At 64.6% G+C, this 45,050-nt stretch carries 40 protein-coding genes and 2 pseudogenes; 25 read left to right on the top strand and 17 right to left on the bottom strand.

The genetic code is table 11. The features are described 5' to 3' along the window. A partial coding sequence (locus tag APZ21_RS28835; protein WP_204249171.1) for an IPT/TIG domain-containing protein occupies positions 1–710 on the bottom strand: 710 nt, incomplete at its 3' end. Positions 711–1,176: 466 nt separating this feature from the next. Between APZ21_RS28835 and APZ21_RS28830 the strand changes: the two genes are divergently transcribed. Further along, on the top strand, positions 1,177–1,863 hold the full coding sequence (locus APZ21_RS28830; protein ID WP_054816432.1) for a DUF3800 domain-containing protein: 687 nt from the start codon (positions 1,177–1,179) through the stop codon (positions 1,861–1,863). Positions 1,864–2,291: 428 nt separating this feature from the next. Here APZ21_RS28830 and APZ21_RS28825 read toward each other — a convergent pair whose 3' ends face one another. Then, on the bottom strand, positions 2,292–2,870 hold the full coding sequence (locus tag APZ21_RS28825) for a dihydrofolate reductase family protein (RefSeq protein WP_054816431.1): 579 nt from the start codon (positions 2,868–2,870) through the stop codon (positions 2,292–2,294). A 279-nt stretch (positions 2,871–3,149) separates the two neighbouring features. Between APZ21_RS28825 and APZ21_RS28820 the strand changes: the two genes are divergently transcribed. The 3 genes from APZ21_RS28820 to APZ21_RS28815 are packed head-to-tail and all read left to right on the top strand — an operon-like array spanning position 3,150 to position 6,097. Beyond that, a complete protein-coding gene (locus APZ21_RS28820; RefSeq protein ID WP_054816430.1) occupies positions 3,150–4,127 on the top strand; it encodes an ABC-three component system protein in 978 nt (325 codons plus the stop codon). Next, positions 4,111–4,365: an ABC-three component system middle component 6 gene (locus APZ21_RS34470; RefSeq protein WP_156371385.1), complete on the top strand. Its 255-nt coding sequence runs from the start codon at positions 4,111–4,113 to the stop codon at positions 4,363–4,365. The genes APZ21_RS28820 and APZ21_RS34470 overlap by 17 nt, the downstream gene beginning before the upstream one ends. Beyond that, positions 4,352–6,097, top strand: a complete 1,746-nt coding sequence (locus tag APZ21_RS28815) for an ABC-three component system protein (protein ID WP_054816429.1) — start codon at positions 4,352–4,354, stop codon at positions 6,095–6,097. The genes APZ21_RS34470 and APZ21_RS28815 overlap by 14 nt, the downstream gene beginning before the upstream one ends. A 117-nt stretch (positions 6,098–6,214) precedes the next feature. On the opposite strand, the gene APZ21_RS28810 is transcribed toward APZ21_RS28815, so the two are convergent. The 3 genes from APZ21_RS28810 to APZ21_RS28800 all read right to left on the bottom strand — a co-directional run bounded on the left by APZ21_RS28810 (position 6,215) and on the right by APZ21_RS28800 (position 10,679). Continuing rightward, positions 6,215–7,150 (bottom strand): aminoglycoside phosphotransferase family protein, encoded by a 936-nt coding sequence (locus tag APZ21_RS28810; protein WP_054816428.1) that lies wholly within the window; start codon positions 7,148–7,150, stop codon positions 6,215–6,217. After that, positions 7,147–8,193 (bottom strand): aminotransferase class V-fold PLP-dependent enzyme, encoded by a 1,047-nt coding sequence (locus APZ21_RS28805; RefSeq protein WP_162240394.1) that lies wholly within the window; start codon positions 8,191–8,193, stop codon positions 7,147–7,149. Before APZ21_RS28805 ends, APZ21_RS28810 begins: the two co-directional genes overlap by 4 nt. Positions 8,194–8,276: 83 nt before the next feature. Beyond that, the gene (locus APZ21_RS28800) at positions 8,277–10,679 is read right to left on the bottom strand and encodes an ATP-binding protein (RefSeq protein WP_275426233.1); all 2,403 of its coding nucleotides are present in this window, start codon (positions 10,677–10,679) and stop codon (positions 8,277–8,279) included. Here APZ21_RS28800 and APZ21_RS28795 point away from each other — a divergent pair. Then, the gene (locus APZ21_RS28795; protein ID WP_082393539.1) at positions 10,611–12,059 is read left to right on the top strand and encodes a protein kinase domain-containing protein; all 1,449 of its coding nucleotides are present in this window, start codon (positions 10,611–10,613) and stop codon (positions 12,057–12,059) included. The genes APZ21_RS28800 and APZ21_RS28795 overlap by 69 nt on opposite strands. Before the next feature lie 62 nt (positions 12,060–12,121). Here the strand turns inward: APZ21_RS28795 and APZ21_RS28790 are convergent, their stop codons facing one another. Further along, positions 12,122–12,589 (bottom strand): VOC family protein, encoded by a 468-nt coding sequence (locus APZ21_RS28790; RefSeq protein WP_082393538.1) that lies wholly within the window; start codon positions 12,587–12,589, stop codon positions 12,122–12,124. A gap of 488 nt (positions 12,590–13,077) precedes the next feature. Between APZ21_RS28790 and APZ21_RS28785 the strand changes: the two genes are divergently transcribed. Beyond that, on the top strand, positions 13,078–14,802 hold the full coding sequence (locus APZ21_RS28785; protein WP_371852394.1) for an ABC transporter ATP-binding protein/permease: 1,725 nt from the start codon (positions 13,078–13,080) through the stop codon (positions 14,800–14,802). Between the two features lie 12 nt (positions 14,803–14,814). Here APZ21_RS28785 and APZ21_RS28780 read toward each other — a convergent pair whose 3' ends face one another. After that, positions 14,815–16,407 (bottom strand): HD domain-containing phosphohydrolase, encoded by a 1,593-nt coding sequence (locus tag APZ21_RS28780; protein WP_054816424.1) that lies wholly within the window; start codon positions 16,405–16,407, stop codon positions 14,815–14,817. A gap of 31 nt (positions 16,408–16,438) precedes the next feature. Here APZ21_RS28780 and APZ21_RS28775 point away from each other — a divergent pair, with 31 nt between their 5' ends. Both APZ21_RS28775 and APZ21_RS33430 read left to right on the top strand, forming a co-directional pair. Then, positions 16,439–16,855 (top strand): type II toxin-antitoxin system Phd/YefM family antitoxin, encoded by a 417-nt coding sequence (locus APZ21_RS28775; protein ID WP_156371384.1) that lies wholly within the window; start codon positions 16,439–16,441, stop codon positions 16,853–16,855. Continuing rightward, a complete protein-coding gene (locus tag APZ21_RS33430; protein ID WP_156371383.1) occupies positions 16,848–17,117 on the top strand; it encodes a PIN domain-containing protein in 270 nt (89 codons plus the stop codon). Before APZ21_RS28775 ends, APZ21_RS33430 begins: the two co-directional genes overlap by 8 nt. A gap of 52 nt (positions 17,118–17,169) precedes the next feature. On the opposite strand, the gene APZ21_RS28770 is transcribed toward APZ21_RS33430, so the two are convergent. After that, a complete protein-coding gene (locus APZ21_RS28770) occupies positions 17,170–17,469 on the bottom strand; it encodes a hypothetical protein (RefSeq protein WP_054816423.1) in 300 nt (99 codons plus the stop codon). 166 nt (positions 17,470–17,635) lie between these two features. On the opposite strand from APZ21_RS28770, the gene APZ21_RS28765 reads away from it, so the two are divergent. The 5 genes from APZ21_RS28765 to APZ21_RS28745 are packed head-to-tail and all read left to right on the top strand — an operon-like array spanning position 17,636 to position 26,046. Next, positions 17,636–19,558 (top strand): hypothetical protein, encoded by a 1,923-nt coding sequence (locus APZ21_RS28765; RefSeq protein ID WP_054816422.1) that lies wholly within the window; start codon positions 17,636–17,638, stop codon positions 19,556–19,558. Between the two features lie 43 nt (positions 19,559–19,601). Continuing rightward, positions 19,602–21,236, top strand: a complete 1,635-nt coding sequence (locus APZ21_RS28760; RefSeq protein ID WP_054816421.1) for a class I SAM-dependent DNA methyltransferase — start codon at positions 19,602–19,604, stop codon at positions 21,234–21,236. Beyond that, positions 21,229–22,455, top strand: coding sequence for a restriction endonuclease subunit S (locus tag APZ21_RS33425; protein ID WP_082393537.1), 1,227 nt, complete (start codon positions 21,229–21,231; stop codon positions 22,453–22,455). Before APZ21_RS28760 ends, APZ21_RS33425 begins: the two co-directional genes overlap by 8 nt. Next, a complete protein-coding gene (locus APZ21_RS28750; RefSeq protein WP_054816419.1) occupies positions 22,455–25,664 on the top strand; it encodes a type I restriction endonuclease subunit R in 3,210 nt (1,069 codons plus the stop codon). Before APZ21_RS33425 ends, APZ21_RS28750 begins: the two co-directional genes overlap by 1 nt. 43 nt (positions 25,665–25,707) lie before the next feature. Further along, positions 25,708–26,046, top strand: a complete 339-nt coding sequence (locus tag APZ21_RS28745; RefSeq protein WP_204249170.1) for a type II toxin-antitoxin system Phd/YefM family antitoxin — start codon at positions 25,708–25,710, stop codon at positions 26,044–26,046. A gap of 54 nt (positions 26,047–26,100) precedes the next feature. Here APZ21_RS28745 and APZ21_RS35850 read toward each other — a convergent pair whose 3' ends face one another. Next, positions 26,101–26,505, bottom strand: coding sequence for a ribbon-helix-helix domain-containing protein (locus APZ21_RS35850; RefSeq protein WP_239476876.1), 405 nt, complete (start codon positions 26,503–26,505; stop codon positions 26,101–26,103). On the opposite strand from APZ21_RS35850, the gene APZ21_RS28735 reads away from it, so the two are divergent. From APZ21_RS28735 to APZ21_RS28705, 8 genes and pseudogenes are all read left to right on the top strand, one after another. After that, the gene (locus tag APZ21_RS28735; RefSeq protein WP_162240393.1) at positions 26,495–27,343 is read left to right on the top strand and encodes a MurR/RpiR family transcriptional regulator; all 849 of its coding nucleotides are present in this window, start codon (positions 26,495–26,497) and stop codon (positions 27,341–27,343) included. The genes APZ21_RS35850 and APZ21_RS28735 overlap by 11 nt on opposite strands. A gap of 142 nt (positions 27,344–27,485) precedes the next feature. Beyond that, a pseudogene (locus APZ21_RS28730) lies at positions 27,486–28,334 on the top strand (ABC transporter ATP-binding protein); the annotation flags it as partial. Between the two features lie 45 nt (positions 28,335–28,379). Then, positions 28,380–28,640: a TOBE domain-containing protein gene (locus APZ21_RS36560; protein ID WP_443093703.1), complete on the top strand. Its 261-nt coding sequence runs from the start codon at positions 28,380–28,382 to the stop codon at positions 28,638–28,640. A 36-nt stretch (positions 28,641–28,676) separates the two neighbouring features. Next, positions 28,677–30,029 carry an ABC transporter substrate-binding protein gene (locus APZ21_RS28725; RefSeq protein ID WP_054816416.1) on the top strand — a complete coding sequence of 451 codons (1,353 nt, stop codon included), beginning with the start codon at positions 28,677–28,679 and terminating at the stop codon, positions 30,027–30,029. A gap of 7 nt (positions 30,030–30,036) precedes the next feature. Continuing rightward, a complete protein-coding gene (locus APZ21_RS28720) occupies positions 30,037–30,804 on the top strand; it encodes a tyrosine-protein phosphatase (protein WP_054816415.1) in 768 nt (255 codons plus the stop codon). Then, on the top strand, positions 30,801–31,694 hold the full coding sequence (locus tag APZ21_RS28715) for a phosphodiesterase (RefSeq protein WP_054816414.1): 894 nt from the start codon (positions 30,801–30,803) through the stop codon (positions 31,692–31,694). The genes APZ21_RS28720 and APZ21_RS28715 overlap by 4 nt, the downstream gene beginning before the upstream one ends. 2 nt (positions 31,695–31,696) lie before the next feature. Beyond that, entirely contained in the window at positions 31,697–32,656 is a 960-nt protein-coding gene (locus APZ21_RS28710; RefSeq protein WP_054816413.1) for a carbohydrate ABC transporter permease, read from the top strand. 6 nt (positions 32,657–32,662) lie between these two features. Beyond that, on the top strand, positions 32,663–33,556 hold the full coding sequence (locus APZ21_RS28705) for a carbohydrate ABC transporter permease (RefSeq protein ID WP_239476874.1): 894 nt from the start codon (positions 32,663–32,665) through the stop codon (positions 33,554–33,556). Positions 33,557–33,682: 126 nt separating this feature from the next. Here APZ21_RS28705 and APZ21_RS28700 read toward each other — a convergent pair whose 3' ends face one another. Then, complete coding sequence (locus APZ21_RS28700) at positions 33,683–34,900, bottom strand: ATP-binding protein (protein ID WP_204249169.1); 1,218 nt, start codon at positions 34,898–34,900, stop codon at positions 33,683–33,685. 133 nt (positions 34,901–35,033) lie between these two features. Between APZ21_RS28700 and APZ21_RS34895 the strand changes: the two genes are divergently transcribed. Beyond that, on the top strand, positions 35,034–35,177 hold the full coding sequence (locus tag APZ21_RS34895) for a hypothetical protein (RefSeq protein ID WP_162240392.1): 144 nt from the start codon (positions 35,034–35,036) through the stop codon (positions 35,175–35,177). 107 nt (positions 35,178–35,284) lie between these two features. On the opposite strand, the gene APZ21_RS28695 is transcribed toward APZ21_RS34895, so the two are convergent. Beyond that, positions 35,285–35,746, bottom strand: a complete 462-nt coding sequence (locus tag APZ21_RS28695) for a MarR family winged helix-turn-helix transcriptional regulator (protein WP_054816411.1) — start codon at positions 35,744–35,746, stop codon at positions 35,285–35,287. A gap of 120 nt (positions 35,747–35,866) precedes the next feature. Between APZ21_RS28695 and APZ21_RS28690 the strand changes: the two genes are divergently transcribed. Beyond that, positions 35,867–36,238 (top strand): VOC family protein, encoded by a 372-nt coding sequence (locus APZ21_RS28690; protein ID WP_054816410.1) that lies wholly within the window; start codon positions 35,867–35,869, stop codon positions 36,236–36,238. A gap of 196 nt (positions 36,239–36,434) precedes the next feature. On the opposite strand, the gene APZ21_RS28685 is transcribed toward APZ21_RS28690, so the two are convergent. The 5 genes and pseudogenes from APZ21_RS28685 to APZ21_RS35845 form a co-directional block, all read right to left on the bottom strand. Further along, the gene (locus APZ21_RS28685; protein WP_054816409.1) at positions 36,435–36,854 is read right to left on the bottom strand and encodes a TA system VapC family ribonuclease toxin; all 420 of its coding nucleotides are present in this window, start codon (positions 36,852–36,854) and stop codon (positions 36,435–36,437) included. Further along, entirely contained in the window at positions 36,851–37,108 is a 258-nt protein-coding gene (locus APZ21_RS28680; RefSeq protein WP_054816408.1) for a hypothetical protein, read from the bottom strand. The genes APZ21_RS28685 and APZ21_RS28680 overlap by 4 nt, the downstream gene beginning before the upstream one ends. A gap of 340 nt (positions 37,109–37,448) precedes the next feature. After that, positions 37,449–37,721, bottom strand: coding sequence for an LppA family lipoprotein (locus APZ21_RS36510; protein ID WP_371852396.1), 273 nt, complete (start codon positions 37,719–37,721; stop codon positions 37,449–37,451). 311 nt (positions 37,722–38,032) lie between these two features. Beyond that, positions 38,033–39,166 carry a 3-ketosteroid-9-alpha-monooxygenase, oxygenase component gene (locus APZ21_RS28675; RefSeq protein ID WP_054816434.1) on the bottom strand — a complete coding sequence of 378 codons (1,134 nt, stop codon included), beginning with the start codon at positions 39,164–39,166 and terminating at the stop codon, positions 38,033–38,035. A gap of 676 nt (positions 39,167–39,842) precedes the next feature. After that, positions 39,843–40,033 (bottom strand): annotated as a pseudogene (locus tag APZ21_RS35845) (IS1380 family transposase); the annotation flags it as partial. Between the two features lie 391 nt (positions 40,034–40,424). On the opposite strand from APZ21_RS35845, the gene APZ21_RS28665 reads away from it, so the two are divergent. Both APZ21_RS28665 and APZ21_RS28655 read left to right on the top strand, forming a co-directional pair. Then, complete coding sequence (locus APZ21_RS28665; protein ID WP_054816406.1) at positions 40,425–40,622, top strand: hypothetical protein; 198 nt, start codon at positions 40,425–40,427, stop codon at positions 40,620–40,622. Between the two features lie 149 nt (positions 40,623–40,771). Beyond that, a complete protein-coding gene (locus APZ21_RS28655) occupies positions 40,772–42,838 on the top strand; it encodes an N-6 DNA methylase (RefSeq protein ID WP_082393534.1) in 2,067 nt (688 codons plus the stop codon). A gap of 921 nt (positions 42,839–43,759) precedes the next feature. Here APZ21_RS28655 and APZ21_RS28650 read toward each other — a convergent pair. After that, positions 43,760–44,950 (bottom strand): IS701 family transposase, encoded by a 1,191-nt coding sequence (locus APZ21_RS28650; RefSeq protein ID WP_054816433.1) that lies wholly within the window; start codon positions 44,948–44,950, stop codon positions 43,760–43,762. Positions 44,951–45,050: the final 100 nt, after the last annotated feature.

Below are 45,050 nucleotides of genomic sequence, written 5' to 3'. Positions count from 1 at the left end.
CTGGTTCCGCCCGCGGTGGTGACGGTGACCTGCACGGTCCCGGTCCCCGCCGGAGCGACGGCCGTGATCTGGGTCGCGGAGTTGACCGTGAACGAGGTGGCCGGTGTCGCACCGAAGTTCACCGCGGTGGCCCCGGTCAGATTGGTTCCGGTCAAGATGACCGTTGTGCCGCCGGCTGTCGGCCCGGAACTCGGTATCACCGTGGTGAGGGTGGGAACCGCGACGTAGGTGTAGGCGACGCCGTTGCTGGTTCCGCCCGCGGTGGTGACGGTGACCTGCACGGTCCCGGTCCCCGCGGGAGCGACGGCGGTGATCTGGGTGTTGGAGTTGACCGTGAACGAGGTCGCCGGTGTGCCACCGAAATTGACCGCGGTAACCCCTGTCAGACCCGACCCGGTCAGAATGACCGTCGTCCCGCCCGAGGTGGACCCCTGACCGGGGCTGACACCGGTCAACGCCGGAACCGCGAGATATGTGTAACCGACCCCATTGCTGGTTCCGCCGGAGGTGGTCACGGTCACCTGCACCGTGCCCGCTGATCCCGCCGGGGCGATGGCGGTGATCTGCGTGGGGGAATCGAGGGTGAAAGTTGTTGCGGTGGTACCAAAACGCACGGTCGTCGGACCGGTGAACCCGGTGCCCGTGATCGTGACACTGGTACCCCCGGTCGTGGGCCCCGAGGTCGGTGAGAGGGAAGTAATGGTAGGCATGGCGTCGCCTCCTAGTCAGCGATTGTTCTGTGCGGCCATCAGCCGAACGCAATACTGATAGCGATCCGCTCTTTCCATTCAGCTCCCGGGACGGGTCGCCGGGCAACGCCTACGCAGTCCGGTTTAGTCCGTTTTCGCCTGGCGACCGTCCCAATGAGAAACAGGCCAGTCAGTTTCTGCGGCAACGATTCTGTAGCGGCACCGGCCGTGCCGACAGCTGCCCAGTGGCGGTCGTGCCCCGGTCGTCGGCGAGGGATCGGTCCGTCAACTCGACACCGGAACCCGGCCACCAGCCACGGCCAAGGAACCGGGCACTTTCGGGCTCGCCCGAGTCGGTCCGGCGACTACGATCCCGGTCCGAAGGTGGCAGGCAGAAGTCGAAGATGCCCAGCGGCAACCGAATTCGGATCCTCCCAGGCTTCCGTTCCTTCGCTGTGGTCGGAGGTTGGCCGTAGGGTTGTGCGTCATGGCTGACCTGCGGCTGATCTACGTCGACGACTCCGGTTTCCAGGACACCGGCTGGATCGTCTACGGCTGGCTGGATTGCACTCACGAGGCGTGGCGGGCCTGTCTGCGCGACCTACTGGAGATGCGAAAAGAGCTGTATCTCAAGCACTCCGTGCCGGTATCCGAGGAACTGCACGCCACCAAGTACATCAACGGCCGCGCCCGGATCGTGCCCAACGCGCCAGCGGAGACCCAGTGGAAGACCCTCGGCCGTGAGGTCGCGGTGCACTGCCTCACGACACTGCGCGACTGCCCTCACATCACCGTCGGATCGGTCTACCGTCGCACCGACGCCCGCGGCAAGGCGTATTTCGAGGAGAAGGCAGCTACCTACGCGGCGCTCGTGCGCCGCTGGGACCGGAACCTCGCGAGCCGCGACGAGGTCGGCATCGTCAACATGGACGGCGACGGAACCGACAAGACCTATTTCGACGCGCACCGCGCCCTCGCGCTGAACACTCGCCATGTCATCGAGGACCCGCTGTTCCACGACTCCAAGCGCTCGCAACTGATACAAATGGCCGACCTTGTTGCCTGGACGACCTACGCGAGCCTGCACCAGCACAAGGGCAACCGCTTCGCGTGGAACTGGTACGACGACTACCTCGCCGCATCGGATGTCGACGGTCGGCCGACTGCGATCTGATGAGAACTCCGAATACAGCAAGACCCGCCTTGCCACATGTGTGGGGCGGGTCCGCGTACTCGATAATACACGTTCTACGTGCTTTGTGTGTGTGACCCTCGCATCAGTTCTGAATACCTGAACTACTGGCTCGAACGGCCTCAATGCGTCACTGTGACAGGACTCGCGCAGGGCAGGCGCATGCGCAACGCTCCCGCACCGCCACTCGCCACGGCCTCGACGGGCTGGGATTGCCGACGTGACCGCGGCTGCGATCGTGCTCGGCGCCACCACCGGCAAAGTATTGCCCGGGGTCGTGAGCACTCGTCCGACTGGGCTGAACCGGTAATGACGCAATGAACTACGCGGTTCGGCCAGGACTCGCTCCGATCTCGGCCCGATCACGGCATGTCGGTCGGAGGGAGTTCCGGGCGGGTCGCGTGGAAGGCTCAGGCATGCAGGGTGGGCCGATAGATGAGCTCCTGGATGTTTCGGTCGAGCGTCCGGCTCTCGAGCAGCTCGAGGTCGAAGTCGGCCGCACCTTGGAAAATCGGGTCATCACCGGTCCGCCCGGTGATCACGGGGAAAACCGTCACCTGGACGCGGTCGACCAAACCCGCGGCCATCAGCGCCCGGTTCATCGAAAGGCTGCCGTGCGAGCGCAACGGCACCTCCGATTCCTTCTTGAGCCGTGCGACCACATCGACAGCGTCACCGCTCACCACGGTCGCGTCGGGCCAGTCGAAAGGTTCGGTCAGCGTAGTCGACACCACCGTCGCCGGCAGGCTTCTCATCCTGGTCACCCACGGGTCACGCACCGACTCCTCGGCGCCCGAGGCAAGCAACTCCGTGAACACCCGATAAGTGTTGGCCCCGAAGACCATCCGCTGTTCCACCTCGTACAACCCCAGGCGGTGATCGAGCAGTTCCGGGCCTTGCTTGCCCCAGTAACCACCCCAGTCGCCGCCGTTGACCCCGCCGTAGCCGTCGAGGCTGGAAAAGACGTCGAAGGTATATGTCGCGGTCATACGCTCTCCTCTAGTGCGTCCATCGGATCTATGGATACAGACGGGAAACCGCCGCGAGACTCATCGCCGTTCGACTCCCGGAATCGGCCGTCCCCGTGCGGTCCGCGATTCGACCATGGTCAAGCACGGTCGGCTCGAGTCGATCGCCTCGCTCATCCGTCCCGCCGAGGCGCGTGGGCGAGGGCAAGGCTGTGGCCCGCCGGTTCTCATCGCCAGTAATACCGCCGCTGCGGAGCGAGTACTCTGGGAGCGATCTGCTATGGATGCCGAGGGGGACTTGTGGGGGAACTGCCGATCTTGTTGACCGCCAATTGGCTCGACTGGTATTACGCTCGCCATCAACGGGAGTGCGTTAAATCCGGCGTCCCGTTCGAGGATTATGTCGCCGCGGTGCTCGGGCGATTCCATGATGACTACCTGAATCCTGCGCCGACCGGCCGGTTCGGGGACGGCGGCTGTGACGGGCTCGCCGAATCGGGGAGTATCGCTTACGCCTGTTACGGGCAGCGGCCGGGGCGAGACGCGGAACGTGAGCTGGCCAACAAGATCGAGAAGGATTTCGCGCGGGCCTTCGACCAGTGGCCAAGTTTCCACACTTGGCGGTTCGTGACCAATGTTCCCGTGGGTCCGCTCGCGTCGAGAGTAGCGACAAAACTTCAGCGCACGCACGGTCCGCATTCAGGACGACCGCTGACAGTTCGGATATTCACCACGGAGAAGCTGTGGACCGACATCGTCTCGAAATTGGGTATGGAGGTCCTGAACGAGGTCTTCCCCGGAGCGCCCGGTGTCGCGAATGTGGAACTGGCCGATCTCATCCCCCTTCTCGACGCCCTGGGCACCGTGGGGCCGGTCGCCGCGCCGTTGGATGCCGTGCTGCCGGTCCCGGCGAACAAGATGGATTTCAACGAACTGGCCGATGCCAGTCGAGCGGAGTTCAATTACGGCCGATTGCTCGCTCCACAGATCGACCTGTGGTACGCGCAGGCATCGGAACCCGGGCTCCTCGATGCGCACGGTGAGCGGTTCCGTGGTCTGTACGAGCAAGCGCGCACGGTCACCGCAGACCCGGGGGAGATACTCGAGCGGCTGTATGTCGCGGTGGCCGGTCCGAATGTACGGATGGACGGCACGCGGGCCAACGCGGCCTTCGCGGTAGTGTCCTATTTCTTCGATTCCTGCCATATTTTCGAGGTGCCCCCCGGACCCCGGGGTGCGACGTCTGACGTGGAGGTGCCCGATGCTCTTGCCCACTAAAGGGATCGCACCCGAACGAGCCCTGATCACGGTGGGTTCGGAGTTGCTCGAAGAACTGCGTGAACCGCTGTCGGTCTCGATGCTCTGGGAGCGCTACACCGCTCGTCAAGGGATGTCGAAGAATTCGGGGCGGATCACTTTCGACTGGTTCTCGCTGGCGCTGGCCTCCCTATATGCGATGGGCATGATAGATGCGGCCGATGACGGCAGACTGAGGCGAGCTGATGTTCCTCGTTGAACTCGCTTCGTCGGATCGGCGGTTCAAGGAATTGCGATTCCACGCCGGGCTCAATATTCTCGTCGCGGACCGTACCGCCGCCTCGGAACAAGGCGAGAGTCGGAATAGCAGTGGCAAGACGAGTTTCGTCAAGATCCTGCGCTATCTTTTCGGCGGCGACCTGCCACCGGAGTTCCGAGCCCCCGAACTGTCGGAGCATCGCTTCACCGCGCGGCTCCGCCTGCCCGGACAGTCCTCGGATGAAGGTGACGATGTATCGGTTACCCGGGCTGTGTCCTCCGGGGGGAAGGTGCAGGTCCTCGGATGGTCGAAAACCAACGGTGACATCGATTTGCGCGTGGAGGACTGGAAGGAACTCCTGTCACGTCATGTATTCGGTATACCGACCGGGGTATCACGTCCGACGTCCGGCCAACTATGGGCCCAGCTGATCCGTACCCACTTCGGCAATCCGATAAAGGGACACCACGCGGAGTCCGATTGGGAATCGGGGGTCAAGCTCGGATTCATGTTGGGTATGTCCGCCGAGGTGCTCGGCCGGGCGGGCGAACTGGACAGACTGGCGAAACAGAGCAAGGCGATTCGCAAGGCAGTCCAGGAGGGCGCTCTCGCGCACCTTTCTCTCGACGAATCTGCACTGCGGGTCAGCCTGGCGACTGCGCGGAGACGCCGGGACCGCATGCGAGAAGATCTGCGTGCTTTCAAGGTCGATGATCGCTACGCCGAACACCAAAAGGAAGCCGACGAATTCAGCCGGGCGATTCGCAAACTCAACGAAGAGGGGCTGACGTTACAACGTCGTTTACGGGAGATCAGGGACACTCTCAGCGATGAGGTGTCCGATGTGCAGAAGGCGGATCTGACGGCGAAACTCGGCCGCGTGTACGCGGAGGTCGGTCTGGTACTTCCCGACGCGGTCACGCGGCGCTACGAGGATGTCGCGGCCTTCCACGAATCCGTTCTCCGCAACCGGCGGATATTTCTGGAAAGAGAACTCGCGGCGGTGCGATCACGCCTCGGTGACATAGATCAGGAACGCGGCACCCTGGATCGGCAGCGTGCACAGATCATGCAGCTGCTCGGCGAGACTGTCGCGCTCGATACGTTCTTGAGCGCGCAACGCGATCTCGCGCAACGTGAAGCGGAAGTCGCAGATATCGAGAGGCGACTCGACGCTGCCCAGTCGGTCAGCGCCATCGGCGATACGATCAAGCTGAAGACCGCCGAACTCGTCACGGCGGTTCGGGCCGAAACGCATGAACACGCAGACAAACTCGATGAATCGATCGCACTGTTCAGCGAACTCGGCGCGGAGATTTACAGCGACCGCGAAGCATCACTCCTCGTCTCTCCGACCTCCAAGGGAATCCTGTCTGTCGAGCCTCGAATCTCTGGTGACGCTAGTTCCGGTATCCGTAGCGTGGAGACTTTCATGCTCGATATGGTCTGCGCGGTGGCGGCCATGCGGGAGAATCGGGCGCCTCGAATCCTGGTACACGACAGTCATCTCTTCGACGCGATCGACGGACGACAAGTCGCGTCCTGCCTGAACATCGGTGCCAGGCTGGCCGAGGAGAAAGGTTTCCAGTACATTGTCAGCTTGAACTCCGATTTTCTGGCCCTTGTCGAATCGCAGAGTGACGGCCTCTTCGACTCGATGCCATATGTCCTGGAAACCCGCCTGACCGATGAAACCGACACGGGCGGACTCTTCGGTTTTCGCTTCGGATAGTGGGCCGGGTCACCGGATAACTCGTCCTGATCGACGCATACAGTTCATAACCGATTCGCTGGGCCGGACACCGTTGAACACCGGCATTTCCGCTATCCGCCATCGTCCGACCACACATCACCGCGCGCACACGAGATCGATCATGTGGCTGGGTTCGGCGCTGCGCACGAACACCTCGATTCGGTCACCGGAGGGCGGCAGATACGGGCGGTACTCCACGACCGCGAAGACATACGTCCACGCCCGCAGACGAATCGGATCGAGTAGTGGGTGCGCGGCGAGTTGCTCCAGGCGGTCGTCGATGGTGACCGGGCCGTCCTGAATCGCCACCCAGAGTGCGGCTTCCGCGTTGGGATCGCCCACCGCGCCCAGCGGATCGATGGTCTGCCAATGAACCTGCCCGCGGAGGATGTTCTTGGCTTGGAGGTCAGCGTGTAGAACGAATCGTGTTTGTGTGGTTTCGAGAAGTGTGTCCAGCACTTGCCCCGCCTCTGCCAGTCGGTCGGGCGCGCCGAAGCGGGTCATGGCTTCGGTGTAGCGCGGATCGACGAAACGTTCGCGCGCCCACCGCATTCGCATGGATGTCACGTCCGCGAGATCCCGAAGTTCACGCAGTTCGGGTAGCGCGGGACGGTTCAGCCGACTCAGTAGCTCACCGAACCGCTGTGATTCGACCCGTGACCCGATGGGCCACGCGATATCGCCCGGTTCGATTCTCGTCATCAGGTAGACACCACTGTCGGGATCTCGTTCGAGGATGGACGGTGTCGCACCGGTCGGCCCCCAACGTTCCAGCAGAAGCATTTCGGTGGTGCCCGATTGTTCGTCGACCGGGACCTTGAGGACAGCGGGTTTCCCCTCACATGTCGCGCAATACACGCAGCACGACATCGCGCCGCTGTCGGCGACGCGGTCGAGGTCGAGTTTCCAACGGTCGGCGTATCGGGTGAGTCGTTCGGGGAGTGCGGCGAGCCACGCCCGACCGTCCTGGTCACCTCTGAGGAAAATGATCGCCTTCTCGAGACGTTCGGGGATAGGAGGAGGAGCAGTCATTGGGTAGGCACCTCCGCGAGTCGGTTCACGAGCCGATCGATATCGGCATGGTCGTTGTAGATGTGTGTGGATATCCGTAGCAGAGTCCGGCCCGATGGCGCGGTCCCGACCCACACCCGCACGCCTGCCGGGCCGAGGGCAGCTTTCACATCGGCGACGGTCACGCGATCGAGGATGAACGATCGCATTCTCGGCGCCCGGTATTCCGGCGTCGCTGTGGAGGCCATCCCGAGTTCGGTCAGGGTCGACGATGCCGCGTCGGCGAGCGCCGCGCAGTTCTCCCAGTGTCCCGCGTCCCGCCATCGAGTCCATTGCCCGAATGCCGTCGAAACACACAATCGCGGAGCGGGATCGAAAGTACCGGGCCAAGAGAATCGCTCGATCAGGTTCGCCGCGCCCCATGTCAGCGACACTTCCGCGGGGCGAACGAGTTCGACCAGTCGCGGTGCGAGCCAGATGAATCCGATCGGCCGCGCGGTGGGCAACCATTTGTGGAGCGTGCCGAACGCGGCGACGACACCGTCATCCAGCGCGGGCGCAAGTTCGACATGTCCGGGCCCGTGTGCGGCGTCCAGTACGATCTGGCCCCCGCGATTTCTCACCCATTCCGACACAGCGCCGACCGGCAGGCGCAACGAGGCCGACGACGAGATGAGGCTCATCTGGAGATAGGTGACATCGGTGGTGACGTGAGCGTCCAGATCGGCCAAGAGCCGATCGACCCCGCGAAATGGGAGCGGAACCTCGAGTACCTGACACCGCGCACCGACTCGAGCGCACACGACCCTCCATGCCTCGACCACCGACGGGTACTCGGTGTCGAGCACGACCACCGTGTCCGTCGAACGCAGCGGCACCGATCCGATGACGGCTGCCGCACCGGATGTGGCATTCGCACAGAGTGTCGTTTGTCCGGCATCGACACCCAGGAATCTCGCGGTGTCCTCACCGCATCGGCGGAGCCGGCCCTGAAGCTCCACCCCGAGATATCTGGTCGGATCCGACTCGATGCGCAGGCGGACCGCCTCTGCTTCGGCAGCCACCTTTCGTGAAACGACCCCGTAGGAGGCGTGGTTGAACTGAAGCAACCCGGGCGCGAGGAGGAAATCCTCATAGCCGCACTGTTTCACGACGCGACACCACCGGTGCGCGGCGTCGCCCGCAGCTGCCGCAGACTCGGTACATCGAAGCGGAAGATGGCGTCTGCGGCATGCGCGTCCTGGGGGGCGACACGAAGTTCGGTGATGGCGAACCTCATTGGATCCCAGTCGCGCGTCCTGCCGTCCAGTGTGCGTAGGTGATCGGTGAGCCGCGCGCGACGTTCGGGGGACAGCAACTCCGTGAGGCAGACATCCCGCAGATGTGCGAGCAGACGTTCTCCGGCGAATAATCCGTGTACTGTTTCCAGTTCATGGATCTGACAGGCCAGTGTGGCTTCGGCCCGGCCCACCGAACCGGGGATCACGAGATCGAGATAGCGAGCGAAGGCCTCGGCGGAGTCCGCGTAGCGATGCTGAAGACCGTGCACTCTGCTCGAATCACGAAGGTGGGGTGGATTCTCGCTGGCGACCCCGCTGGTGCGTGACATACGAGCCAATTCGTCGAGCAAGTCCCGTGATCGGCCGAGTTCGAGACATGCCATGGTCTTCTTGCTCAACCAATGCAGCGCCTCGTACTCGGCATACGGGTGCCCCGTCGAACGGGCGGCTTCGATCGAACGAAGCAGCCAATCCTCGGCGTTCGCCGAATCGTAGGCGGCGAGGTGAGCGAGACCCCGGTGCCCGAATGCCCTGGAACGTACCCTTGCGTCGGCCGTGATGGACGCGACCGTGTCACACAGGGCGATGCACCGCGCGGTGTCCTGCACCGGACCGCACAGTGCGACCTCGGCCCGCAACATGGTCGCCTCGGCGAGGATCTCGTCCGCACCGGTGTGCGCGGCGACGAACTGCTCGAGCACTCGGACGGTTTCGTCCCAGCGGCCGGTCATGCGGAGGTTACGGGCCCACAGCAGTCGCACACGAGCCTCCTCGTCCGCCGGGACCGCCATCGACCCGAGATGGCCGAGCGCGGCGACACAGGCATCGGTGCCGCCAACGTGTTCGCCTTGGGCGGACAGGCATTCGGCCAGCAGTGCGGAGTTGCCGAACGATGGCGCGTGCTCGACCGCGACCCTGGCCAGTTCACACGCCTTGGACACCGCCCCAAGTGTGAACTGCCGACGCGCCGCGATCGATGCCAGCGCTCCGGCCTTGGCCGTGTCGCGCGCGGCCACCGCCACCGCGGCCGCCCGCACATGTGTCTCGTCGTCCCAATCCGGTTCGGACTCCAGAATCTCCAGCAGACGAGCGTGATGACGTCGCCACCTCGGCGCATTCGAAGCGCCTCGCTCACGCAGAATCTGGGCGAACAACGGATGGTGGATCAGATACCTGTCGTGGATTCCACGTGGCTCTGCCGGCCGGACCAGCCCGTGATCTTCGAACAGAACATGTAGACGCTCGTAGACGTCATCGATATCCATGCGCGCGAGTCGTGCGAGAAACTCGACCTCGAAGCTGTATCCGACGAGTGCCGCGATCTCGAGCAACCGCTGATCCGCGCCGTCGAGATAGGACAGCCGCTCCTCCAGGACAGCGGTGATCTGCCGCGGCGTCTGCCCTGTCACGTGGTCGCCCAACCGCACGAGCGATTCCGCGAACAAGGGATTTCCGGCGCTCAGCCGTACGATTTGCGACATGATGTGCGGCGCCACCGCGGCATCTCCCGCCGCCCTGCGGATCAACTGCTCGGTATCGGCGTTCGACAATCGCGGAAGGTCGATCAGCACCGTCTCGGGCCGATACCGACACAGCCGCAATACCGTGCGCTGCAACGGATGTGTCTGTTCGACCGAATGCAGATGGTCGGGACGGTACGCGAGGACCATGATGAGCGGCCCGTCGACGCGCAACGCCATCCTGGTCAACAGATCGATCGTCGCGGTGTCGGCCCAATGCAGATCGTCCAGCACGAGCAGAACGGGACCGGCGGACACCAGATCCTCGACGAGCCGAAGCAATTGATCCAGCCTGCTGTCGATTTCGGACGGTCCCCGCCCCGACGCCGCATATGCCTGACCGGTCCGCACCCCCGCGGCGAGCAGATGCCCCACCACCGGGACCGATTCGATCCAGTCCGGCGCGTGTTGACGAAACGACGACGCCACCCGCCCCAATCGCCCAGCCCCCGACCGTTCCGCCGACGATGTCAGCGACCGCAGACACTCCCGAATCGCTTGGAACGAATCGGAAGCCAGCGAATTCAACATCGCCTGCCCGTACCCCGACAGCAAACCGACCTCTCGGTGTCGCCGAACCGCCCGATATGCGAAATTCGCGAGCAGGCTCGTCTTACCGACCCCCGCCTCACCCCGCAGCACGAACACCGCGCTACGCCCGGATTCAACCGCCCTGTCGACATGCTCGAGCAACATCGCGAGCTCATCCGTACGGTCGACCAGCGCGGGTGGCTCAACGAACCGTGGCACACATCCCCCTACCGAAATCGGCTGTCCCTCCAAGGAATTCTAGGACTTCGTCCCCGCACGTGCGGAGAAGACAAGCGGTGTCGGACCTTCTCTCCGGAAGAACATCCCACACGCCCGGGGAGCACCGTTCACTTCGAATGGGCAGTCGCGGTGACCGCGCAGATCGCGACCGCGCTCTCCTACGCGCACGCGCTGCCGGTGGTCCACCGCGATCTCAAGCCCGACAATATCCTTGTCACGCCCAGCGGCACCGTGAAGATCATCGACTTCGGTATCGCCGCGCTGCTCACGGCAGGCGTCCCGAAGTCGACCGCGACGGGTGCGATTCTCGGTTCGGTGGCATATATGTCGCCGGAGCAGGCCATCGGCGCCAAGGCGACACCACACACCGACCTGTATGCGCTCGGCTGCATTCTCTACGAAATGTTGTGCGGCCACACGGTGTTCGATGGTGCGGCGCCGATCGTGCTGCATCATCACGCCGCGACCGCGCCCGTTCCGCCCCGCGAATTGCGTGCCGAGGTACCGGGTGAATTGGACCGGCTGGTCTTGGACCTGCTCGCCAAGGACCCCGAACAGCGACCAGGTGACGCCGCGGACGTGTACGAGCGACTGCTCCCGCTGCTGCCTCCACCGGGGTCGGCCGTCGGACCGAGCGATGGGCGCCTGTCGGGTGTGCCCGATCCGACCGTCATTTTTCGACGCCCCAACCCGCCTCTGCGTCCGGAGCGGATACCGCGCACAGCCCGATTCCAGGGCGCACTGCCCGCCACCGCTCCGATCAGCGACGAGGTGCTCGAGCAACGGTTGCGTCATCTGCTGGCCGAGTACCGTGACTTGGTCGGCGCGGGCCGCGCATTGCAGGCGGCCGATGTCCTCGGTGGCATCCTCGAGCCGGTGGGCCGTGCCTTCGGCACCGAAAGCCCGCGGGTACTGGAACTGCGGTTCGATATCGCGCTCGCGCGCTTCCTCGGTGGTGAATTCCGCAAGGCAAGAACGGAATTCGATGCGCTTGCCGCGGCCTGCGCGCGGGTGAAGGGTTTCGCCGACGAGCTGACGATCCAATGTCGCAAATTCGCCGCGGACTGCCGAGTCGAACTCGGCGAACTCACCGAAGCCTTGTCCGGCATGCGCGCGGTGCTGGATGACGTGCGCGCGACACAGAGTGACGGCAGCGAAATGGCGCTCGAGTTGAGGCTGGCTCTCGGGCGATTGCTCGCGCTCGTCGGTCATCGCATGGAGGCGCGCACCACGCTGAGCGAGTTGCACGAGGATCTACTGCTCGTGCGCGGATTCGAAGACCCGCTCACCCGGGAGGTCGCGGAAGCGCTGGAGCGGTTGATCGATGATGATCCGGCACCCGGTGAAGAGGAATTGTAGCCGGCAGCTGCAAGAGTGCGTCCATCGGATCTGTGGATACAGACGGGTAACCGCCGCGAGACTCATCGCCAGGGCATGTGCTGTAGGCACCAGGTGTTGCCGTACGGATCGGCGAAGTGGGCATACAGCACACCGCCGCCGACGTCCTCGATATCGCCGACCGAGACGCCTCGGTCGATCAGACCCGCACGAGCCGCCTCGATATCCGCGACCACCAGGTGCAGCCCACGCAGACCGCCGACAGTCGCGTTCGCCGCGGTCACGCCCTCGGACAGCAGGATCGAGCACGCCGAACCCGGCGGGGTCAGCTGGACGACCCGTACACCGGGCGCGGGGGAAACGTCCACGTCGAGCCGGAATCCGACCTGGTCGCGATAGAACGCCATCGCCTTGTCGATATCGGCCACAGGCACCGGTACGAGTTCCAGCAGCAGCGCGCCCGGCGGCACCGGCGGATCGTCCGGCCGCTTGGTGATCTGCGCGGGATCTGTCGGGACCTCGGTGACGTGCCCCGGGTGGTCGGCGGTCATGGACCGATCCTACCGACGGCAACCACGGTGGTGCGCACTCGTTTCGGGCCATTGCTCGAGTGGGCGAGACCAGCGGTGCGTCGTGATGTTTCGAGCTGACTACGGCAACGGCGTCTTGGGAGTCGCGTGCACGTCTCCGGGCCGCAGTAACCGCAGCAGGGGTGGAGGGAGTCGGAGTTTTGCGGCTGATGCCGTGATTGCCTCGCGGAGGTGGGGATACACCGCCATAACGCCGACTCGTTGAACGAATTCGGAGAGTAGCGAATCCGGGATCGTAATCGGTCGGCCGAAGTCGTATCGTGCGGCGGCGTCGCACACGTACTCGCCTTCGCCGCCGCTGACTCGGCAACCGGCCCTCATCGATAGCGGTGGCCGGTACGCCCCGGTGGGCATTGATTTGAGGCAAACGCCCCATGTGACCAGGGGGGCGGCGGACCGATGATCGGTGCATGACGAAGCGAGTCCAGCAATCACGGAGGTCACCGGTCATGACCGAATCGACATACGAACAGTTCGATGCGCGCATTTCAGATCACGCGCCTGGCGTGCCGAGCGGTGGGCGAGTCGACGCGGTCGACATCAGCCGACAGATCGGAGCGCGGCGGATTCTCCAGGAACTGTCGTTGTCGGTCGAACCGGGCGAGTTGGTCGCCATCGCAGGCGGCAGCGGAGCGGGAAAGAGCACATTGCTGGAGATACTCGCGGGGCTGCAACCGCCGTCCGCCGGTGAGGTTCGGCATGACGGCGTCGTTCGCGGGACCCGGGTGAGCGCCGATTCCCGCATCGGCTACGTGCCGCAGGAGGACATCATCCATCTCGAGATGCCCCTGCGCCGCACGCTGCGCTACGCGGCGCGGCTGCGGCTGCCCGAAGGCACGTCGGTGGCCGAGGCGGAACGGGTGGTCGAGGAAACCATGCGTGACCTCGACCTGGCCGATCGGGCCGAGGTTCCGGTGCGTGCGCTTTCCGGCGGCCAGCGCAAGCGGGCGAGTATCGCCGTGGAGCTGCTGACCCGACCGCGCCTCTTCTTCCTCGACGAACCCACTTCCGGGCTCGACCCGTCGACCGCCGCCGACGTGATGCGGCTGCTGCGCCGACTCACCCTGCGCGGGGTCACCGTCGTTCTCACCACGCACGAGCCGACCGGCATCGACCGGTGTGACCGGGTGGTATTCCTGGCGCGCGACGGCCACCTGGCCTTCACCGGCAGCCCGGCCGAGGCTCGGCGCTACTTCGGCGTCGATGATCTCGCCGAGGTGTATGAACGGCTGGCTCGTGAGCACACTCCGCGGATCTGGGCGGAGCGATTCGCCGACAGCGCTGGGAAGTCGACGGTCCGGCCCGGCGCCGCGGCACTGCCCGTTCCCGCCGCCCGGTCGGATCTCGGGCGCACTGGCGCGGTCCGGCAATGGTGGCTACTCACACGACGCAATGTCGACGTTCTCCTCCGCAACCGGTTGACGCTCGCGGTCCTGCTCGGCTCGCCGGTGCTGGTCACCGCGATGATGGCGACGCTGTTCAAGCGGGACGCGTTCTATCCGCGTGGCGAAGCCGACCTCGGCCCGGTCCAGATCGTGTTCTGGATCGCGTTCGCGGGCTTCTTCTTCGGCCTCACGTATGGCCTGCTCCAGATCGTGGGGGAGATGGCGGTCTTCCGGCGGGAGCGCCTGGCCGGGCTCAGCGTGAGCGCCTATGTGGCATCGAAGGTGACAGCGCTGCTTCCGGTGCTGGCCGGCGTGAGCGCGCTGCTGCTCGGTGTGTTGCGGGCGCTCGGTCGGCTGCCCGCCGTCGGATGGGATGTGTCCGCGTTCCTGTTCTTGACGATCGTGATCGAGGCGGTCTCGGCACTGGCCCTCGGATTGCTCGCTTCGGCCATGGTCTCCAATGCCGCGCAGGCCGCCCTCGCCCTGCCGATGCTCTGCTTCCCCCAGGTTCTGTTCGGCGGCGCAATAGTCCCCGTCGACGGGATGGCCCTCCCGGGACGGTTGATGAGTCTGGGTCTGTCCAATCGCCACGCGTTCGAAGCGCTGGGCCGCGGCCTGGATCTCGACCGATACAGCGCCACGCTGCCGACCATGTCCGTCTACGGTGACACCTTCCACGGAGGCGCGGGCGGCAGTCTCATCGCGCTCGCCTCGTTCGCCATCGTCCTCGTGCTGGCCACGATATGGGTCTTGGACCGGCGGTCCCGACCCGGCGCGCACCGGCGATGAAGCTCCGCGAGCTCAGCCACTCACGGCCGCTTTGACCGGGAACCCCGCCAGACCCCGGTCGATCGCGGCGAGACTGGCCTGCGTGCGATTGTTGACGCCGAGCTTGGCGTAGACACGTTCGACGTGGTTCCGCGCCGTCTTCTCCGCGATGAACAGTTCGGCGGCGATCTCTCTGTTCGATCGGCCCTGCGCGACGAGTCTCAGGATCTCGACCTCGCGGTCGGTCAGTCCCGCGGGCCATGGCGTCCGTCGCGAACTCCGTGGGACGGCCACCGCGAGCACGGCCGCGGCGGACTCGGCGTCGAGGCGTCCGGCGCGCGCCTGCTCTCGCAACCGCGCGGCAGCGTCGCGAGGATCGAGCGCCGGCCGGTAGGAGCGCGGCTCGAGCAGTCGTTGATAAGCGTCCGCCGTGGCGAGCAGCCGGTCCTGCGCGGTCAACTCCGCGCCCGCGATCCCCCGGGGAAAGCCGGACCCGTCGATCCGCTCCCGGTGCTTCATCGCGATGGGCACCACAGACTCCAGCCCGTTGACCCGACCCAGTATCCGGCCGGTCAGGTCAGGATACATCCGTACTCGTTCCCATTCGGCCGTGGTGAGCGGCCCCTTCTTCTCCCAGATCCGATTCGACACCCCCATTTTGCCGAGGCCGTGCACCAGGCCGGCACGGTAGAGATGCGTGATCTCCGACGCCGACATGCCAAGGTGTCGGGCCGCCCCGGCCGCCAGGTTCGCGACGCCACGCGAATGTCCCAGCGCGAAAGGCGATTTGAGATCGGCGAAATCAGCCATGGCCCCGAGCAACTCGTCGCTCTCCTCGCCCGTCATGGTCCGGTCGCGATCCGGCGCCTGGGCCAACGCTCCGGTCCAGACGTCGATTTCGAGCAACCCGTCCACGATCGCCGCCGCGTCCCGCTCGAACAACGCCGCCACGGCCGGGCTGAACTGACTGCCGCCCCGGGAACGGACGACGTCCTTCGCGTGCTCGAGTCCGCCCGCCCGCAGGTGCACCTCGACGACGTCCGCGACGTGCGCGATGTGGGTCTCGACCGGTATGTCGTCGCCGCGAGAACCGTTGGGCAATCCACGGCCGTCCCAGCGTTCGAAGACGTGGGCCAGCGCCTTTCCGACCTGCTCGTCCAAACCCATCCGATCGGAGAGAACCCCGGCGGAACTGCAATGCGACTGGATCAGTGTGGCGACCCGGCCGCGAGCCGTGGCCAGAAAGGCGGTGGCACGGATGGCGCGCTGCCAGCCCGGCGATCCGCGTCCGACATGACTCGTCATCAGCCGCAGGAACGGCAGGCCGGTCATGTCCACCGAGTAGGTACCGGCCCGGAAGGCGATGTCGTCGCCGAACAGTGCCGCCAGTTCGTGGGAGTCTGCGTGACAACCGATCCACCCGACCAGATTGGCGTAGTACACGGTCGCCCGCTGTTGCCGGTCGAGCCCCATCCGCTCGGCGATCCGTGTCGCGATCAAGGACGACCGGAGCATGTGTTCCATCGGCTGTCCCAGACCGAGGTCGATCGCAAGCGATATCGCGGCGAGCAGTTCGGCTCTGCTCAACCCCTTCCCCGAGCCGGGTGGCGTCCCGTGCAGGTGCATCTGCCCATTGTCCACCCGAACCGAGCCCGTCATGTGGGCGCTGCCCTCCGGTCCGGGCGTCGGGCAGGACGGTGACGAGCTCGAAGTTGTCGATGTGCACTGCGAACGCCTGGTCATCGTGGGCACGTATGCGGCGATCGGGAGTGAGACGCTTGTTCTAGCTATGCATAGCATGCGTCGCTACCATCGTGCGATGACGAGGACGATCACGCAAGTCGAGCTGCGCAACGGCAGCGCGGGTGTGATGGATGCGCTCGAGGCGGGCGACGATTTCGTCATCACCCGCAACGGGCGTCCGGTCGGGGAGCTCCGTCCTATCCGCGCGCAGCGGGATATCGCAACCGCCGACTTGAAGGCGCGTTTCGCGCGTTTCGCGGCGGCGGGCGGTGCCGCCGAGGAGCGAGCGGAGATCGACGCCGCGTTCGGCGAGGATAGTCTCGATGACTGACACACCGACCGAGCGGCACCCTGTCGGCCTGCTCGAGGTGGAGCATGCTTTCGACGCGCTGCCGTTGTGCTCGGCAGCGGCACGCAGGTTCGCCACGATGGCAAGACTGGTCGTAGCGGCAGGTCGAAATCCCAAGCCGCGCAAAATGGATCTGCTGATCGCGGCCGTCGCTTCGGCGAATGATCTTCCGCTCTACACCGCCGATGTCGACGACTTCGTCGGGCTCGATCCCGTTTTGACGGTGGTTCCGGTCACGGGGTAGGCCGATAAGCGGGGTTATCCGCGAGCTCGGCGAGCTGATGCGGAATCCGCACTTACGCTGTACTTTTCGGGATGCGCGGATCCTGGCTGGTGAGGTGCCAGCCCTCGCATACCGGGCAGTGGTACACCCGCTGTTCGCGACGCCGCGGGTCGCTTCGGTCGATGCCTGCCAGGGCCAACTCGGCGTCGGCGGCGGCGAAGTACTGCACCTTGCCCGTGGCGCAGCGTGCGATGCGGATCAGCGGTGGAAAGCAGGCGAGATCGGCGCCGCTGTGCAGCGTCAGTTCTCGCCGTACCGCCGCCTGGCGTGGTCGGTACTGGCGGCACTTCCGGAATTGTCGGTTGCCGCTCATCGTGACCTCCCTGCTCGGTGTGCGGTGTGGCACAACGATCGGGCACCCGATCCGCTTATGTCGATGAAAAGTACTGATAAGGGGGTTTATCGGTGATTAATATTGGACGTGGGTGATCGCGCTCGTACTGTCGCTCTCATCCCCCGGAAGGAAATGAGCGGCACCGATGGATCATCCGACGAGCGAACCGACGCTCACGCTGCGGGACATAGCCGACTTGGCGCAGGTCAAGCGGTCGGTGGTGTCGATGTGGCGCAACCGCCCCGCGGTGCGCGGTGAACATATCCCGTTCCCGCGGCCGGTCGATGAGGTCGGCGGCATCGCGCGTTTCGCACGGGCGGATGTGGTCGACTATCTGGAACGCACCGGCAGGGGTAACAACGCCGAACACCGTGTGGATGCGGCGGCGGCAGGCGCCCCGGACGGAACACCGTTGGAAGACCTGGTGACATTGCTGTGTCTGCGTCAGTTGACCGGCGATCTGGAACAGCTGTCCGCCGACGAATGCGTCGCCGCCGCCCGGGAGTTCGATCCCGATGACGAACTGCTCGCCGGAGAGGTCGCGGCGTTGGACAACACGCGGCAGGCGCGCTCGTTCATCGACGGGCTGGTGGCCTCCAGCTACGGTGGCGTCGATGCGCTGGTGAAGCTCGAATCCTCGCGTGCCGGACGTGAACTGGCGGCACGCGACCTGGACCCGGCCGCTGTGGCGCTGCTGCGCACGATCGTGAATACCTGTCGCCTGGAACTCGACCCGGAAGGGGCGCAACTGGTCTCGGCGGGCGACGCGCCCAGTGTGGTGCTCGCACTGTCCGATTCCGACCCCGATATCGAGGTGCACGCGCTCGGCGATGCCCCCGCCGCCCGCGCTCTGCGCCGCCGCATGGTGATTCGCGAGCAGGAGCAGGCATCGGGGTGCGGGCCGCGGGTGCGGCTGCTGTCGGTCGTCGGCGAAAATCCGCCGAGGGCGCTCGAGGAGGTCGACAACGTGCTGATCGACCTGGGTCACGGTGAGATCGCCGTGGTACTGGGTGCGGCGGCGGCGCTGTGCGACGCGATTCCGCGTGCCGGGGCACGGTCGAACAATCTCGAGGGCAAGCGGGCGGAGACATTGCGCCTCGGCGGCCTCGCGGTGGCCTTGAAGCTACCGCGCGGGCTGTGGAAAGAGGCGCACCGCCAAGCGCTCGGCGTCTGGGTGTACTGCGGTGGCGCGCACATCGACCTCCCGGTGGTCGCCGATCTGGGAACCGTACTTCCCGCCGACCTCGACCATGACGCGCTGGCCGCCGACTTGGCCTCGGCGATCGGTGATCATGCGGATCGAGCCGCTCGCGCCTACCGCTACGGCCGGGTGGTCAAGCTCGGCGACATCCTGGCCGGGCATGCCGTGGTTCCCCCAGGCACAACCGCGGTGCGGGTGCGCGCGCCGGAGGCGGTCGATGACCTGCACCGGATATACGCCGCGACCTTGCTGACTTCGGCACCGGACCCCGGCTTCGACGTGGTGGCCCGCGCCGGCGCAGGCTCCCTGGAGGTGCGGCAGCGCCCGCTCGGTGAACTCGCCGAACGCAAGCTGGTGCGGATGCGGACCGGCAACAAGATCGACCGGTCGCACCACGACCCGCACGGCACGGTCCGGGTGCTGTCAGCGGACGGCCGCACCGATGGCTTCGTACTCGACCCGCTGAACGCGCACAGTCGCTATCCTCGCGCGACCCGCACCGAGCCAGGCGACGTGGTCTTCTGCGAACATCCACCCCGAGCGCTGGTCGACGACACGGGTGGCAACCTGGTGTTGTCGCCGTCGCGCATCCTGCGGTTGTCGCCGGATGCGGGCATCGGGCCGCGCGCACTGGCGGCGCTGATCAACGAGTTGCCCGCGCATCGGGCCGACTGGAAGTCGTGGAATGTGCCTCGACTGGGCGAGGATGAGTCGGCGCGCTTGGAGGCGGTGCTGGCGCGGGCCGCCGGTTACTCCGCTCGGCTTCGGGCGCGGCAGGACGCGGTCGGTGAGCTGTGCCGGGCGCTGATCGAGGGGATCGGCGCGGGCACGGTCAGCCTGTGCGTGCAGGCCGAGCCGGTCGGATGAGTACGTGAAAGATGTTGTCGGATAACGAGGAGAGGAGCCCCGGGTGCCCCCGAGGAAGAGGCAGGCGGCAGAGCCGCAGGCGCCGTCGACGATGAAGGAGTTGAAGGACACCCTGTGGAAGGCGGCCGACAAGCTCCGGGGGTCGCTATCGGCCAGCCAGTACAAGGACGTGATCCTGGGGCTGGTGTTCCTGAAGTACGTTTCCGATGCCTACGACGAGCGTCGGAGCACATTGCAGGAGGAGTTCGGCGGCGAGGGGTTGGACGCCGAACAGCTCGAGCTGTACCTCGACGACCCCGACGAGTATCGCGGGTATGGAGTGTTCCTGGTGCCGGAGAACGCGCACTGGTCTCATTTGGCGGAGAACTCCAAAGGACTGAAACAGTCCGAGACCGGTGAGCCCGCCAAGTCGATCGGCCTGCTGATCGACGAGGCGATGGACGCGGTCATGAAGGCCAACGAGTCACTAGTCGGCACGCTGCCGCGGATCTACAACCGCGACAACATCGATCAGCGCCGCCTCGGCGAACTGGTCGACCTGTTCAACAGCGCCCAGTTCAGTCGGCAGGGCACGCACAAGGCCCGCGACCTGATGGGCGAGGTATACGAGTACTTCCTCGGCAATTTCGCCCGCGCGGAGGGAAAGCGGGGCGGCGAGTTCTTCACCCCGCCCAGTGTGGTACGCACCATCGTGGAAGTGCTGGAACCCAGCAGTGGCCGCATCTACGACCCGTGCTGTGGTTCGGGCGGCATGTTCGTGCAGTCGGAGAAGTTCGTCGAATATCACGAGGGTGACGTGCAGGACCTGGCCGTCTACGGCCAGGAGGCCATCGAGGAGACCTGGCGGTTGGCGAAGATGAACCTCGCCATCCACGGTATGGACAACAAGGGTCTCGGCGCCCGCTGGGGCGACACCTTCGCCCGCGACCAGCACCCCGAAGTGCGGATGGATTACGTGATGACGAATCCGCCGTTCAATATCAAGGATTGGACTCGCAACGTCGAGGACCCCCGTTGGGTGTTCGGTGTTCCCCCGGCCAACAACGCCAACTACGCCTGGATCCAGCATGTGCTGTACAAGTTGGCGCCGGGCGGCTCCGCCGGTGTGGTGATGGCGAACGGTTCGATGTCGTCGAACTCCAACGGGGAAGGCGACATTCGCGCCCGCATCGTGGAAGCCGACCTGGTGTCCTGCATGGTCGCGATGCCCACCCAACTGTTCCGCTCCACCGGTATCCCGGTGTGCGTGTGGTTCTTCGCCAAGGACAAGAAGGCCGGTCGTGGTGGTGCCGTCGACCGGACGGGTGAGGTGCTGTTCGTCGACGCCCGGGAACTCGGGTACATGGTTGACCGGGCCGAGCGGGCACTGTCGGATGAGGACATCGCGAAGATCGCGGATACATATCACGCGTGGCGGGGGACTCGGTCGGCTGCGGCAAAGGGGTTGACGTATGAGGATGTGCCGGGGTTCTGTAAGTCGGCGACTGTGGATGAGATCAAGGTGGCGGACTATGCGCTGACGCCGGGGCGGTATGTGGGGACTGCTCAAGGTGAGGTCGATGACGAACCTGTAGATGCAAAAGTATCCCGGTTGCAGAAGGAACTACTGGCAGCATTCGACGTTTCAGCGCAGCTTTCGGCGGAAGTACGGATGCAGTTGGAGCGGCTGAATGGATAACTTGGTGCACACCACCTTTGGTGGACTGGGCCAGCTGTTCGACGGGCCGCATGCGACTCCAGGTCGCCTGTCCGAAGGGCCGTACTTCCTCAACATCTCTAGTCTGCGGGCTGGCCGATTGGATCTGGCGGAGTCAGATCACGTATCGGAGGAAGACTTCGAGCGCTGGACTCGAAGGGTGACGCCCCAACCAGGGGACCTCCTGTTCTCCTACGAAACTCGAATCGGTGAGGCGGCATTGATGCCGGATGGGGTTCGAGCTTGCCTCGGCCGACGAATGGCGCTGCTTCGGCCCGACCTCAAAGTTGTCGAACCACGATTTCTTCTGTACTTCTACCTGGGGCCCCAGTTCCAGCGCACGATTGCACAAAACACTATTCACGGTGCGACCGTACCGAGAATTGGGTTAGCTACGATGCCGAGTTGGCCAGTCGTAGTTCCGTCGCTACCGCAGCAGCGGGCGATTTCGGAGGTGTTGGGGGCGCTCGATGACAAGATCGCCGCCAACCATCGGATCGACACCACCGCGAACACGCTAGGCGACGCCTTGTTCGAGTCCGTAGTTGCCGCATCGTATGAAATTCCCCGCGCCAGTATGCGTGATCTTACAGGCGAGGGGGTGCTGACCTACGGTGATGGCTATCGCACCAAGCGGTCTGAGCATGGACAGCCTGGGATGCGGATAGTGCGAGCTGGTGATATTCAACATGGTCGGATAGTGCTCAGCGGCGAAGATTTCGTCAGTAACGACTACATCAGTCAAGTCGGCGTCAAAGCCTGCCGGTCCAGAGATATCGTTCTTACGACTAAAGGTACTGTTGGGCGAGTTGCTGTCGTACCGGACGATATTCCCTCAAGTGTATACAGTCCGCAGCTGTGTTATTTTCGCGTTGCTGAAAACCACGGTCGGATTCAACCTTGGTTGGCAGCGTGGTTCCGCAGTCCCGATCGGATTCGTCAGACCGATATCGCGATGCACAAGAGTGACATGGCCCCATACGTGAACCTTCAGGATATCGGGGCTCTGAGAGTGCCGATCGTGGATTTGGATGCTTTCGGGCCAACTATAGAACAGCTCGATTCGCTCCAGAATTTGGGACATGCTATCGCGCGCGAGAACGTCGCCCTCGCCAAAACCCGCGACGAACTCCTTCCCCTCCTCATGTCCGGAAAGCTCCGCGTCAAGGACGCGGAAAAGAAAGTGGAAGAGATGGTCTGATGATCGAGAATGTCGGTGGTAGTGAGGCCGAGCTGGAGCAGATGATGCTCGATCGGCTGGGGGAGTTCGACGGGTGGCAGCCGTTGGCGGGCACCGACATCGCTCCGGGGAAGGACCGGGGCCGGGAATCGTGGCAGGAATTGGTGTTGCCGGGGCGGCTGTTGGAGCGGTTGCGGCAATTGAATCCGGCGGTGCCGGTGGCGTATCTGGAGCAGGCACGGGCGGAAGTGCTGGCGCCGCAGTCGCAGGACGCGATCGCGGAGAACTTTCGGTTGCACGAGATTCTGGTCGACGGGTATCGCGGGGTCAGCTATGTCGATCATCTCGGAGTCGAGCAGAATCCGACGATCCGATTCGTCAGTGAGCGGGTGGAGGACAACGAGTTCCTGGCGGTGCGCCAGGTCGATATTCGTTCGCGGGAGCACCAGCGGCGCTTCGACGTGGTGCTCTACCTCAATGGAATGCCGGTCGTCGTGGTCGAATTGAAGAAGCCGGGGGCGCGGGCGGCCGATCTGGCCTCCGCGCATGCCCAGCTCGCCACCTACCTCGACGAGTTCCCGATGGCGTTCCGGTTCACGGTGCTCACCGTGATCAGCGACGGCATCACCGCCCGTTACGGCACCGCGTTCACGCCGCTGAACCACTATTCGCCGTGGAATGTCGACGAGAACGGGAAGCCGTTGGCGTTCGGAGCCCGCGTCGAGGACGAGGACGCGGGCATCCAGCTGGAGTACCTGATCGACGGGGTGTTACAGACCGAGCGATTCCTGCAATTGCAGCGCAACTACGTCGCCTTCGACAAGACCGCCGACGGTCTGGTGAAGCGAATCGCCAAGCCGCACCAGTATTTCGCCGTCAGCAAGGCGGTCGCCTGCACCGTCGAGGCGATGCGCAGTAACGGCAAGGCCGGCGTTGTCTGGCATACCCAGGGGTCGGGCAAGTCGATGGAGATGGAGCTCTATACCCATCTGGTCGGCACAAGGCCACAGCTGAAGAACCCGACGATCGTATTGGTCACCGACCGCACCGAACTCGATGGGCAGCTGTTCGCGGCATTCTCGAAATCGACACTGCTGCAAGAGGAACCGAAGCAGATCCGCAGCCGCGCCGAACTGCGTAGCGCGCTCGCCGACCGGCAGACCGGCGGCATACTGTTCACCACGCTACAGAAGTTCGGACTGACAAAGGACGAGAAGGACTCCGGGCTCGAACACCCGCTGCTGTCGGATCGGCGCAATGTCATCGTGATCGTCGACGAAGCGCACCGCAGCCACTACGACGACCTCGACGGCTACGCCGCACATCTGAAGTCGGCGCTGCCCAACGCCACCCTGATCGCGTTCACCGGCACCCCGATATCCTTCGAGGACCGCAACACCCGCAAGGTGTTCGGCGACTACATCGACATCTACGACCTGGCCCGTGCCGTCGACGACGGCGCTACCGTACGGGTGATCTTCGAGCCGCGGCTGCCGGAGGTAAGGGTCGCCGCGGATGTCACCGATGCCGAGATCGACGGCGCCGCGGACGCGGCGGTGGTGGGACTCGACGACGTCGAACGTCGCCGCGTCGAACAGTCGGTGACCGTACTCAACGCGCTGTACGGCGCACCCGAGCGGTTGGCGAAGGTCGCGAAGGACATTGTCGGGCACTGGAAGAACCGCCGGGATGTGATGGACGAGTACATCGGCGGCCACGGCAAGGCACTGATCGTCTGCGCGACCCGCGAGATCTGCGCGAAGCTGTATGAGGAGATCATCGCGCTGGAGCCGGAGTGGGAGTCGGACTCTCCGAAGGACGGCGTCGTCAAGGTCGTCTACTCGGGCAGCGCCAAAGACCCGCAGCCGATACGCAAGCATGTGCGTCGCGAGTCGGAGAACAAGTCCATCACCAACCGGCTCAAGGACGAGAACGATCCGCTGGAGCTGGTGATCGTGCAGAACATGCTGCTCACCGGATTCGACGCACCGCCACTGCACACCCTCTACCTGGACCGCCCGCTCCAGGGCGCGCTGCTCATGCAGACCCTGGCCCGGGTCAATCGCACCTTCGAAGGCAAGAAGGACGGACTGGTCGTCGCCTACGCGCCGATCGCCGACAACCTGGAGAAGGCGCTCAAGGAATACACGCGCACCGCGGGCCGGGAACAGCCGGTGCAGACGACACCGGACGAGGTCATCGAACTCACCAGGCAGCTGGTGGCCGCACTGGACGCGCTGTGTGCGGGATATCCGTGGCGCTCGAAACTCGGTCCCAAGCCCGGACAGTTCATGCGGGTCGTCACCGGCCTCCTCGAATACCTGCGCTCACCCGCGACACCCGGAAACCGTGTGACGCCCGGTGATCCGACACTCGGCGACAGATTCCGTGACCTGGCGAATCAGCTCGGCCGGGCTTGGGCGGTCTGCCGAGGCTCGGAGACGCTGACCGATCTGCGGCCGGTGATCAACTTCTATGAGCAGGTACGCGTCTGGATGGCCAAATGCGATGCCGAGCAGCGCAAAGCCGAAGGCAGGCCGTTGCCCGCCGACATCAAACGTGTTCTCGACAAGTTGCTGGCCGATTCCACCGCATCCGGCGCGATCATCGATATCTACGCCGCCGCGGGCATGCCCAAGCCGTCGCTTACCGAACTCACCCCCGAATTCGAGCGGCAGACCCTGGAATCCGAGCATCCGCACCTGGCCATCGAAGCGTTGCGCGACGTGCTGACCGAAGAGGTCCGCCACAGCACCCGTAACAACCTGGTCCGGCAAAAGGCGTTCTCCGAGCGCCTGCGCGAATTGATGAACAAATACACCAACCAGCAGCTGACATCGGCTCAGGTCATCTCCGAGTTGATCGAGCTGGCGCGCGAAGCCGCCAAGGAACGCGACCGCGGCAACAAGTTCAGCCCTAGGCTCGATGAGGATGAGCTCGCGTTCTACGACGCCGTCCACGAGAACGAGTCCGCTGTCGTCGAGATGGGTGATGACGTGCTCGGCGACATCGCCCGCGAGCTGGTGAAGGTGATGCGGCGCGATGTGAAGACCGATTGGACGGTCCGCGACGATGTTCGTGCCAAGCTTCGCTCCACCATCAAACGTCTGCTGATCAAGTACGGATATCCGCCGGACAAGCAGCCCGCGGCCATCCGTCAGGTCATCGACCAGATGGAGGTGCTGGCACCGAGGTATGCCGAGGAGAAGCGGGCGGGCGTGGCGGTGTAACCATGGCCGAGCAATGGGGACGACAACTGGCGATGAGCTGAAGATGCTCGACCGGCAAGGTCACGATTCAGGCCATGATGACCAGCCTGATACCTTCCGACTCATGGAGATCATCCCCATCACCGAGGCCGAGGCTCGCGTCGCCGAGCTCGCGGACCGAGTGGCGCGGGAGCACGACCATTTCACCATCACGCGCAACGGCCGCGCCGACGTGATGCTGATTTCCGTCGCCGAGTACGAGTCGATGCGGGAGACGTTGGAGATCCTGAGCGACGGCGACACCCTGGCAGATCTGCGCCGGTCCCGAGAAGACTTCGGCTCGGGGGAGACCTTCGACGTCGACCAAGTCCGAGCGGAACTCGAAAACGCCGTCGTGGAGTAGCGTGACCGGCACTCCCGAGCACGGTCAAGAGCGCCGAGGGATCGGCGACGATGATCATCTACGGGCCGATCGCTGCTTGATCCGTTGGTAGACGTCTTCACGCATCTCGTCGGAACTGCGTGAGCGCCCGCTGTGGAAGACGGGCAGCGGCGCGTCGTTGCGTGGCCGGTCGGATGCGTCCAGCAGCATCGCGATGCCGCGGCAAATGAGTTCCGCCTTGCTAACCCCGGTCGCCGCGGCCTCCGCGTCGAGGCGAACCTTCAGCTCATGGGAGAGGTATACGGTTGTCTTCACCATGCCGCATTTGGTACCACCCGCCGTGTCCTGGCGAGTGAGGATGGCGCCGGCCGAATCCATTGAGAAAGGCGGGATGGCTCTGTTGTTACCTGCGGGTGCTACATAGGGTGACATGAGCATCCCCTCCGGCGAACCGCCGATCGGTGGCACCTTGAGTGTCATCCGCTCGCTCCTGCCCGCGCTGGTGCCGAGTGAGCGGCGCGTCGCGGCGCAGTTCCTGGAACATCCGGCGGAGATTTCCTTGCTCTCGGTCGCCGATGTGGCGGCGCGGGCCAACGTGTCGGCCGCGACGGTGATCCGTACCTGTAAGAACTTGGGGTTCAAGGGTTTTCAGCATCTTCGGCTGCTGCTGGTGCGCGATTTCGGGTCGGTGCAGTCGCCGCGGGACCAGCGCTTGGACGCGACCGCGAGCCAGGACTGGGTGCCCGCCTATTTCGCGGCCGCCGCGCAGCGGTGGTCGGAGGCGCTCGGCACGCTCGATTACGCGCAGTTCGACAGCGCCGCCGCGGCATTGGCGCGGGCACGGCGGATTCTGATCGTCGGCAACGGCGGGTCGGGCCCACCGGCCCAACTGTTCGCGCTGTACATGCTCAGCCGGGGGCAGGGGTGTGAGGCGCCGATGGATTCGGTGACGCAACAGCTGAGCGCCCGGACTCTCGACCAGCGCGACGTGGTCGTCGCGGTGAGCGACAGCGGCGAGAACGCGGTGACGTTACAGGCGGTCACCGCGGCCAAGGGCACCGGCGCGACCATCATCGCGATCTCCGGCTACGCGCGCTCCCAACTGTGTGTGGACAGTGATCTCGCGCTGGTGGCCGGCGCCGGCCATACCGGCATCACCGATTCCGAGGCCGGGGTGGCCAGCAATGTGGTCCAGATTCTGCTGCTGTTCGTCTTGAACACGGCGATCGCCCGGGAGGCGGGGCAGTCGGCCGAACCCACCGCCGCGGTGCGCGATCAAGTGATGACGCTGGTGAGCAAGTCCGAACGCGCCGACTGAGAAGTCGTTGTGCATCGGTGCGATGCTGAACTTTTGCCGGCGGTGCGCTCGGTGTTAACCCGCCTGCCCGACCATGTCGTCGTAACAGAAATTCATAGATCAGCTCCACTATGAAATTTCATTTCACGACGAATGGTGGCCGATGGGCACAATCGAGATCACTGATATCACCCGAACCTTCCAGGGCGTCACCGCGGTCGACGGCATCTCGTTGACCATCGACGACGGCGAGTTCCTCGTCCTGCTCGGCCCCAGCGGCTGCGGCAAGACCACGCTGTTGCGCATCATCGCCGGATTGCTCGAACCGACCTCGGGCCGCATCGCCATCGACGGCGACGACGTGACCCGCGCCACCGCGCAGGACCGCGACGTGGCCATGGTCTTCCAGAGCTACGCGCTCTACCCGCACCTCACAGTGGCGAAGAACCTGGCCTTCCCGCTCACCGCCGGTCGCCTCAAACGACGGTTCCGCCGGCCCGAGATCGACGAACGGGTGCGCGAGGTCGCGCGCACGCTCGAGATCGACCACCTGCTCGGCCGTCGACCCAAGGAACTCTCCGGCGGGCAGCGTCAGCGGGTCGCGGTCGGGCGGGCGCTGGTGCGCGAACCGCGCGCCTATCTCATGGACGAGCCACTGTCGAACCTGGATGCCAAGTTGCGCACGGCGACTCGACACGAGCTGACCAAGCTGCACCGCAGCCTCGGCGCCACCTTCGTCTATGTCACCCACGATCAGATCGAGGCGATGACGATGGCGACCAAGATCGCCGTCCTCGACGGGGGCAGGCTCGAACAGCTCGGCACGCCCGCCGAGGTCTACAACGCGCCGGCCTCCCGATTCGTCGCCGGGTTCCTCGGCAGCCCGGCGATGAACCTGTTCGATGTCGAACTCGCCACCGCCGCGGGTCATGTCGGGGTGAACGCGCCCGGCGTGACCGGCGAGCTGTGGGCGGGCGAACTCGCGCCGACCACGGTCACCCTCGGTGTGCGGCCCGAACACCTGAAGCCATGCGAACCGGGAACGCGGCGTCGCGGAATCGCGATCGACGCGATCGTGGAGACCGTCGAGAACCTGGGCAGCGAGCACATCACCTACGGCGCCACGGCGGGCGGCGCCTCGATCGCCATGCGCGGCAACGGCGGTCGCGAACTCACCGTGGGCGAGCAGGTCACCCTCGGCGCCGACCTCGCGCACGTCCACCTGTTCGACCACGACTCCGGCATCCGTCTGGAATGGGTCGACGACTCGGCGTCCGACGCCGAGTCCCCGACCGCACTCGCTACCGCAAGCCTCTGATTTTTTCCAGCACAACACCTTTCAGGAGAAACCCCGATGCGTCGTCATCGCTGGGCGTTCGCGGCTGTCGCCGTGGCGCTGTCCACCCTCACCGCCTGTTCCACCGGCTCGTCGAGCACCGGCTCGTCAGCGGGGCAGATCCCCGAACTTGCCCCCGATCAAAAGGTTTCGATCGTTTTCGAGTCCTACAACCTGCTCCAGGCAGGCGTCTGGACCGACACGATCAACGGCCTCGTCGCCGACTTCCAGGCCGCGCACCCCAACATCACCGTGAAAGCCCAACCCACCCAAGGTACTTCAACGGCAGGGCAGAACACCGTCGGTAGCGTGCAGACCCAGTTGCTGGCGGGCAACGCACCCGACGTCGCCCAGCTCACCTTCGACGGACTCGATTTCGCCGTCAACAAGCTCGGCGCCGAATCGCTCGACAAGCTGGTCGGCAAGGACGCCGTCGCCGAGCACTTCGCGCAGGGGTACCCGTTCCACCCGAAGGCGGCCACCCTCGGCGACTGGCAGGGCGCCACCTACGGTGTCCCGTACGTGTTCTCCACGCCGGTGCTGTTCTACAACGCGAACATGCTCGCCGACGCCGGACTCGGCGACAACCCCGACCTGTCCACCTGGGACAAGGTCCGCGTCGCGGCACAGGCTGTGACCGCCCGCACCGGCAAACCCTCGCTCAGTGTCGGCTGCACCTCGGGCGGCAACTGGTGCATGCAAGGCATGATGCGATCCAACGGCGGACGGGTGTTGAGCGAGGACCGCACAACCGTCCAGTTCGGTGAGGAACCCGCCGTCGGCACCGTCGCCATGCTGCGCGAGTTATACGACGCGGGCCTGCTGGCCAATCTCGACACCTCGGGCCAGACCGAGGCGTTCTCGCGCGGCACCACGGCCATCCAGTTGCATACCTCCGCACTGCAGGGCGCCTTCATGACCGCCGCGAAGAACGGTAACTGGACGTTGAAGGACGCGCCGATGCCCGCCTTCGCCAACAAGCCGGTGGTCCCGACGAATTCGGGCTCGGCCCTGTTCACCTTCGCCAAGGACCCCGCCAAGCAGCGGGCGTCCTGGGAGTTCATGAAGTTCATGACCAGCCCGCATGCCTACGAGATGATCACCACCAAGATCGGCTACCTGCCGCTGCGCCCCTCGATGACTCAGGGCAGCGGGCCGCTCGCGGCATGGGCGGCCCAGAACCCGCTGGTCAAGCCCAATCTCGACCAGCTCGATCGGCTCGAGCCGTGGGTGAGTTTCCCCGGTGACCGCTACACCCAGATCGAGACGATCCTCAGCAAGGCGGTCGACGACTCGGTCTTCTACGGCAAGGACCCCCGCGCCACCATGTCCGACGCACAGCGTCGCGCCCAAGACCTCGTCGGCAAGTAGACCCGACATGAGCATCGACACCGCGGCCGACCACCGGCGAATCCTGGTCGAGGGCACGTTCAACTTCCGCGACACGGGCGGCTACCGCGCGGCGACCGGCCGCACCCGGTGGGGCAAGCTGTTCCGCTCCGACGCGCTGCACGAATTGACCGCGGCCGGACAGGCCGCCCTCGCCGACCGCGCGGTCGGCGTGATCATCGACCTGCGCACCGCCGACGAACGCGGCACCGCGCCGAGCGAATTGGCCGGACTCGGCGCGGTGGTGCACCACGTCCCGATCTTCGACAGCACCCCAACCACACTCGATATCCGCCTCGACGACATCTACGCGGGCATGATCGACCAGCACGGCACGCGACTCGCCGAGGCCGTCGGGCGGATCGCCGCGTCCGGCGCGGACCCGGTGGTGGTGCACTGCACCGCGGGCAAGGACCGCACCGGCCTGGTGATCGCCCTCGCCCAGCTGGCCGTCGGCGTCGACGAGGACGACGTGATCGCCGACTACGTGGCGACCGAGCAACATCTGCGCGGCGAGTGGGCCGACCGCATGCTCGCCCGCTATCTCGCGGCCGGGCGCTCGCTGCCGCCGGAGATTCGCACCATCCTCACGGCCAGCCCGGCCCCACTGATCGAGCACGTCATCGAACGGCTGCACGACAAGTGGGGCTCGCCCCGCGAGTACCTGCTCGCCCACGGCCGCACCGACACCGAAATCCGCACGTTGACAGCGCTTCTCGTCGACACCGCAGAGAACGTTGAGAGGAATCCCCGATGACCACTGTCCCGAGCCAGTACCCGGCGCCGAGCCACTTCCTGCTCCACGTCAGTGACACCCACTTCGTCGCCGACGACGAGCTGCTGCACGGCAGCGTCGACAGCGACGCGCAATTGCGCGCCCTGTTCGACGGCTTCGCCCGGTCCAACACCCGTCCCGAAGCCATCATCTTCACCGGCGACCTCGCCGACACCGGTAGGCCCGACGCCTACGCCCGGCTGCGGGCGATGGTCGAACCCGCCGCCGCCGAACTCGGCGCCACCGTGATCTGGGTGATGGGCAACCACGATCGCCGCGAGACCTTCCGGGCAGGCCTGCTCGACGAAGCGCCGACCGACGAACCGGTCGACCGGGTCTTCGACGTGAACGGCCTGCGTGTCATCGCCCTCGATTCCACCGTGCCCGGCCACCATCACGGCGAACTCTCCGACGCGCAATTGGACTGGCTCGCGGCCGAATTGGCGACGCCCGCACCGCACGGCACCCTGCTCGCCCTGCACCACCCCCCGGTGCCGAGTCCGATCGGCCTGATCGCCCTGGTCGAACTGCGCGATCAACAGCGCCTGGCCGCGGTTCTCGAAGGCACCGACGTATTGGCGATTCTCGGTGGGCACCTGCACTATTCGACCACGTCGACCTTCGCGGGCATCCCGGTGTCGGTGGCCTCGGCCACCTGCTACACCCAGGATCTCAACGTCGAATACCCCTCGGCGCGTGGCCAGAACGGCGCCCAGTCGTTCAATCTGGTCCACGTCTACGCCGACCGGGTGCTGCATTCGGTGGTCCCGATCGGTGACTATCCGACGGTCTACGAGTTCTCCGCGGAGAAGCTCGAGGCCATACTCGACGGAAGGCTGGTCCTCGGCGTCGACACGGTGGACGGCGAGTAATCATGCTGGTCGCGGTACGCACGTCGGCGGAACAGACCGCCACGGACAGTCTGCACGCGGTCGTGCGTGCCCGGCCCGCGTGGCGCCGGATCCCGCTCGCCCCCTACCTCTACATCCTGCCCGCGCTGACCATGCTCGTCGTCTGGGTGTATACGCCGCTCGCCGAGACGTTCCAGCTGTCGTTCTTTCGGTGGAACCTGATTCCGACCCAGCCGAAGGTCCCGGTCGGCACGAGCAACTACGTCGAAGTGGTCGCGCTGCCCGAACTGCACCGGGCACTGGTCAACACCGGCATCTACATCGGTGCGCTGCTGGTCTTCTCGCTGCTGCTCCCACTGCTGATCGCCCTGGTCTCCCGTCGGGTGAACGGTCGCGCCCGAACGGCCTATCAGGCACTGATCTTCGTTCCGTTCCTGGTGACGCCAGTCGCGACGAGTGCGGTCTGGCGGTGGATGTTCGATCCGGCGGGCGGCGCCATCACCGCGCTGGCCCACCACCTCGGCTTCGAACTCGGCAATGTCTTCCGCAGCCCGTCGATGGCGATCTGGGCCGTGGTGGCGATCGTCGGCTGGCAGATGCTCGGCTTCGGCGTGCTCGTCGTCTCGGCCGGACTCGCCGGGATCAGCCCGGACTACGCGGCGGCGGCCGCCCTCGACGGTGCGCGCGACCGGACGATCCTGCGCCGCATCACGCTGCCGCTGTTGTCACCGACGCTGACCTTCCTCGGACTCATGACGATCCTGCTCGGCGCGCAGTGGACGTACCCGGTGATCGATATCCTCACCCAGGGCGGGCCGAGCGATTCGACCACCAATATCTATTACCTGCTCTACGAATTCGGGTTCCGCACCTTCGACGCCGGCGCCGCGGGAGCCGCCGGGATGCTGTTCTTCCTCGCCTTCGGCGTAATCGCGCTGATCTTCGTCGAGCTCTCCGAACGACTCAGCTTCCATGACAACTGAGAGGACATGATGGCTCTCGTCTCGACCGCATCGGGTGCGATCATCGCCCGACCGGACCCGGCCACCGCCCCCGACCCCACCGATACCGGCAGACGCCTGATCCCCGCCGGCCCGCTCGGCCATGCGGTGCTGCTCGTGCTCGCGGTGGCGGCGATCTTCCCGATCTACTGGATGTTCGTGACGGCGTTCCGGGCGCCGGCCGACGCGCTGTCGCAATCGCCGATACCGTGGCCGGTCAGTCTGGAGAACTTCCGCTATGTGTGGCAGACGATCCCCATCGGATCGATGCTGGTCAACACCTTCGCCATGGCGTTCGTACTGACCGTCTCGCAGCTGTTTCTCGCGGTACTGGCGGCCTACGGATTCGCCATGTGGGACTTCCCCGGCAAACGGGTGCTGTTCATGATGTTCATCGGTTCGTGGCTGATCCCGTTCCAGGTCACCATGATTCCCAACTATCTGCTTGTCTCGCAGTTGGGACTGCTCAACACCATCGCCGGTGTGGTGGTGCCGAATCTTTGCTCCGCGTTCGCCGTCCTGCTCCTGCGTCAGCACCTGCAGGCATTCCCCCGCGATCTGGTCGACGCCGCCCGGATCGACGGGCGCAACAGCTGGCTGATCCTGTGGCGGGTGGTGCTGCCGAACCTGCGGCCCGCCATCGCGGCACTCGCGATCATGCTCTTCATCACCGCATGGAACGAATATCTCTGGCCCTCATTGGTTTTGCGGAAGTCCACGGCACTGCTCCAGGTGGGTGTGCGCAGCTTCCTCGGCGCCGAAGGCGACAACTGGGGTGCGGTGATGGCGGCGTCGGGCCTGGCGTGCCTGCCGATCTTCCTGATCTATCTCTTCCTGCAACGCTACGTCGTCGACGCGTTCGTCCGCTCCGGCCTGAAATAGGCTGGGGCGCGCGAGGGATTCCTGGACTGGGCGCCCATTCGTCTGCGATCGGCGCCGGGAAACCCTCGGCGCCCCGCACGAGCCCCACCGTGAGACCGACACAGGCTTTCGCCACGGGTCGAAAGACTACGAGGGTCGTGGTGTCCACAGTGCATCGAGTGGGACGACGAACGCGCCTTCCTCATGTCGGAACATATGAGGGCCGGTGTAGAAGATGATCGCGGCGTCGAGCCGATCACCGAGGCGGTCGCGCAGAATGCGAATACCCCGCAGGTCTTCGCCATGCACCCGACTTCCCGCCTTGAACTCGAAGGCGATCACTCGCCCGTCATCGCTCTCGACGACCAGGTCGACTTCGTCGCCGGATCCGGTGCGGAAGTGTCCGACTGTAACCGGACCATCCCACCAGCTGATCTGCTTGAGAATCTCTCCTACGGCGAAGGTTTCAATTAGATGGCCGTATTCCGACAGCGCGGCGGGGTCATTGCCGGCTATCTTCTCCGGGGTCGATCCCATGAGCCAGGCGGCGACGCCGGAGTCGACGAAGTGGAGTTTGGGTTGGCGGGTGATGCGTGAGCCGAGGGTGGTTCCCCACGCAGGTAGCCGGTAGACGAGAAAAACAGCCTCCAGCAACCGGAGATAATTCTCCGCGGTCGACTTCTCCAATCCGATGGCTTGGGCAGCGGCGGCAATGTTGAGAACTTGTCCGGTGCGTGCGGCCATCTGATCGAGTAAGCGCGGCAACATTTCCCGCTGCCGGATCCGGCTGATCTCGAGGACATCTCGTTCGAGGACCAGTTGGAGATAGTTGGCGTACCACCGCGACCGTGACCTTCCGGCCGGCCGACGTAGCGCGACCGGCATTCCACCCGCTGTGACGCGGTGCGCGTAGTCGTCTCGCGACGTGTCAGAAGCAGGTGCGCTGTCCGGTAGCGCGACGCCGCCGAGGAGATTGTGCACGAACTCTTCACTCGTCCCGGCGATTTCGCCCTGCGACAGGGGTAGCACGTCAACGATATCCACTCGTCCGGTCAATGCTTGTCCGGCTTGCGGCAGAGTCGAATAGCGGGTGGATCCGGCGAGGACGTATCGGCCCGGACTCAGGTCTCGGTTCAGCTCGGCTTTGATGGCGTCGAGCAACTCCGGCACATGCTGATACTCATCTATCAGGATCGGGCCGTTGCCGCTCACGAACCTGCCGGGGTCGTTACGTACGGCCGCGCGGGTCGCCGGGTCATCGCAATCGATCACGGTTCGATTGGCCGATTCCGCGATTTGCGCGAGTAGCGTGCTCTTGCCGACGGTGCGTGGCCCGTTGAGGACCACCACCGGCTCCTCGGTCATCCGCGTTTGAACGACCGCGGTCAGCCGTCGTTGAGCGATCCCGGTGAGTGTCCCGTCCATACAGCTAGTATGGCGTTTTCTTCCGCATTTACAGAACTTATTTTCCGCGTTTGCGCAGGATATTCTTCCGCATTTGCATGTAGATGTGTTCCCGAACTCCTGCTGTCGCGACCCCTGCCCCGAGATGACCGGGCGCGCCGATGTGGTGCGCGAGTTCGCGCAGCTGAGGACCGAACGCCGTGGCACCGACATCGACGCCTGGATCAAGCGTCCGTGAAGCCGGGCTCGTCGAACTCGAACCTTCCTGACCGGCCTCGATCACATACGGACAATTCCCGGCAGTGTCTCCCGATAGGTTTCGCGGTCCTCGCCGGGCCGATCGACTTACCGGATCGTCTCGTCGGCGAGGCGTTGCAGGTAGCAGGCGAATTGGTGGCGGTCGTGTTCGTTCCAGGTCGCGGTGAGCTGGTCGAAGCAGCGACGTTGCCAGTCGTGGGATGCGGTCAGCAATTCGTTTCCGCTGCCGGTGAGTCTGGCGACGACCCGGCGGCGGTCGTGAGCGGAGTCGCCGCGGGTAAGGTATCCGGCCGCGACGGCTTCGCCCACCATGCGGCTGGCACCGGAGTGATCGAGACCGAGCTGCTCGGCGACATCGGTGACTGTCGCTTCCGCGCCCGCCCGTAGCGCGGCGGCGACGGCTTCGACAACCTGAATGTGCTGCACGCGCCGCAGCTCTGCGTCTGGTTCCCGTGCGGCTCGGGTGAGTGCCTGGTTACTCCAGCGGCGCGACCAGAAGCGGACCAGCCGAAACAGTGCCGGGCCACCGTCGACCGCTGAATCGGTCATGGCCGGGGCGTTTCGAACCTCACGTGTGCCCACCCTCGACATTGTATGCGATACACACCTATATTTGTATGCGTATCGCATGCAACTGGCCTTTCGGGGCCGGCGGAGCAGGAGGCGGCGATGTCCATCGTTCTCAACCACACGATCGTCCCGGCGTCCGACAAGCATTCTGCGGCAACGTTTTTCGCCGAGCTGCTGGGGCTGGCGGTGTCAGCTCCAACCGGGCCGTTCGTGCCCGTGCGCGTCAACGACGATCTGACGTTCGACTTCGATGATCGTGGGCGGGTCGAGCCCGGTCATTACGCCTTTCTCGTGGATGACGACACCTTCGATGCCGTGCTGGGGCGGCTGGAGAAGTGGCCTGCTGTGCAGTACGGCTCCGGCCCGGAACATGGGTGGGACCGGCAGATCAACCATCTGGCCGGTGGACGCGGCGTCTACGTCCGCGACCCCGACGGCCACAGCTACGAGTTGTTCACCGCCGTTCCCTGAACCGCACAACCGCAGGCGGATTCAGCACGTGGGGCCCGCTGCGGTTCTAGCGGATAGGGGAGCCGAAGTCGGCGCTGTGCAGGCGGCAACCGGTCGAACCGGTGGTAAGCAGTGCCCATCGCCCGTCTGCAGGTCGAAGACCATCTTTCCGTTGACGGCGTATCGGCCGTTCGTGGACAGCCCGGCCACCCCTTGCTCAGAGTGTTACGACGTGGACGGATGGATAGCGAGTCGCGAGCCTTCGATCGAAAGTGGCCAGTGCGGCACGACTGGTTTGTGCGAATGCGGCCAAGTAGTCGTCGGTCCACAGCTTGTGGCTCTTGTCGTCCTTGGCCGAGAAGGCGCGGAAAACAGCCCCGAGCTCGGCGGGCTCGTCTGACCAGAGCACGCGTTCGTCCTCGCTGAGCTGATCGATGATGCGCCACGCCGCGGCGCGGGTCAGGACATCGGTACCCATTACCGCGGGATTGGAGAGCAGTCGGAGCAGACCCGTTTGGGCGACTCGGCACAGCAGCAGGTTGTCGCTTTGCCTGTCCAGCCACTCGGCCGCGATCTTGTGATGTACGTGCCTGCCCCATATCGCCGCAAGCCAGACACCGACGTCGATCAGGGTCATTGCGCGTACTTCTCGATGTCGTCGGCCTCGAAGGCAGCCGCTATGTCGGCATTGGTGACATCAACTTTCGGCTCCATGTCCGGTCCGCCGACCAGTGGAAAGCCGATACGCCCGCGCTTGCGACCCTGAACTCCGGCACCGATCTCGTGAGCAAGTGCCTTGGTGAAAAGGTCCTTCAGGCTCATCCCGCGCTCGACGGCGGCCATCTTGGCGGCCTGCATCAGTTCCGGCGGTAGATCGATCGTGGTGCGCATAAAAGCATATTAGCACCAAAAGTACGGGCTATGGCGCTCCGGTGTGACGGCCGTCAAGCGAAAAGCCGACACCACGGGTGGGGTTCTGGGCCGGCTTGCATCGGCATCCGCAGGTCGAACGAATGATCCGGGTAACGGTGCTACCGGCTTTCGGCCTTCAGTCCCGAGCGGTCCGTCGAGTGCGCGTCCGATCCGGATTCGGTCGGCTCGTAGCGCGCATGCGGGTCTTCCGCTCCGTGACGACGGCCCGCGCCTGGGCCGGCGGTTCGTGCAAATTCGGCAGGCAACCGTCGAGCCGCACAACCGCAGGCAGATTCAGCACGTGAGGCCCGCTGCGGTTCTATCGGACAGGGGAGCCGAAGTCGGCGCTGTGCAGGCGGCAACCGGTCGAACCGGTGATGACTGTCGCGCGCTTGCTTGCGACTTTGATGATCGCACCGTCCGCACTGGTGAACCACACATCGTGCGCGGCGGGGCGATCGCCGTCGGCGGGCGCGTTCGCCATCACTTGGACGTCGGTGGCGCCGATGGTCGCCGCTATGGCGCCGGCACGTTCGAGGAAATCGTTCCACGACGCCTCCGGTATCGGGCCATCCGCGTATAGATCTCGCAGAATATGATTCTGACGCTTTGGAGATCGTGCGACTGCACGCGGAGGCCGTCGAGGCGTCCCGTGCGGCGGTATCCGCCGCCGTCGCCGCCATCGAAAACGATCCTCGCCTGCGCACCATCACCGAACTCCGCACCGACACCCTGAACGGCAGATATCCCGGCCCGGCCGATTCCGCGGGCCTCTTCTCCGCCGGGTCGACGGAACCGGAAACGGCGTTGAGCGGGTGCGCGCGCGGAACACTCTCGACCACCTCTCATGAGCCGGACTCACGCCGCCGCGAGCCGTCGCCGGACGCGGCCCCGCCTGCTCGTTCAACCGACAGTGGTGTCGGCTTTTCGCTGTTTCCGCAGGTTTTCGGCGACTTCCGCTTCCCAGGCTTCATTGGCTTTGCTGGTGTCGACCTCGAATGCGAAGCGCCGCGACATCTTCGGGTCGATGTCGGCGACATCGACATAGAACTGCTCGTACCAGCGGCGCAGCTGGTAGACCGGCCCGTCCTCGTCGCACAGTAGCGGGTTGTCGATCATGGACTTGTGCTTCCAGATCTCCACGTCCTGCAGGAAGCCGACGGTGATGCCCTCGGTCATCTTCTCGGCCAACCGTTGGGCGTGCTCGTCCGTAATGCCTTTGGGCCTCTCCAGGGTGATTCCGTACTGCAGCACGAATGAGTTCTGCGTGACCGGATAGTGGCAGTTGATCAGGACACTGTCGACCTCGAATCCGCCGTAGACGTTTCGCAGCTGGTTGATCATGTACGAGGGTCCGAAGTACGACGCTTCCGATTCGAGCAGTGTGTCGCCGGCGTATTTCACGGCCATGCCGATGTCCGGGCGGCCCTTGGTCTTCAGGTACTGGGTGGCGACGTGGCCTTCGAAGACGTTCTTGAAGTAGGTCGGGAACGCGTAGTGGATGTAGAAGAAGTGGGCCATGTCCACGATGTTGTCGACAATCTCACGGCAGTTGGAGCCCTCGATGAGGATCGAGTTCCATGTCCACGGCGTCCAGTCGCCGTTGAGTGTCTCGGTGAAGTTACCGTCTCCGTCGGAGTACGGTCCAGGGATGTAGGGGATGGCCACCTCGGGTGCGGGTGGATTGCCCTCGTGGTCGTGCCAGACGAATAGTTGCTCGTTGCGCTCCAGGGTGATCCAAGACCGTGTGCGCGCCAGTGGGGGCACACGCCTGGCGTACGGGATGTTCTTGCAGTTGCCTGCCCCGTCCCAGCTCCAATCATGGAAAGGACACGCGACGTTGTCCCCTTTGACCTTGCCCATGGACAGGTCGCCGCCGAGGTGACGGCAGTAGGCGTCGAGGACCTTCAGTTCGCCCTTGCGGTCGGCCCAGACCACCAGCTTGGTACCGAACGCCTGCACCGAGTGTGGTCTTCCGTCGCGGAAGGTGGCGGTGCGGCCCAGGCAGTGCCAGCCCCGGGCGTAGCGGGTCGGCATGGAGCCCACGTCGATCTCGCGGATCTTCCCACGGGACCCTCGAGGTGTCGCCACTGCGGTCCTCCTTAGTAGAACAAGTTATACTTTGTGGACATTCTCATGTCCGTCGCGAAAGCAGTAAGGGTCTAAAGTCCCTTATAGATTGCGAATTCAGCCCTAGGGTCAGCCGATACGGGTTCGGCTATCACAGATAGAACATGTTGCAATTCAGGTAGTCTGGTTCGTCCTCTCGATGGGCAAGGGGGAGTATTGGTCGAGATGACGCATGCGTGCAGGACGAGGTTTGGGGTGCGGACGCCGCGCGGGTGCCGGCGATGGATCGGTCATGCCTTCCTCACCTTGCGGCGACGGTTCGGATTCTCGAGCCCACCTTGGTGATCTTGCAGAGCAAGGCTTTGCGGGCGTTGATCGCCCCGCACCTCGAGCACAGCGTCAGGATAGATCCCGCGAACGAGCACCTCGAATACGCCGAGTTCGCAGGCGTTGCCACTGTAATCGCCAATTTCAGTCACCCTGCCGCGCACGCCCCATACAACTGGGGAAGCTCGCATCGGAACGGATACGCGGTGGAAGTTGTCGAGCCGACGTTGGCGCGCGCCCGAAGTTTCCTACTCCAGTAACGACGCGCAAGCGGAGGGGCTACCGCTGATCGCCCCGCCTACGTCCCGCGATTTCGCCCCGGCCGCAGCAGGCCCGCGGCTGGGTGACCGGTGCCTTCTGCGCCGTGGTCGATGAACGCCGGCAGCGGGTAGAAGCCAAGCCATTCTCGAATGTGAGTGCCGCGCTTTTCTTTTCGCTGTGTGAGTCGACCAGGGTCGCGTCCAGGTCGATCAGCGGATGCTCGGCATCGATCCCATGACCGGGAGCCCGGGTAAACCAACGCCGGACAATTGACAAACCGCGCCACTGAGCCCTCCTGCGGCTGGCACACGGATCTACTGATCGGATCTGGCTCCGGCACCGTGCCTGACGACCCTGAGCCGGTTGCGATCTCCCCCGGATCCGCGTTCAAGCCTTGATAACCCTGTTAACAGTTTTCAGATGCGAGGATGACGGGTGTGACCGACTTCAAGGGCCATGAGCGAGCAGGTAGATGCAGAAACGAGGACCCTCCGCACCCTCCGAAGGAGATCGCTGACGTACTCCTCAGCAGGGTGCGCATGGCAATGCGCACATCGCTTCGAAGCTCTGTAGGCATAACGTGTTGCCAGTGCAGCGAGGCAACTACTCGCCCAGGTGGTCGATACGGAGGAGTTCGATGTCCCAGTCCGTCCGAGTTCTGCTGATGCTGATTGCCGCCCTGTTCGGAGTGATCGTCGGCATCATTGCTGGAATCCTCACTGTTGTCGATGGTGGCTCACTGTCGTCCGCGGTCGTTCATGGGGGGACTGGGTGCGCCGGCGCGAGCGTCTTCGCCCTGACGGTCATCGCCTTCTTGTTCGGATTCCGTCAGTGAGCGGGACCGAGAACCGCTTGGTGACGCGGCAAGAGATCGCCGACCTGGCAGGCATCAACAGACGACTCCTATCAGTATGGAAGGGTCGGTACCCCAGCTTCCCTTGCCCGCGATCATCGAGAGAGGGCGACTTCTTCGTCCTTGCCGAAATGATCGAGTGGCTGAAGACTCGCAAGATCCCCAAAGGCCAACTCTTGCAGACCGAGAGGGAGGGCTGCACCTATGCCGACCGGGTAATCCGGAAGTCACGCCAGCGGGGGATTGACCGATCGGGCCCATCAGCAGTGCGCAACGGCGCCGGACGGAAGAGGTCCGACCGTGCTGATGCTGCCCTCGCCGAGCTGTATGGGCCGCTGGCCCAGAGGGTGTGCGGTAGTGGACCGCAGATGGACTACCTGCAACTACTACTTTGTTCGGTGTTCGTACGCGTCCGTGCTCGCGACCGATGGGCGCGAATCTTCGATATGGCGGCCAAAGCTGTTGCAGATCAGAGTGATCCAGCCAACCTGCTCGACTCGCTCGGGGCAATCGTCGACGCTGTACTGCGTGAGCATGGTGTACTGCCAGGTGTGCGGCCGGTCTTCTCGCGACTCCAGCCCGAAGCAGCCGAGGACGTGGCCCAGGTCCTCCGGACGTGTCATGGTCTGGACCACGACGCGTTTACGGCGATACTTGATCGTTTCGCTGAGTGGTGCCAGCGAGATAGCAGCGAATTCTTTACGCCACCTAGCATTGTGCGGCTGGCGACAGAGATCATGCTCCACGAGGTCGCGAGTCCTGTACGGTGCCACGATCCGTTCCTGCGTTTCGGAGAATTCCTCTCAGGGGCGGTGTCTGCTGTTATGAATGCTGAGGCCACGGGGTACGGGGGCCACCCGGAGCAGCTTCGTCTAGCAGCGATGAACATCGCCGTACGTGGGGCAGATGTCGTCGACCTGTTGCCTGGCGATGTCTTGTCTCAGAGGGACCTTTCGGAGCGGCTGGTGGGGGCTGACTTCATCATGACCAACCCGCCGTTCAACCAGAAGACCTCCGGCGAATGGCCCTCGCCATACGGAGGCTGGCCATTCCAGGCCCCGCCGAAGAAGAACGGCAACTTTGCCTGGCTACAGCACATCTTTGCTTCGCTACGCGATGGCGGTCGGGCGGCGGTCGTCATGCCGAATCAGGCGGGCGTGACCGAAGACAAGGACGAGCTCGCTATACGTGCGGCAATGGTCGAGCAAGGTGTTGTGGAAGGTGTCATCGCGCTTCCCCCCGGACTGTTCGCCGCCACACCTGTACCGGTGAGCATTTGGCTCCTTTCCCGGCAGGAGAAGATCAGAGATTCTGTCCTCCTTATCGACGTCAGGGCAGCGGGCGAAAAGAAGGCCGGCAAGCGCTGGTTGCGCGAGCGGGACATACAAGCCATAGCTGAATGCTATCGAGAGTGGAGGTCTGCAGCCGAAGAATTCCGTACGAAAGAACTGGACCAAGGAGGCGTCGCAGTTGATGTCAGCTTCGCTGACATCAAAGGTCTAGCATACTCCCTCAATCCCGCTGACTATCGCCCGATTCCTGGCGAGTTCGCAGGCGAGAATACCGTGCCCCTACATATCCTGTGTGAAATCCAAACAGGCCCCTCTAATTCGATAGTAAAGCAACTTGACTTCGTAGACGACGGAATCCCTATCGTTGTGCCTAAGCAATTGCAGCATCGCTGCATTATCGAGGAACATACGAGGCGGGTGCCTCCGGGGGACGCTGCCAAACTTGAAAAGTTCCATCTCAAGGATAGGGACATCCTGTGTGTCAGGACGGGTACCCTGGGCCCATGCGCCATTGCCAATAACAGCAACGATGGAATGCTATTCGGCACGGCGCTAATCAGGCTACGCGTACGTGACCCAAGCGTAGTGGACGCGCAGTATCTCATCGCATTCCTCTCGCTCCCCTCGGTCAAAACTTGGATCGAGAACAAAGCAGCTGGCACCACCATCCCGTCCATTAGTTCGGCAAGCCTCGGTAAACTGCTTGTCCCCTTGCCCTCTCTGGATAGGCAGAGACGAATCGGCGCCGAGGTGGCCGCCGCAGATGCGGGTATCGCTGGCCTGCGCAAGCAAATCCAGATCGCGGAAGAGGAACGAGCGAAAACTGCAACTGCCCTCTTCTTGGGGAACCTGTCCTCGCCTGTGGACGCCCGCCGAGCAGGCATAGGATCGGGGACGCTGGCGTAGCTCCGTATCCACAACCGTCGGCGGTCTACTTGTACGAGTGCGTTGTTATGACCCACGGGGGCGGCTGGACTGTCCGGCTGAATGGGAAGCGGACAGGGGATCTCAGCGCCTGCGATGGCGGCACCATGGTGATGGTGACGTTCGATGACTGATGACCGTTACCTTCCGACGTGGAGCGCTGCTGTGCGGGGGATTGCACGGTTGCTGGTGTGGGTGTGTGCTGTGGACTATGCGTCGATGGGATCCGCTCAGCGTGCGAATGTTGGATGTGCTGCGGGTGATTGCTGCTGGCGGTTGTGAAGATGATGCCGGGTCTGCGATGAAGGTTGAGGTTCCCCCGGGGGAACCTCAGGTGTCAGCGCGAGCGCTGGAGGCGCGGGGGCTGGTAACCGTCACGAGGCGGGGTGGGTGGTCTGCGGAAGTTACGGACGCGGGCCGTTTCTATCTCGAGCATGGGCATCACCCTGATCGCCCGGCCGACAATGGTCGGTCCGGTGCTGAGGCCGCGAGAGTGCTTGTGCGAAATTCCAAGCAAGTGCTGCCCGAACAGAGACGGCGGTCGGCACCGGCGGCTACGGCTCGCGTTGCCGAGGACCGGCGGGCCGCCGCAGCTAAACTAGTTGCGGATTTGGTGGGTGGCAGCCGGTTTGTGGTCGAGCGGCCGAGTGATGAGTCGGTTGCCGAGTGGCGCAAGGTCGTCGATTTCGCCAAGCGTCACGATCTGGTGCTGGCGGCCATACGTTGGTGAGGCGCCGGACATATCTCGGTGCCCTGGAGATAGTGCTGGTGGCTAGTACTCCAGCTGCACTTCGTGATGTAATCGGTGTCGCCGCTGGTAGTGTGCCTTTCTCGCTCTGTATTGGTGGCGTCGGCGCCAGTTCGACCATCGCCGGATGGCCGCGGGGGCGGGGGTATGGGTGATCACGTGTGCCAGTAGACGGCGGATTTCGCCGAGGGTGAGCGGGATGAGGCCGCTGCCAATGCTTTTGGGGCGATGGCGGCGGTGACTGCGAGGTAGGTGTGAGCGAGCATTGCCAGGGTGATGTGGCGATACCAGGCGTCGTAGTGGCGGACCTGGTACTGGTCGAGCCCGACCTCTGTTTTGGCGGTCTGGAAGCAGTCCTCGACTGCCCACCGGGAACCAGCGACGCGGATCAGTTCCTCGTCGGCGGTGCCCGTGGGTGCGCAACACAGGTAGTAGGCGATCTCCAACTCGCCCTTGGTATTCGGGGTCAGCGCTCGCCGCGCCAGCAGCCAGCGACTCCAGCCCGCGGCGGTGGTCCACTCATAGACCGGCAGCGAGGCCACCGCCCAGTCGAACATCCGTGGCCCTTTCGCACCGGCACCGCAACTACGGCGTTTCCACGCTTGCGAAGGTGCTTGCGAGACAAGGTGATCCGCACGGGTACTGCCCGCGGTGACCGGGATGGTCTGACTGCGCGGCACCGCCACCACATACCCGATCCGGCGATCATCGAGCCAGGCCCGGAACCTGCCGTCACCACCGTATGCCTCATCAGCGGTCACCCACCGCGCCGGTACTCCCGCGTCGAGGGCTCTGGCCAGCATGTTCTTCGCCAGCGTCGCCTTGGTCGCGAACCCGACGTCCTCGGGCACGCTCGCCTCACGACATCGCTGCCGATCCTCGGTCCACGACTTGGGCAGATACAACTCCCGATCGATGAGCGTGCGCCCCCTGCTACCGGTATAGGCGCAGAACACACCCAGCTGGCAATTCTCGATCCGCCCGGCTGTCCCTGAGTACTGTCGTTGCACCCCAGCCGATTTCACACCTTTCTTCAGGAAACCGGTCTCGTCCACCACCAGCACCCCGTCCGGATCACCGAGATGCTCGACCGCATAGGCGCGCACATCATCACGCACCCCATCCGCATCCCACGCCGCCGCATGCAACAACCGCTGCATCCCGTCCGGCGTGCGCTCACCGGCCGCTTCCGCCAACGTCCACCCGTTCTTCCCCGCCAGCGGCGCAAGCAACCCCCGTACATACCCCCGCGCCCGCAACCGCGGCTCCGCCCGCGTAAACCGGCCCGCCACCCGCCCGAACAACTCATCCAACCCAGCCACCCACGCAGCCAGATCATCATCCATCGACACGACCGAAAGGCTACCCGATTACATCACGAAGTGCAGCTGGAGTACTAGTACTCCAGCCGTAGTTCGTGATGCCGCCGCTTTGCGGCGGCATCAC

This window comes from Nocardia arizonensis, assembly GCF_001310275.1.
GTDB classification, from domain to species: domain Bacteria; phylum Actinomycetota; class Actinomycetes; order Mycobacteriales; family Mycobacteriaceae; genus Nocardia; species Nocardia arizonensis.
This window is presented reverse-complemented; position numbering and strand designations above follow the sequence as displayed.

What these genes read in the sequence shown, in the direction of transcription:
- APZ21_RS28830 (WP_054816432.1), top strand. Translation starts at nt 1,177, where the DNA reads ATGGCTGACCTGCGGCTGATCTACGTCGACGACTCCGGTTTCCAGGAC.
- APZ21_RS28825 (WP_054816431.1), bottom strand. Translation starts at nt 2,870, where the DNA reads ATGACCGCGACATATACCTTCGACGTCTTTTCCAGCCTCGACGGCTAC.
- APZ21_RS34470 (WP_156371385.1), top strand. Translation starts at nt 4,111, where the DNA reads ATGCTCTTGCCCACTAAAGGGATCGCACCCGAACGAGCCCTGATCACG.
- APZ21_RS28815 (WP_054816429.1), top strand. Translation starts at nt 4,352, where the DNA reads ATGTTCCTCGTTGAACTCGCTTCGTCGGATCGGCGGTTCAAGGAATTG.
- APZ21_RS28810 (WP_054816428.1), bottom strand. Translation starts at nt 7,150, where the DNA reads ATGACTGCTCCTCCTCCTATCCCCGAACGTCTCGAGAAGGCGATCATT.
- APZ21_RS28795 (WP_082393539.1), top strand. Translation starts at nt 10,611, where the DNA reads ATGCTCGAGCAACATCGCGAGCTCATCCGTACGGTCGACCAGCGCGGG.
- APZ21_RS28790 (WP_082393538.1), bottom strand. Translation starts at nt 12,589, where the DNA reads ATGACCGCCGACCACCCGGGGCACGTCACCGAGGTCCCGACAGATCCC.
- APZ21_RS28785 (WP_371852394.1), top strand. Translation starts at nt 13,078, where the DNA reads ATGACCGAATCGACATACGAACAGTTCGATGCGCGCATTTCAGATCAC.
- APZ21_RS28780 (WP_054816424.1), bottom strand. Translation starts at nt 16,407, where the DNA reads ATGCACCTGCACGGGACGCCACCCGGCTCGGGGAAGGGGTTGAGCAGA.
- APZ21_RS28775 (WP_156371384.1), top strand. Translation starts at nt 16,439, where the DNA reads ATGTGGGCGCTGCCCTCCGGTCCGGGCGTCGGGCAGGACGGTGACGAG.
- APZ21_RS33430 (WP_156371383.1), top strand. Translation starts at nt 16,848, where the DNA reads ATGACTGACACACCGACCGAGCGGCACCCTGTCGGCCTGCTCGAGGTG.
- APZ21_RS28770 (WP_054816423.1), bottom strand. Translation starts at nt 17,469, where the DNA reads ATGAGCGGCAACCGACAATTCCGGAAGTGCCGCCAGTACCGACCACGC.
- APZ21_RS28765 (WP_054816422.1), top strand. Translation starts at nt 17,636, where the DNA reads ATGGATCATCCGACGAGCGAACCGACGCTCACGCTGCGGGACATAGCC.
- APZ21_RS33425 (WP_082393537.1), top strand. Translation starts at nt 21,229, where the DNA reads ATGGATAACTTGGTGCACACCACCTTTGGTGGACTGGGCCAGCTGTTC.
- APZ21_RS28750 (WP_054816419.1), top strand. Translation starts at nt 22,455, where the DNA reads ATGATCGAGAATGTCGGTGGTAGTGAGGCCGAGCTGGAGCAGATGATG.
- APZ21_RS28745 (WP_204249170.1), top strand. Translation starts at nt 25,708, where the DNA reads ATGCTCGACCGGCAAGGTCACGATTCAGGCCATGATGACCAGCCTGAT.
- APZ21_RS35850 (WP_239476876.1), bottom strand. Translation starts at nt 26,505, where the DNA reads ATGACACTCAAGGTGCCACCGATCGGCGGTTCGCCGGAGGGGATGCTC.
- APZ21_RS28725 (WP_054816416.1), top strand. Translation starts at nt 28,677, where the DNA reads ATGCGTCGTCATCGCTGGGCGTTCGCGGCTGTCGCCGTGGCGCTGTCC.
- APZ21_RS28720 (WP_054816415.1), top strand. Translation starts at nt 30,037, where the DNA reads ATGAGCATCGACACCGCGGCCGACCACCGGCGAATCCTGGTCGAGGGC.
- APZ21_RS28715 (WP_054816414.1), top strand. Translation starts at nt 30,801, where the DNA reads ATGACCACTGTCCCGAGCCAGTACCCGGCGCCGAGCCACTTCCTGCTC.
- APZ21_RS28710 (WP_054816413.1), top strand. Translation starts at nt 31,697, where the DNA reads ATGCTGGTCGCGGTACGCACGTCGGCGGAACAGACCGCCACGGACAGT.
- APZ21_RS28705 (WP_239476874.1), top strand. Translation starts at nt 32,663, where the DNA reads ATGATGGCTCTCGTCTCGACCGCATCGGGTGCGATCATCGCCCGACCG.
- APZ21_RS28700 (WP_204249169.1), bottom strand. Translation starts at nt 34,900, where the DNA reads ATGACCGAGGAGCCGGTGGTGGTCCTCAACGGGCCACGCACCGTCGGC.
- APZ21_RS28695 (WP_054816411.1), bottom strand. Translation starts at nt 35,746, where the DNA reads ATGACCGATTCAGCGGTCGACGGTGGCCCGGCACTGTTTCGGCTGGTC.
- APZ21_RS28690 (WP_054816410.1), top strand. Translation starts at nt 35,867, where the DNA reads ATGTCCATCGTTCTCAACCACACGATCGTCCCGGCGTCCGACAAGCAT.
- APZ21_RS28685 (WP_054816409.1), bottom strand. Translation starts at nt 36,854, where the DNA reads ATGACCCTGATCGACGTCGGTGTCTGGCTTGCGGCGATATGGGGCAGG.
- APZ21_RS28680 (WP_054816408.1), bottom strand. Translation starts at nt 37,108, where the DNA reads ATGCGCACCACGATCGATCTACCGCCGGAACTGATGCAGGCCGCCAAG.
- APZ21_RS28675 (WP_054816434.1), bottom strand. Translation starts at nt 39,166, where the DNA reads ATGCCGACCCGCTACGCCCGGGGCTGGCACTGCCTGGGCCGCACCGCC.
- APZ21_RS28665 (WP_054816406.1), top strand. Translation starts at nt 40,425, where the DNA reads ATGTCCCAGTCCGTCCGAGTTCTGCTGATGCTGATTGCCGCCCTGTTC.
- APZ21_RS28655 (WP_082393534.1), top strand. Translation starts at nt 40,772, where the DNA reads ATGATCGAGTGGCTGAAGACTCGCAAGATCCCCAAAGGCCAACTCTTG.
- APZ21_RS28650 (WP_054816433.1), bottom strand. Translation starts at nt 44,950, where the DNA reads ATGGATGATGATCTGGCTGCGTGGGTGGCTGGGTTGGATGAGTTGTTC.